Here is a 47,483-nt window from a genome sequence, read left to right as displayed (position 1 = left end):
GGCCAACACCGTGCTGATGCCGGTGGCCAGGGAGCAGGTCGAGCCCGAGGAAGGAAAATTCGACTTCAGCTTCGTCGACACCCTCGTCAAGGAGGCGCGCCGACAGAAGCAGCGCCTGGTGATCCTGTGGTTCGCCACCTGGAAGAACACCAGCGCCCAGTACACGCCCGCCTGGGTCAAGCTCGACCCCAAGCGCTTCCCCTTCAACGTCGACCGCGAAGGCAAGTCCAACTACAGCCTCAGCCCCTTCGGCACCGAGACGCTCAAGGCCGACAAGCGCGCCTTCGTCGCGCTGATGGCGCATCTCAAGAAGATCGACTCGGCCGAGCGCACCGTGCTGATGGTGCAGGTCGAGAATGAAGTCGGCACCTATGGCCTGGTGCGCGACTTCGGCAAGGCGGCCGAGGCGGCCTTTGCGCAGCCGGTGCCCGCCGCCGTGCTGGCACGCAAGAAGGCCGTCGTGCCGGGTGCTGCAAGCGGCAACTGGCGCGCCGTCTACGGCGACTACGCCGACGAATATTTCCACGCCTGGGCCATCGCCCGCTACATCGGCGACATCGCCGCGGCCGGCAAAGCCGTCTACGACCTGCCGATGTACGTCAACAACGCGCTGCGCAACCCGCTGGACCAGCCGCCCAAGCCCTGGAACAAGGACTTCGCCAGTGGCGGCCCGACCTGGGACGTCATCGACATCTACAAGGCCGCGGCACCCGCGCTCGACATCGTCGCGCCCGACATCTATCGGCCCGAGTTCGAGCAGGTGAACGCCAACCTGCGCCTGTTCCAGCGCGTCGACAACGCGTTGTGGGTGCCCGAGATCGGCAACGCGGCCGCTTACGGACGCTACCTCTACCCCGTCCTCGGGCACGGCGCCCTCGGCGTGGCGCCGTTCGGCATAGACTACTTCAACTACAGCAACTTCCCGCTCGGCTCCACATCGACCGACCGCGAGATGGTCGAGCCCTTCGCTCGCGTCTTCAAGATGTTCGCCCCGATCCAGCGGCAATGGGCGCAATGGGCCTTTGATGGCCGCACGCGTGGCGCCGCCGAGAGCGATGACCGCAAGCCGCAGCTGCTGGAGTTCCCCGGCTGGGTCGCGAAGCTGAGCTATCGCGAATGGCAGTTCGGCGAGACCAGCTGGAAGATGACCGACAAGTTCCCCGCTGGCACCGAGCAACCCGGCGGCGGCGTCGCCATCGCGCAGATCGGCGACGACGAATTCCTCGTCATCGGCCAACGCACCCGCGTGCGGATGGAGGCAGCGCCGGGCCAGAACGGCTTCATGCTGCGCACCGAGCAGGGCCGCTTCGACGACCAGGGGCGCTGGGTCATGGAGCGCGTCTGGAACGGCGACCAGGTCGACTACGGCCTGAACCTGCCCGCCGAGCCCGTCATGCTCAAGGTCAAGATGGGCCGCCCGCGCTGAGCCCATGAAGCAGAGCCTCCGATCACTGCGGGCCGCTGCAACGCTGCTCGCCTGCTGCCTCGCCCTGCCACTGCAGGCGGGCGAGCTGGTGCTGCGCTACGACCGCCCCGCAGCCGACACGGCGCAGGGCTGGGAGCAGCAGGCCCTGCCGATCGGCAACGGCCGCATCGGCGCCATGCTGTTCGGCCAGGTCGCCCGCGACCGGCTGCAGTTCAACGACATCACGCTGTGGACGGGTGATGCCCAGGCGCTGGGCGCCTATCAGGCGTTTGGCGACGTGGTGCTCGAACTCGACGGCGCCGACGCGCCCGTGGCCGACTACCGCCGCCAGCTCGACCTGCAACACGCCCGGCACCGCCTGAGCTACCGCCAGGCCGGCGCCGGCTTCACGCGCGAAACCCTGGCCAGCCAACCGGCCCAGGTCATCGCCTGGCGCCTCAGCGCCGACCAGCCGGGCCGCTACAACGGCCGCATCACGCTGGCCGACCGGCACGGCGCGGCGCTCACCGCGGTGGGCACCGCCCTCACCGCCACCGGCCGCCTGCCCAACGGCCTGGCCTATGCGAGCCAGCTGCGCGTCGTGCCGGAAGGCGGCTCGGTGACGGTGGACGGCAACACCCTGGTGTTCCGCGGCTGCGACGCGCTGACTGTCGTCCTCGGCGCCGGCACCAGCCATGCCGACGGCCGTGTCGACGGCCCGGCGCCGCTGCCACGCGTGCAGGCCCAGGTCGCCGCGGCCGCCGCCAGATCCTGGCCGGCGCTGCAGGCGGAGCACGAGGCCGACGTCAAAGGCCTGCTCGGCCGCGTGCAGTTGGACCTCGGCACCAGTCCGCCTGAGCGCCGGGCGCTGACGACCGACGCCCGCCTGGCCGCCTACACCCGGGACGGCGGCGACCCCGAGCTGGAGGCGCTGTACTTCCAGTACGGCCGCTACCTGCTGGTCTCCAGCTCGCGGGACTCCCTGCCCGCCAACCTGCAGGGCCTGTGGAACGACAGCCTGACGCCGCCATGGAATGCGGACTATCACAGCAACATCAACCTGCAGATGAACTACTGGCCGGCCGAGCCGACCAATCTGGCAGAGACGGCGCGGCCCTTGCACCGTTTCGTGCAGAACCTGATTCCCGCATGGCGCCGGCCCGTCGCCGAACGCGCCGCGCTGGCACTGAAAGACCCGAAGGCCCTGCCGGCCGAGACGCCCCCGTGGGACAACTCGGTGCAGCCGCCCATCGAGACCTTCCTGACTTCAGTGCGCCCCCAGGGCCGGACTGCGTCCAGCCCGCCCCCCGAGGGGGTTGCGGAACCTTGGGGCGGCCCGGCGGTTCCACAGCAGGCCCGGCCCATGCGCGGCTGGGCGCTGCGCACGGCGACCAATCCTTTCGGCGCCCAGACCTACCTCTGGAACATGACGGGCAACGCCTGGTATGCCCGCCACTTCTGGGAGCACTACGCCTTCACGCAGGACAAGGCCTTCCTGCGTGACGTGGCCTGGCCGGTGCTGAAGGAAGTCGGCGAGTTCTGGGAAGACCGGCTGGCGGAGACGGCGGACGGCAAGCTGGTAGCACCCAACGGCTGGTCGCCCGAGCACGGCCCCATCCAGGACGGCGTCGCCTACGACCAGCAGATCCTGTGGGACCACTTCGACAACATGGTGCAGGCCGCCGACGCGCTCGGCGACCGTGCCGCGCGCGACCATGCCGCCTCGCTGCGCGACCGCCTCGCCGGCCCGCGTGTGGGCAGCTGGGGCCAGTTGCTGGAATGGCAGGCCGAGCTCAAGGACGCTGTGCTGGACACGCCCAAGGACACGCACCGCCACGTCTCGCACCTGTTCGCGCTCTTCCCCGGCCGGCAGATTTCTCCGGCGCGCACGCCCGAGCTGGCCGCAGCGGCGCGCAAGACGCTGGAGGCCCGCGGCGACGTCAGCACCGGCTGGTCCATGGCCTGGAAGATGGCCTATTGGGCGCGGTTGCGCGACGGCGACCATGCGCACACGCTGCTGCGCGGTCTGCTGGCCACGCCGGGTGCCCGGGCCGCCCGCACCGGTGGTGAGGTGAACCAGGGCGGTACCTACCCCAACCTCTTCGACACCCACCCGCCCTTCCAGATCGACGGCAATTTCGGCGCGACCGCCGCCATTGCCGAAATGCTGGTGCAATCACAGGACGGCGTCATCGACTTGCTGCCCGCGCTGCCTGCCAGCTGGCCCGAGGGCTCGGTCAAGGGCCTGCGCGCACGTGGCGGCTTCGAGGTCGACATCGCCTGGGCAAACGGTCGCATCAAGAGCGCCACCGTACGCTCGGTGGCCGGCGCGGGCGGCGGCCGCGTTCGCATCGGCGAGCGCGTCGTCGCACTGAAGCTCAAGCCCGGCCAGTCGCGCACGCTGTCGTCTCAAGACTTGCTCTGATGATGAATCGCTTCCTGCTCGCCTTCGCTGCCCTGCTCCCAATGACAGCGCAGTCATTGGACCTGGACGTTGGCCGCCCCGCCAAGGGTTGGCAGATCGCCGTCACCGATTTCGAGGGCGAGGCCAAGCTCGTCGGCGACCGCGTCACCGTGCCCAAGCCCGCCAACCCACGCGTGCCGGACAGCCACGTCGCGGCCCGCCGTAGCGCTGACGGTGCGCTGACGCTGCAGTTCAGCAACTCCTGGATCGCCCAGGCCCGCTGGCAGGACGGCCCGCCGCTGGACCTGCGGCCCTACCTGGCCGAAGGCACCGTCGAATTCGACTTGAATGTCATCGATCTCGCCCATGGTGGCATGAAGTTCAAGCTGGGTTGCGGCAATGGCCGTGGACGCCCCCAAAGCCGGGCTGCGCCCAGCCCACCCCCCGAGGGGGCCAAGGAAACTTGGGACGGCCCGGCGTTTCCTTGCGAGCGCAAGATCCCCTTCCTGTTCGCCGGCCGAGAGCTGATCGGCAAAGGCCGTCAGCACCTGTCCTTTGCGTTGAAGTGCTTCTGGCGCGAGGGCGACGATTTCAGCGCCGTCAACGTGCCCTTCGCGCTGGAAGGCACGGGCAACGGCGAGCTGCAGATTGCCCACCTGCGCATCAACAAAAATGGCAAGGCGACCACCGCCTGCCCCGACTACCGCACCCAGTCCGTCACGCCCGAACGGCTGCAGGAATCCTGGGCCGCGGACTGGTGGCTGCCGCGCCATGAACAGAAGCTCGCCGAGATCAAGGCTCATCGCGAAGCGGGCCGGCGCGTGGACCTCGTCTTCCTTGGCGACTCCATCACACAGGGTTGGGAGAACGAAGGCAAGGCTGCGTGGGCAACGCATTTTGCGAAGCACAACGCCGTCGCCCTAGGCTTTGGCGGCGACCGCACCGAAAACCTGCTGTGGCGACTGCAGCATGGCGAGCTGGACGGCATGGCGCCGAAGGCGGTCGTCATGATGATCGGCACCAACAACACCGGCGACCGGCTGGAAGACCCGGCCTTCACGGTGGCTGGTATCCAGAAGAACCTCGACGAGATCCGCAAGCGCCAGCCCCAGGCCAAGGTGCTGCTGCTGGCCCTGTTCCCACGCGGCGAGAAGCCCGACGACCTGACCCGCAGGCACAACGACAGGATCAATGCGCTGCTGCCCGCGTTGGCCGATGGCCGCCGGATCGTCTTCCTGGACATCGGCCGCGCGCTCGCGAATCCGGACGGCACACTCTCCAAAGACATCCTGCCCGACTGGCTGCACCTCAGCCCGCAAGGCTATGAAATATGGGCTCGCAGCCTGACAGCGACCCTGACCCCGTGGCTGACGCCCTGACGGCCGAGCACTCTCCCTCTCCTGGATCGCTATGACTGCCTCTAGCTCCTCCGATTTCATCCGCGGCATCGTCGCAACCGCCCCATTGCCGCAGGATGGCTCCTTGACAGACAACCTCACCTTGACCTACGCCAGCCCCTTCCCTGCCGACTTCCTCTTCGGCGTTGCCGCCGCCGCGCCGCAGATCGAGGGCGCGGCCTTCGAGGACGGCAAGGGCGAATCCATCTGGGACCGCTTCTGCCGCCAGCCCGGCAAGGTGCACGACGGCGACACCCTGGACGTCGCCTGCGACCACTACCACCGCTTCGACGCGGACTTCGCGCTGATGGCGTCGCTGGGGCTCAAGCACTACCGCCTGTCGCTGGCCTGGCCGCGCATCTACCCGAACGGCGACGGTGAGCTGAACCAGGCCGRCCTGGACTTCTATCACCGCCTCTTCGCCAGCATGAAGAAACACGGCATCGAGCCGTGGGTGACCCTCTTCCACTGGGACCTGCCGCAGGCGCTGGAAGACCGCGGCGGCTGGACGTCGCGCGTGACGGTGGACGCCTTCGGTCGCTATGCCGACACGGTCGTCAAGGCCTTCGGCGGCGTCGTCAAGCACTGGATCACGATGAACGAGATCCGCTGCTTCACCGAACTGGCCTATCGCTGGGGCACCAAGGCGCCGGGCCGCACCGAGAGTGCCGCTGTCGTCAACCAGACCTTCCACCACGCGCTGCTGTGCCACGGCCACGGCGTGCGCGCGGTGCGCGAGTTCGGCGGCGCGGGTGCGGTCGTCGGCCTGACGGACAACCTGGACGTCTGCATTCCCGTCACCGAGACGCCGGCCGACATCGCCGCGGCCAAGGCTTGGTTCCTGGAGAAGAACGCCCATGTGCTGGGCGCCATGCATGCCGGCCATTACCCGGCCGACTACCTCGACCGCGTCGGCGCCGACGCCCCCCAGGTCCAGCCCGGCGACTTCGACCTCATCAGCCTGCCGACCGACCACCTGGGCCTGAACATCTACACCGGCACCTATGTGCGCGCCGGCAAGGACGGCGCCGCTTTCGAGGCCCTGCCCAACCCCGTCAACTACCCGCGCGCCGACAGCCCCTGGCTGCGACTGGTGCCGCAGTCCATCTACTGGGCGACGCGCCTGGCCGCTGAGTGCTACGGCCACRCYTCGCTSTACATCACCGAGAACGGCTGCGGCTACAACGACGAGCCRGTCGTGAACGGCGAGGTGCTGGACCTGCACCGCCGCGACTTCCTGCGCAGCCACCTGCGCGAAGCCCACCGCGCCATCGGCGACGGCGTGCCGCTGAAGGGCTACTTCCTGTGGAGCTTCATCGACAACTACGAGTGGGAGGACGGCTACCAGCGGCGCTTTGGCATCGTGCATTGCGACTACGAGACGCAGGTGCGCACCCCGAAGCTGTCGGCGCTCTATTACGCCGATGTGATCCGCGAACGTCGCATCCTCTGAAATGAAGCGGGTCCTATATTCCCTCGCACCGCGGCGGGCCTTCGCCCCACGTGCGGCCTACCGAGGACCATCCAGATGACTTCCTTTCGCCCCCTGCGCCGCCGCCAACTCTTCGCCGCCGCCGCGTTGCCCGCGCTGGCCACAGCTTCGCTGGCCGCCACGCCACAGCGCCGCAGCGCACCAGGCGTACTGACTTACGAAAGCCCCTTCCCCGCCGACTTCGTCTTCGGCGTCGCCGCTGCCTCCGCCCAGCTCGAGGGTGCGGCCTTCGAGGACGGCAAGGGCGAGTCGGTATGGGACCGCTTCAGCCGCATCCCCGGCAAGGTCCACAACGGCGACACGCCCGACGTCGCCTGCGACCACTACCACCGCTTCGACGAGGACTTCGCGCTGATGGCCTCGCTGGGGTTCAAGACCTACCGCCTGTCCATCGCCTGGCCACGCATCTACCCGAACGGCGATGGCGCGCTCAACCAGAAGGGGCTGGACTTCTATCACCGCCTCTTCGCCAGCATGAAGAAGCACGGCATCGAGCCCTGGGTGACGCTCTTCCACTGGGACCTGCCGCAAGCGCTGGAAGACCGCGGCGGCTGGACGTCGCGCGTGACCGTCGACGCCTTTGCGAAATATGCCGACACCGTCGTCAAGGCCTTCGCCGGGGAGGTGAAGCACTGGATCACGTTGAACGAGATCGTCTGCTTCACCTTGTTTGGCTACGGCACCGGCGGCAAGGCTCCGGGCCGCAAGGAAAGCGCCAAGGTCGTCAACCAGACCTACCACCACGCGCTGCTCTGCCATGGTCATGGCGTGCGTGCCGTGCGCAAGTTCGGTGGCGCTGGCGCCGTCGTCGGCCTGACCGACAACTGCGGCGTGTCCGTGCCCGTGACGGAAACGCCTGCCGACATCGCCGCCGCCAAGGCCTGGTTCGTCGACCGGAACGCCCAGGTGCTGGGCGCCATCCATGCCGGCAAATACACCGCGAACTTCCTGGCACACGTCGGTGCGGATGCGCCCGACGTGCGGCCCGGCGACTTCGACCTCATCAGCCTGCCGACCGACTTCCTGGGCCTGAACATCTACAGCGGCACCTATGTGCGCGCCGGCAAGAACGGCGCCGCCTACGAGGCCCTGCCCCACCCCGTCAACTACCCGCGCGCCGACAGCACCTGGCTGCGCCTGGTGCCTCAGTCCATCTACTGGGGCACGCGTTTCAGCCATGAGGTGTACGGCCACCAGGCGCTCTACATCACCGAGAACGGCTGCGGCTACGACGAGGAGCCGGTCGTCAACGGCGAGGTGCTGGACCTGCACCGCCGCGACTACCTGCGCAGCCACCTGCGCGAGGCCCACCGCGTCATCGCCGCCGGCGTGCCGCTGAAGGGCTACTTCCTGTGGTCCTTCATCGACAACTACGAGTGGGAAGACGGCTACCAGCGCCGTTTCGGCATCGTGCATTGCGACTTCAAGACGCAGGTCCGCACGCCCAAGCTGTCGGCGCGCTATTACGCCGAAGTCATCAAGACGAGAAGAATCCTGTGAGATGGAGCCCCTCGTCCAAGGCGTACCTTGGCCGGTCTTGCAGACCGCGCTGCGSCTTGCGCCGCMGCCCTTCGGCAGGCACATCCMGCCCACCGGGCGCGATGTGTCCGGCCTCAGCCCCCGCGGGGACGGCGATGCTCGCGGCGTTGAGCCGCGAGCACATCGCCAAACGCGGGCCGGCTTGGGAGCGGCCCGGCGCTCGGTCCGCAAATTCTGGACACTGAAATGAATCCGCAAACCCTGACTCTGAACGTGGCGCAAGCCGTACCGCCTGCCGACCGCCTGCCCATGCGGCAGAAGATCGGCTTCGGCCTGGGCTCCATCCTCGACATGTGGGGCCACTGGCTCTACCCGTCGCTGGCCTACCAGGTCTTCAACATCTTCCTCGGCGTGGCCCCTGGCCTGATCTCGACGGTGCAGATGATCAAGATCTTCATCGACGCCGGCTCGGACGCGGTGTTCGGCTGGATCTCGGACAACACGCGCACCCGCTACGGACGCCGGCGCCCCTTCATCCTCGTCGGCGGCATCCTGGCCGGCATCGGCCTGCCGCTGATGTTCGCCGTCGGCAAGGGCTGGACCGACACGCAGTACTTCATCTTCATGCTGGTCAGCATGGTGATCTACGTGCCGGTGATGAGCTGCTTCAACATGCCCTGGAGCAGCCTGGGCGCGGAGATGACGCCGGACTACCACGAGCGCACCACCGTGATGGCCATCCGCAATGCCATTCAGAAGGGGCCGGAGCTGGCGATGTTCTTCGCCGCCCAGTTCACGACGCTGGCCATCTTCAATGACGCGAGCACCGGCAAGCCCGACCTCCTGCGCGGCGCCCAGACCTATTGCGCCATCCTCGGCGCCATCATGGTGGCGGTGTCCATCGCCATCTTCCTGCTGGTGCGCGAGCGCTACTACGAGAAGCTGGTGGCGCGCACGCAGACACACATCCCGTTTGCCGACACCCTGTGGCGCACGCTGCGCTGCAAGCCCTTCCGACGCATCCTGGGCATGATGCTGGCCTATGGCATGGGCACGGCCATGGTCGGCACCCTGGGCTACTACGCCACCATCTACTACGTCTGCCAGGGCGACATCGTGCAGGGCGCCAAGTGGAACACGGCCATGGGCCTGGCGGGTATGGCCTTCGGCTTTGCGGGCATCCCCTTCTTCGCGTGGATCGCGCGTCGCCACGGCAAGCGCGCCGGCCTGGCCACGGTGTTGGTGATGGCCATGTGCGCCTTCATCGGCGACTGGTGGCTGTACAACCCCGCGCTGCCTTACCTGCAGCTGCTGGCCTGCGGCTTCGTCGCCTTCACGGGCGCGGGCTTCTGGACGCTCTACAACGCCACGCTCGGCGACGTGGTCGACTATGACGAGCTCCAGACCGGCCAACGCCGCGAAGGTTCGTTCTCGGCCTGCCAGTCGTGGATCTCCAAGGTCGGCATGGCCATCGGCTGGGGCGCGTCGGGCTGGATCCTGCAGTTCACGGGCTTTGACGCCAAGCTGGAGGGCGCACAAGACCCCAATGCCATCTTCATGATCCGCATCCTGCTGTCCAGCATTCCGGTCATCGGCCTGGTGCTGGCCCTGGTGTCGCTGCTGCGCTTCGAGCTGACCGAGCAGCGCATGGCCGAGATCCGCGTGCAGCTGGAAGCCACGCGGGGCCGCGTATGACGCCGGCACGCACCGATTCACTGAAAACATCAAGCCCGAAAACATCCATCGCTGAAGTCATGCGCAATTACAAATCTCCCTTGAACGGTTTCAACGCACTCTGGTTTGCCTCCTGTCTGGCATTGAGCACCTTCGCTCACGCGGCGGAGCCCGCGAATCGGGCCCAGGATTTCGAATGGAAATCCAGCGAGCCGCTGGTCAGGCCGCCGGCCGACGCAAAGCACATCTTTGGCGTCAAGGACCCCTCCATCGTCTATCACGACGGCCGCTACCACGTCTTCATGACCACGGCGGGGACGAATGGCTGGGGCATGGCCTACGCGAGCTTTGCCCGCTGGGAGGACGCACCCAATGCGCCTCTGTTCATGCTCGACAAGTCCCCCATCGGGCCCGGCTACCGCGCCGCACCCCAGGTCTTCTACTTCGCGCCGCAAAAGCTCTGGTATCTGATCTACCAGGGCGGCGACCCGCTGTATTCCACGACCAAGGACATCAACGATCCCCGCTCATGGACGGCACCGCAGCCCTTCTACAAGACCATCCCGGATAGCGTGAAGGACGACAAGGGCCAGGCGACCTGGCTGGACTTCTGGAATATCTGCGACGACAAGAAGTGCCACCTCTTCTTCACCGGCGACAACGGCAGCTTCTATCGCGGCGAGACGACGATCGAGCGCTTCCCTCAGGGCTTCTCCGAGCCGGTCGTCGTCATGAAGGAAAAGCGCGACGACATGTTCGAGGCGAGCAACACCTACAAGATCGCCGGCACCAACCAGTACCTGACGCTGATCGAGGCCATGCGGCCAGGCGGCCGGTATTTCCGGGCCTGGACCGCTGATCGCCTGGACGGCAAGTGGCAGCCCGTTCCCGGCGCCGAGATGAACAGGTTCGCCGGCGCAGACAACGTCAAGTTCAACGGCCGGATCTGGTCCGAAGGCGTATCCCATGGAGAAATGATCCGCGACGGTGTCGACCAGACGCTGACCATCGACCCCTGCAAGCCGCTGAGATTCCTCTTCCAGGGCCTGGACATGGAAAAGGGCAAGAAGTACGACTACATCGAACTGCCCTATCGGCTGGGGCTGATCACCGCCACGGCCCCGAATGCCATCAGCGCAATGTGCTCGAAGTGAACGACCGCGTTGCCGCGCCCACCGCAAGCGCCTGAATCGAACAACATTCCTGGAGACATCGATGTGGACTCGCCGTGCGTTTCCCGCCATCCTGGCCGGCACTGCGGCCGGCTCAAGCACGCTTGCCCGCGCGTCGACGACGGATGCCACGCCCGGATCTCGTAGTTTCGCCTTTGGCATCGAAGGTCAGCGCAAGGCCGACCTGGGCAATGGGACCTATCTGAATCCCATCGTGCCAGGCGACCACGCCGACCCGACCATCCTGAAGGACGGTGCCGATTACTACATGACGTTCTCGTCCTTCCAGTCCTACCCGGGCGCCGTCATCTGGCACTCGCAGGACCTGGTGAACTGGACGCCCGTCACCGCGGCCCTGCATCAGCCCATCGGCACCGTCTGGGCGATGGACCTGATCAAACATCAGGGCCGCTACTTCATCTACATCCCGGTGCTGCAGGACGCCGGCACGGGCGTCTATGTCATCCACGCCGACGACATCCGCGGGCCATGGAGCGCGCCCATCGATCTGAAGATCCCAGGCTGCATCGACCCCGGCCATGTCGTGGGTGAGGACGGACGGCGCTACCTCTTCGTCAACGGCGGCCGCCGCGTGCGGCTCAAGGACGATGGCCTCGCCACCGACGGCGCGTTGGAGAACAACGCCTGGACACCTTGGCAATACCCCAAGGACTGGGTCGTCGAGATGTTCGCGCCCGAGGGGCCCAAGCTGCTCAGGCGTGGCGAGTGGTTCTATCTGATCTCCGCCGTCGGCGGCACGGCGGGGCCGCCGACCAGCCACATGGTCACCGTGGCGCGCTCACGCTCGGTCCACGGGCCCTGGGAGGACTGCCCGCAAAACCCTATCGTGCGCACGAAGAGCGCCGGCGAGCCCTGGTGGTCGCGCGGCCACGCCAGCCTCGTCGAAGGGCCGGCGGGGGACTGGTGGATGGTCTATCACGGCTACGAGAACGGCATGCGCACGCTGGGCCGCCAGGCGCTGCTGGAGCCCGTCGAGTGGACCCAGGACGGCTGGCCGCGCGCCAAGGGCGGCACGCTGGACAAGCCCCTGCCCAAGCCGCGCGGTGGCAAACGCGGCCCCGCGGGCTTCGCGCTGTCCGACGATTTCTCCAGCGGCAAGCTGGGCCTGCAATGGGCCTTCCATGCGCCAGGGCCCGATGAAGCCAAGCGCCTGCGCTTTGATGAGAAGGCCCTGACCATCCGCGGCAAAGGCAAGGCCCTGCCCGACTCCTCGCCGTTGACCTGTGCCTGCGGCGACCGCAGCTACGAGGTCAGTGTTGAGCTGGAGATCATCGGCGACGGCCATGGTGGCCTGGCGCTGTTCTACGAGGAGCGCGGCCACGTCGGACTCGGCTTCAGCACCACGCAGATGCTGACCTATGGCTATGGCCAGGAGCACTCGTGGATGCGAGAGAACATGGCCACCCGCCGCGTGCACATCCGCCTCGTCAACCGCGAGAACGTCATCACTTGGCACACCTCGCACGACGCTGGCAAGAGCTGGAAACAGCATTCCTGGCAGATGGAGGTCTCCGGCCTGCATCACAACGTGTTCGGCGGCTTCGTCAGCCTGCGGCCTGCGCTGTTCAGCGCCGGCGCCGGTGAGGTGCGCGCCCGCAACTTCGTCTACAGAGGACTCCCGACATGACTTCACTCCGCTCCCTGCGCCGCCGCCAGTTGCTGGCCGCCACCGCCCTGCCCCTGGTTGCCCCCATGACGCTTGCCGCACCGCAACAGCGCCGCATCGTGCTCGACGTGGCCCAGGCCAAGGAGCCGCTGGACCGCTTCTTCGACCACTGCGTCGGCGCCGACTACCCCGGCACGACCTACCGCCCCGATGCGCTCGCGCAGCTGAAGACCGCCGTCGATGAACTGGGATTCCGCTACCTGCGCTTCCACGCCATCTTCCACGACGTGTTCAAGACGGTGACACGCGACGCCGCGGGCAAGCTGGTGTTCGATTTCACCGGCATCGACAAGCTCTACGACGCGATGCTGGCCCGGCGCATCAAGCCCTTCGTCGAACTGGGCTTCACGCCGCTGGCGCTGAAGACCTCGGACAACAAAATCTTCTACTGGCAGGGCAACACCTCCCACCCCGAGCCCGCCGGTTGGGTGGCGCTCATCGACGCCTTCATCCGCCACCTGCTGGAGCGCTACGGCGCGGCTGARGTGCAYGACTGGTACTTCGAGGTCTGGAACGAACCCAACCTCGACGGCTTCTGGGAGAAGGCCGATCAAAAGGCCTACTTCGACCTCTACACCCGCACCGCCAAGGCGATCAAGGCCGTCAGCCCGCTGCTGCGCGTGGGCGGCCCGTCCACSGCCGGCGCGGCCTGGGTGCCCGAGTTCCTGGCCCACGCCAAGGTCACCAACACGCCGGTGGACTTCATCACGACGCACACCTATGGCGTCGATGAAGGCTTCCTCGACGAGTTCGGCAAGGAAGACCGCAAGCTGTCCAAGTCGCCCGACGCCATCGTCGGTGACGTGCGGCGCGTGCGCAAGGAGATCGAGGCCTCGCACCTGCCAGGCCTGCCGCTGTTCTTCACCGAGTGGAGCAGCAGCTACAACCCGCGCGACCTGGTGCACGACTCGTACATGAGCGCGCCCTATGTACTGAGCAAGCTGAAAGCTTCGCAAGGACTCGCCCAGCACATGAGCTACTGGGTCTACAGCGACCTGTTCGAGGAACCCGGCCCGCCGGACGCGCCCTTCCACGGCGGCTTCGGCCTGATGACGCGCGAGGGCATCCGCAAGCCGGTGTGGTTCGCCTACCGCTACCTGGCCGCACTGCAGGGCAAGGAAGTGCCGACCAGTGACCCCTCCACCTGGGCCGCGATCGACGGCGACCAGCTGCAAGCCATCGTCTGGGACTGGCGCCAGCCCGACCAGACGGCCAGCAACCGCAGCTTCTTCGGCAAGCCGCAGCCGGCCCGGGACGCGGGCAGCGCGACCGTCGAACTGCGCCATCTCGCACCCGGCCGCTACCAGCTCACGCAGCGCCGTACCGGTTTCGAGGTCAACGACGCCCACACCGCCTACCTGAAAATGGGCTCGCCGAAGAACCTCGATGCCAAGCAGCTCGCCACGCTGCAGGGGCTGACGACCGACAAGCCGGAAGTGCAGCGCGAACTCCAGGTCGGCGCCAATGGCTCGGCCACGTTGACGCTGAAACTCCGCAGCCACGACGTCGTGCTGCTGAGCCTGAGCAAGATGGCGCCATGAAGCGGCGCGAGGCCGTACTGGGCCTTGCGGCCGGCCTGGCGGGCTGCGGCGGAGGTGGCGGCGCAGCGGTGAGCGCGGCACCGTCACCCGCACCCGCGCCGGCCCCCGCCCCGGGCGGCTCGCCCTATCCCGACTACAACATCGCGCCCGCGGCGGCCGACACCACCGGCATGGCCGACTCGGCCGTGCAGGCCGCGCAGAAGATGCGCACCGGCCTGAACATCGGCAACACGCTGGAAGCGATGGGCGGCAAGAGCGAGACCTACTGGGGCAACCCGAAGATCACGCGCGACTTCGTGCAGTTCATCAAGACCAGCGGCTTCAACGCCGTCCGGCTGCCGACATCCTGGGATCAGTACGCCGATGCGACGACCGCCAGGATCGACCCTGCCTGGCTGGCCCGCGTCAAGGAGGTCGTCCAGTACTGCATCGACGCCGACCTCCACGTCATCGTCAACATCCACTGGGACGGCGGCTGGCTGGAGGAGCACTGCACGCCCGACAGGCAGGTCGCCAACAACCACAAGCAGCGGGCCTTCTGGCAGCAGATCGCGACCCAACTGCGCGACTTCGACGGGCGGCTGCTGTTTGCCAGCGCCAACGAGCCCAACGTCAAGACGGCCGAACAGATGGCCGTGCTGATGAGCTACCACCAGACCTTCATCGACACCGTGCGCGCCACCGGCGGCCGCAATGCCCGGCGCAACCTGGTCGTGCAAGGGCCGTCGACCGATGTGGAGCTCACCAAACAGCTGATGACGGGCTGGCCGATGGACACGACCAGCGGCCGGCTGATGGCGGAGATCCACTACTACACACCGTGGAACTTCGCCGGCATGACCAAGGACGAGACCTGGGGCAACCAGTTCTTCTACTGGGGCCAGGGCAACCACTCCACCACCGATACCGCCCACAACCCCACCTGGGGCGAGGAGGACGCGGTGGACAGCCTGCTCGGCTCGATGAAGACGCGCTTCGTCGACAAGGGCATTCCCGTCATCGTCGGCGAGTTCGRCGCCCAGCACCGCACCACGCTGACCGGCGAGGCGCTGCGGCTGCACGAGGCCAGCCGCGCCTACTTTTGCAAGACCGTGGCGCAGAGGTCCCGCGCCTTCGGCCTGGTGCCGTTCTACTGGGACACGGGCTCGCTGCTGGATCGCAGCCGCAACGTCGTGCTGGACGCCAAGGTGCTGGACGCGTTGACGGGGTGACCCCATGACCCTGCCCGTCACGGGACGCCGGCGCCGCCATCCCGTGAGGGCGGCGCTTCAGCTCAAGGTGTAAACGGGCGTCACCCGTCGCGCGAGCCGCCACGCAGTTCGACTATCCTGTTAGCAAGCCCGGCAGCCTCGGGCGCCTCAGGGAGCCGACTTGGAATCAAGCAGCCTGCCCCGGGAGGGCGGTGTTCCCACTGAAACCGCGCCGGCGCACGCTCGGCCGGCCTTTCTGCTGGACCAGCCGGCCGGCCCGCGCGAGCGCCGTCATGCGCTGATCGTCGCGCTGCTGTCGGTGGCCGTGTTCGCGGCCCTGCTGCCCTTTGCCAAGCTCAAGCTGGCGGCGGTGCCGGCCTTCATCCCCATCTACGAGTCGGCCCTGGTGCTGACCGACCTCATCACGGCCGTGCTGCTGTTCGGCCAGTACCGCATCCTGCGCTCCCAGGCCCTGCTGGTGCTGGGCTGCGGCTATCTGTTCACGGCCGCGATGGCGACGGCCCATGCGCTGAGCTTCCCGGGCCTGTTCAGCGCCAACGGCCTGCTCGGTGCGACGACGCAAACCACCGTCTGGCTCTACATGCTGTGGCATGGTTGCTTTCCGCTCTTCGTGCTCGGCTATGTCGCGCTGAAGAGCAGGCCGCAGTTCACCGTGCCGACGTTGACCTGGCCCGCACTCACGCTGCTGGCCGGCGCCGGCTGCATCGCGATGACCACGCTGGGCCATGACTGGTTGCCCGAGCTGCTGGTGGGCGGCCGCTACTCGCTGGCCTTCCAGGTCACCGTCGGCTGCGTCTGGGCCTTCAGCCTCGTCGCCCTGGCCGCGCTGTGGCGCCAGCAGCCGCGGACCGTGCTGGACCTGTGGCTGATGGTGGTCAGCCTGGCCTGGCTGTTCGACATCGCACTGTCGGCCATGCTCAACGCGGCGCGCTTCGACCTCGGCTTCTATGCGGGCCGCATCTACGGCCTGCTGGCCAGCTCGGTCGTGCTGATGGAACTGCTGCTGGAAAACAGCGCGCTGTACGCGCGTCTGTTCAAGGCCTACGAGGCCGACCACGCCCAAGGCGAGGCGCTGGCTGCCGCACGCGACCAGGCCGAGGCCGCCAACGCCGCCAAGAGCCTCTTCCTGGCCAGCATGAGCCACGAGATCCGCACGCCGATGAACGCCATCATCGGCCTGACCAACCTCGTGCTGGAGACACGGCTGGACCCGCGCCAGCGCGACTACCTCGGCAAGGTGCAGACCTCGTCCAAGGCCCTGCTGACCCTGCTCAACGACATCCTCGACTACTCCAAGATCGAGGCCGGCAAGATCACGCTGGAGGCCGAGGAGTTCGGCCCCGAGGAGCTGATCGAGAACGTCGGCCATCTGTTCTCGGCGCGGCTGGAAGAGGCCGGGCTGGACCTGCTGTTCGAGTTCGACGAGCGCCTGCCGCATCGCCTGGTGGGCGACAGCCTGAGGCTGACCCAGGTGCTGAACAACCTCGTCGGCAATGCCATCAAGTTCACGCCACGCGGCGAGATCGTCGTGCGGGCGGACCTGGTGGGCGAGCACGACGGCCGCATGCGGCTGCGCATCAGCGTGCGCGACACCGGCATCGGCATGACGCCCGAGCAGGTGGATCGCCTCTTCCAGGTCTTCGGCCAGACCGACGCCTCCATCGCGCGCCGCTACGGCGGCACCGGCCTGGGCCTGGCCATCTGCAAGCGCCTCGTCGAGCTGATGGACGGTAGCTTCGAGGTCAGCAGCCTGCCGGATCAGGGCAGCACCTTCTCCTTCACCTGCGACTTCGGCAGGGCCAGACCGGGCGCCGAGCGCATCGACCTGCACCGCATCCGCGGCATGCGCACCCTGGTCGTCGACGCTCAGCCCACCGAGCGCCTCATCTTGCAGCAGATGCTGCAAAGTTGGCGCTTCCAGGTCGGCGTGGCCTCGTTCGGCGACGAGGCGCTCTACCGCCTGCGCCAAGCCGACCCGGCCCACCCCTACGAATTGCTGCTGCTGGACTGGAAGACGGCCGGCGCGGACTTCGTCGACACGGCCCGCCGCGTCGCGGCCGAGCGCGGCGTGCCGCCACCGGCCGTCATCGCGCTGGGCAGCCTGCATGCGAGCGAGCGCGTCGCCGAAGAGCTGCAGGGCCGCGCCGGCACCCAGGTCCTCGTCAAGCCCGTCACACCATCGCGCCTGTTCGACGCCCTCATGCAACTGCAGCGCGGCGAGCCGCCGGCCGCAGAGGCGCCGACAGGCGGCAGCATGGCCGACCTGGCCGAGACCATGCGCCCCCTGCACGGCGCTCGCGTGCTGCTCGTCGAGGACAACCCGGTCAACCAGCAGGTGGCCTGCGCCTTCCTGTCCATGGTCAAGCTCGACGTCGAGGTGGCCGAGAACGGCCTGGAGGCAGTGGAGCGCCTCCAGCACGAGTCCTTCGACGCCGTGCTGATGGACATGCAGATGCCCGAGATGGATGGCGCGACGGCGACGCGGCTGATCCGCGCCATGCCACAGCACGCCCGCCTGCCCATCATCGCGATGACGGCCGGCGCCATGGAGCACGACGTGCAGGACTGCCTGGCCGCCGGCATGAACGCCCACGTCAGCAAGCCCATCGATCCGCGCCAGCTGGTGCGCACGCTGCTGGCCTGGGTGGCGCCGCCGGCCCGCGCGCAGCAAGGTTAGGAGGGATCGGGCACGCGCTCGAAGTCCATCTCCCAGTTGACCTCCCAGGTCTGGCCTCCATCAGCCGAGAAGGCCTGCTGCCAGTGCGGCCGGCCCGTGGTGGTGTTCGTCCAGCGATAGCGCACGCGGATAGGCTGGCCACGCAGCGCATCGTCGCACTGGAACTCGCCGACACCCTCGGCAAAGCCGCCCACCACCGGCGGGTCCAGGCGATGCGGATTGCGGCCGTCCACCCACCAGATGGCCCATTGGCTCGTGGCCGGGTCGAAGGTGCGCATGGACAGGGCGCGGTAGGGGCCGGTGGGCAGTTCCAGCACGTTGTCGTCGATGTTGCCAAGGCCGTCGAGCAGGGGCCACATGCGACAGCGGCCGTCGAAGTTTTCCCAGTCCTCGCAACCGAGCAGGCGCTCCTTGAGGCGGCGGTGGCTGACCTTCCAATGGCCAATGAAGAAGTCGAAGTCATGCGGGGTCGAAGTCGTGTTCATGATGTTCAGGTGTGAAGGGCGGAACGGGCCGTGGGCACCAGGCGCAGGGTCTGGGTGGGCTTGGCCAGCCAGGGCTGAAGTGATGCGGCGAAGTCCCGCGACAGGGCAGCCCTGGCGTCATCGAACAAGGCCAGGGAGACCAGCACGTGTTCGCCTTCGCGCACCGGCAGGCGCGGGAAGTTGTTGGGCGTGGCCTCGGTGACATACCAGGCCAGCTGTCGGGCACCGGCCGCACGCAGCGCATCGCTGAGCGGGCCGCGGGCAAGGCCCAGCAGGTCAGGGCCGGCCGGCGCTTTCAGGTGAAAGACCGTCGCCAGCAAAAACCCGGGTGGCAGCGCCGTCGCGCCGCGTTCGGCGCGGGGCAGCGCCGGCTCAGGCAGCGCGGCGCCATGCCAGGCCGGGCGCAGCAGCAACACGTTGTCGGAATCGATCATGGTCGCGTTGGCCGTGTTGCGGTGCTGTGTCCAGACCGGCCCGCCATAGAAGGCAGGCAGGCCGTCGCCGCGCGCGGCCATGTCGGCGAAGCCGCGCAGCCAGACAAAGCGGTCAGGCCCGTCCAGGTCGCGGAACTGGCCCAGCACGCGGATGCCGACGGCCTCCTGCGCGGCGACGAACTCGCGGTCGAAGAGCTCGATCAGCGTGTCGCGTTTGCCCGGGTGCAGGGTGTACTGGCGCAGTTCGACGACCTGACAGTCCGGCGCGACGGGCGGTGTGGTTTCGAGAGGCAGAGGCATGGTTCAGAGTCCACGGAGTTCAAGGTCCGTGCAGTCTGCGCCGCCATACCTGTCAATGCATGACGTGTTTTACGACGTGCCGACATCGCATCGACGCCCGAAAACCGCCGGCCGCGCGTCATTCGGGCACCGGCAAGCTGAGACCGCGCTTGAGCACGCCCATCGCGACCTGGGTGGTGTAGCGACGCACGTTCGGGTTGTCGGCCAACAGCCGGGCCATCAGCGCTTCATAGGCGGTCGTGTYGGGGGCAGCGACGACAAGCACGAAGTCGTTCTCGCCGGTCACATAGAAGGCCTGCTGCACGGCGGCCTCGGCGTCCAGCCAGGCGCGCAACCGCGCCATCGGCTCGGGGCGCTCGCTGTCGACCTGCAGGGCGGCGATGAAGGTGGTCGGCCGGCCGATCTGGGCGGCGTCCAGCACGGCGACCTGGCGCTGGATGACGCCCTGCTCGCGCAGCCGCTTCAGCCGCCGCTGGATGGCCGAGGCCGACAGGCTGACATGCTCGGCCAGCTGCTCGGCGGTCAGCGCGGCGTCCTGCTGCACCAGGGTCAGCAACTGGCGGTCAAAGCGGTCCAGCTCGGTCATCGTCGGAAATTGCGGCCAAACGGCAAGGGAGCCGCGCATCTTGCCGGATTTCGCCGCGACACCCTTTCTAGGATGACAGGCGTCCCCACAGGAGTTTTTCCCGATGATCGATCACGTGTCCCTGGGCACCCGCCGCTACGCCGAGTCGGTGGCCTTCTACAGCCGCGTGCTGGCGCCGCTGGGCCTGGCGCTGCTGCGCGATACCGGCAGCGAAGCCGCCTTCGGCACGCCCGAGCGCTGGTGCTTCTTCCTCTACCCGGTGCCCGAAGACGAGCCGGTAACGGCGCGCGGTGCCCACATCGCTCTCGGCGCTCCGGACCGCATCGTCGTTGCAGCCATACATGAGGTGGCGCTGGCCTCGGCGGCTCGCGACATCTTCACGCCACGCCCCCGGCCCGACATCAGCGAGACCTACTTCGGCGCGATGTTCCATGACCTCGACGGCCATCGCATCGAGGTGCTGACGAACGCGACCTAAGGCTTGAGCTCGTCGTCGTGCTGGCCGAGGGTCGGCGCGGCGAACGGCTCCGGCCCGGGCGTCCTGCCGAAGACGATGGGCCGCGTGACGCCGCGATAGCTGCCGACGGTCGCGTGCTCGAGGTCGCCGACGATGCCCTCGGCCAGCACCTGCGGATGCTGGAACATGTCCTCGACCTGGCGGGCCGCTGCGCAAGGCACCTCGTCGCCGAACAAGGCCTCCCACTCCAGCGCCGTGCGCGTGGCCAGGGCCGCATGCAGCCTCGTCAGCAGCCCGGCGGCGTTGGCGGCGCGCTTCTTGACGGTGTCGAAGCGCTCGTCGGCGGCGAGATCATCCAGGCCGGTGATGCGGCACAGCGCCGCCCAGAAATGCGCTGTGTTGGCCGAGATGTAGATATGACCCTCACGCGCCGGGTGGATGCCGGTGACGCCGCCCGAGCGCATGTCGCGGCCGATGTCCAGCGGCTCATCGCCGGCCCAGACCAGGCGGGCCGACTGCATCGTCAACGCGCTGCGCAGCAGCGACACACCGACGTACTGGCCGCGCCCGCTGCGCTCGCGCTCGAACAGCGCCGACGCGACACCTGAAGCGACCAGGGCCGCCGCGTAGTAGTCGACCACCGAGMCGTAGAGGATCTCCGGCGGCCCGCCGCGCTTGCCCTGCAGGGCGCACATGCCGGTCAGTGTCTGTAGCACCTGGTCGTAGCCGGCCTTGTCCTTCAGCGGGCCGGTCTCACCGTAGCCGGTCACGGCGCAGTAGATGAGGCGCGGGTTCAGCAGCTCCAGCTGCTCGTGGGCGATGCCCAGGCGCTTGGGCACGCCGGGGCGGAAGTTGTGCACCAGCACGTCGGCCTCGCGCACCAGGCGCAGCAGGGCGGCGAGATCGGCGGGCTGCTTCAGGTCCAGCACGACGCCACGCTTGCTGCGGTTCACGCCGATGAAGGCACGGCTCTCGGCAGCCAGCGTGGACGGGTAGTTGCGCAGGTTGTCGCCGGCCGGCGGCTCGACCTTGAGCACGTCGGCGCCCTGGTCGGCCAGCAGCGTGCAGCCATAGGGCCCGGCGATGTAGGCACTCAGGTCGAGCACGCGCACGCCGCTCAGTGGCCCCGGCGGGCCGGGTCGGGTGGAGGGAGGGAAGGCAGCGGCGTTCACGGCGGGGGGCTCGTCAGGATGGCGGCAGTCTGGGCCAGAAGCCCGGCGCAACCAAGGGCGCTGGCGTTCGCTCAGGCATCACGGAATCTTGGTTGTCGTGGTCACCGGCGCGGTCGACAACCAGGTCAGGCGCCAGGCGCCGTCCTCGCGGCCACCGGCGAGGAAATAGGGCTGGAAGTCCAGCGGCGCGCGGCAGCCCAGACTCATGCGCAGGGTCGGCACTTCGGCGCCGGCCACTTCGCTGACCCAGTGTTCGAGCGGCGCCTCGGGCAGTTGCACAGTCTCGGCGGTCTTGAAGCCGTCGATCAATGGGGTCGAGAAGACGAGGGGGCCTCGCGTCAACGCCACATAGCCCAGATCGAGCACCGTCTGGTGCACGGCGCTGCCGTCGGGCGCGCGCGACTCCTGCACGTTGCGGTTGCGGCGCTCGTGCAGTTCAGCCTTCATCGGCAGGCACAGCCTGACGGTATCGCCGGGCTGCCAGACGCGGTCAATGGCGAGATAGCTTCCCGGCGGGCCGGCAAAGCGCTCGCCGCCGACCTCCGCATGGGCACCCTCGGCCCAGGACGGGCAGCGCAGCTTCAGCGTGAAGCGAGCCGGCGCATCAGGGTCAAGAGTCAGCGCCACGTCGCTTTCGTACGGATAGCCCGTCTCGATGCGCAGGCCCACGCCGCCGACGCGCGCCGTCAGCGGGCCATGCAGATGCACCGTCAGCTCGCCCTCGCCACCGCTGACGGCCAGCGCCGGCAGCTCCTCCAGCGCCATCGCGCCGCTGCTCTTGCAGCAGCGCCAATACGTGGTGTGCACACGCCGCCCATTGGGGAAGCTGTAGTAGCACCAGTCCTCGCCATTGGGCGCGATAGCGCCCAAGAGGTCGTTGTAGGCCGCGCGCTCGATCTCCTCGGCGTAGCGCGCATCACCGCTGAGCAGCAGCAACTCGCGATTGAGCTGGACCCAGGCCAGCGTCGAGCAGGTCTCCACATAGGCCTCGGGCACAAAGCTGCCCGGCGCATTGAAGACCTCGCGCGACCGGTGGGCCACGCCGCCCCAGGGGCCGCCGCCCAGGCTCAGGTGCTTGTCGCGGATGCCGGCCCACAGCGCATGCACGGCAGCCAGCAGCTCGGGCCGGCCGGTGGCACGGTGCAGCTTGGCCAGGCCGACGAGGTTCCACAGCAGCTGGTAGGCCTTGCCGGTGGCGATGTCGGCCGCGTCGGCGCCGGCCAGCGCGCGGCTCAGCAGGGCCAGCGGCGCGTGGCGGTCGGCCTGTTCGAGGATGCGCTCGGCCAGGTCCAGGTAGCGGCGCTCGCCAGTCACGAAGTAAAGCTCGCAAGCCGGGTCCATCAGCACCGTGGCCGACATGCCGTGGTGGTTGCCGAGATCGGTGATGTCGATCTCCGCCAGCGCGCTCGCGCAGAGGTCGCCGATGCGGCGGGCCGCTGCCAGCCAGGCCGGCTCCGCGAAATGGCGGTGCGCTTCGAGCAGCCCCAGGATCAGATAGCTGTGTGTCCAGATGTCCCAGGTGCGCAGGCTCGGCGCGCCGTCCCAGGTCGGCGGCTTGGGTGCCTGCTTGACCATGAAGCGACGTGGCGCGGCATAGGTGCCGAGATAGCCGTCGGCTTCCTGCTGGGCGCAGAGGAAGTCGGCGACGGCGCGCACGTGAGACTCCAGCTCGGCGTCACCGCTACGGGCCGCAGCTCGGGAAGCAGCGACCAGCCATTTGCCGGCATGCTCGCCGTACCAGTCCCCCTCCAGGTTCTTGTCCGCGACGGCGCGCAGGAACAGCGCGATGGCCGGGCTATCGGGCCCGGCGATGAAGCGGTGCAGCCGGCCGCGGCGGCTGGCTTCGACGGCCTCGCCGAGCACGCCGCCGAGCTGGACCTCAGCGCGCATCGACGACACAGCGGAAACCCAGCATGCCCGAGCGGTCCTTGCACGGCGCCATCAGCAGGTATTTGCCGTGCTGGTCGAGCCGGTAGGCCTGCGGAAAGTACCAGTGCGAAGTCTGCGGCTGGTAGCTGCTGCCGCCGCGCAGCACGGCCGCGCGGGTGTGGTTGTCGGCGTATTCATCGGTCCACTGCCAGACATTGCCGACCAGGTCCAGCACGCCAAACGGGCTGGCACCGCGCAGGTGGGTGTCGACGTCGGCGGGCGGGGTCAGCGTGCGACCGGTGTTGGGCGGCGGCACGGCGCTCGCGTCCCAGGCCTCGCCCCAGGGATAGGCGCGGCCGTCGCCGCCTTGGGCGGCGTATTGCCACTCCCATTCATGCGGCAGGCGCTTGCCCGCCCAGGCGGCATAGGCGCGGGCGTCCTCGATGCCGACCCAGGTGACCGGCTTGTTGGCCCAGCCTGCGGGCGGCTCACCGTTCACCCAATGGCGCAGGAAGTTGTGCGCATCCGCCGGTTGATAGCGCGCGGCCAGCACGAAGGCATGGAACTGCGCGTTGGTCACCGGCGTGCGGTCCATGAAGAAGCGCGGCATGTCCATGCGACGGCGATGCTGGCGGCGCGGGCTGTCTTCCCATGGGTATTGCACGTCCAGGCCCGCCCAGGTCTGGCCCTCGACCTCGACGCCGCCGACGGCGAAGTCGAACTCACCGGCAGGGATCTCGACCATGCTCTCAGGTGCCTTTTCGACGCGCGGCGTGGGTGCAATGGCGACGAGCTGCTGCGTCAGCGGCCGCCAGGTCTTGTCGAGAGACTGCAGCGGCGTGCGCGCCAGCTCGGCCATGCGAGCCAGCAAAGACCCGTCCACCGACTCACCAGCCGCAACGGCCAGCAGCGCGCCAAAGCCCCGCGCCTCCAGCGCCACCGAGAAGACCGCCTGAGCACCGTCCACGCGCGGCTGCACCTCGACACCGTTCCACATGTCGAAGTAGCGCGTGCCCTCGGCATGCTCGACGGCGAGCTGCTCGCCATCCACCGCGTACTCGTTGCGGTTCACGATCGTCCACAGCCGCCGCCCATCGAGCGGAAAGCTGCTGGCAAACACACCCGCCTGCAGCGTCGGCGCATAGGGCCGCCAGTCGCCGCTGACCAGCAGCGGTGCCAGCGCGCGGTACAGCGTCGCGATGCGCTTGAGCGTGGCGGCATCCCGGCCGGTGAAGCCGTTCCAGATGCCCCAGACGTTCTCCCAGGCGTTGTAGCCCACGCCATTGAAGAAGCAGTACTGGAAGTCGTTGTTGCGGTCGCGGCTCCAGCGGTTCTCCAGGTTGATCATGTGGCGCGGTTCCAGCCACTTGAACTTGGCGACGACGGGCACGACGTCCTGCGGCACCTTCTTGCCCCAGCTCTGCACATTCCAGATCAGCTGCTCCTCGCAGGAAATCGTCGACTCCGGCTGCAGCACGACGTAGCGCCCGCGCCGCTCGCAGGCGTCGAAGAAAGCCCGCGGCACGCCGTTGTAGGTGTCGCCGTTGATGCCGTCGGCACCGACGGCCTGCACGATGCCGGCGATGGCCTCCCAGTCGCTCTCGGCGTGCTCGCGAGTGCCGTGGTCCCAGGGCTTGGTGGGCAGGAAGACGCGCACGCCGCGGCGGTGGAAGGCGTCCACTGCGCGCTTGAGCCCATTCAGGCCGCCGGGCAGGTCGTGGGCCAGGTCGGTCTGGTTGCGGTCGTCGATGCCGATGTTGGGATAGACGTACCAGATCAGCACGCTGTCCAGGCCACCAAAGCGCTGCTCGAGGTCGTCGAGGTAGCGGTCCACCGTGTACTCGCCCGTGGCCGCGTCGAAGAAGAAGCGGTCCTCGACCATCATCTGCGCGTGCACGAAATTGCGCTGCGCCCATTGCAGCTCGGGGCGGCGGTAGTTGGCGTCGTCATAGCCGATGCGCACCAGGTGCTCGCGCCGCCAGTCGCGCAGGTCGCGCAGCCAGTCGTCGGCGGTGCCGTTGACGTCCATCTGCCAGTGGCCGATCTCGGCGAACGGCCAGCCCGGTGCCTTGCCCGGCGTGGGCAGGTAGCGCTGTGTCGTGACGTGGGAGAACTTGTACTCGGCCATGGATTTATCGGGACTGCAGAAAGGACTCGACCTCGGCACGCGCGGGGATGCTGCCCTGCGCGCCTGGCCGCGTGCAGGCCAGGGCCGCAGCGGCGCAGGCCAAGCGCAGCGCCTCGGGCCAGCGGGCGCCATTCGCCAGCTCGGCCACCAGGGCGCCGCAGAAAGTGTCACCGGCCGCGGTCGTGTCGACAACCTCGACCGTAAAGCCGGGCTGCTCGAACCAGGCCGCGCCGCAGCGTGCCCGCACGCCGCGTGCGCCCAGCGTGACGACGACGCAGGGCACGTCCAGCGAGGCGATGGCCGCGTCGATGTCATGCTGGATGCCGCTGATGGCGGCCAGCTCGCCTTCGTTGACGACGAGCAGGTCCAGCGCACCCAGCAGCGCGCGCGGCAGGGGTTGGGCAGGCGCGCCGTTCAGCGTCACGTTGAGGCCGGCGGCATGGGCGACGCGCGCGCAGGCCGTGACGGTGGCCAGTGGCGTCTCCAGTTGCAGCAGCAGGTGGCTGTAGTGGCTCAGCGGCGGCAGGTGTTCGGGCGCCAGGCCGGCATTGGCGCCGGGCGCGACGGTGATGGCGTTCTCGGCGTCGTCGGACACGCAGATGAAGGCGGTGCCCGTGGCCAGGCCCTCGGGGCGGACGATGTGGGGCGTCACGCCAGCGGCGCGCAGCGAAGCTTCGAGCTCTGCGGCGTAGGCGTCCTGGCCGAGGGCGACGAGCATGTCCGTCGCCACGCCACCGGCGCGCGCGCAGGCCACGGCCTGGTTGGCGCCCTTGCCGCCGGGGAAGGTCTGGAAGCCGCGGCCCAGCACGGTTTCGCCGGGCACCGGGATGCGCGGCGCGCGCACGACGAAATCGAGATTGGCCGAGCCGGCGACCAGGATGGCGGGAGGCTTCATCGCTCGAGGGCCTGGTAGACGAGGTTGTGGAAAGCGGCCGTCGGCCGCGGCGGGTCGGTGGCGACGCCGCGCGGCACATGCTGCATCAGCAGGAGGGCAACGAGGCGCTCGCGCGGGTCGACGGTGAAATAGGTGGTGGCCGCACCCGGCCAGCCGAAGGAGCCCTCGGAACCCAGCCGGCCGCGGCGGGCGACGTCCAGCACCATGGACACGCCCAGGCCAAAGCCCTCGCCGGGGCCGAGGTCGTTGCCGACGTCCAGGTGGCCGACCTGGTTCATGCGCATCAGCGCCACGGTCCTGGGCGACAGCAGCTGGCGGCCGCGCCACCAGCCCTCGTCGAGCAGCATCTGGGCGAAGCGCAGATAGTCATTCGCCGTTGAATAGAGGCCGCCGGCACCGCCGTCGTAGTCGCGCAGCGCCACGCCCGGCGCGTCGGCCGAGCGGGCGTTGGCGAGCACGAGGCGGCCGTCGTCGGTGACGCTCGTGATGTCGGCGACGCGGTAGCGCTGCGCGGCGGGCACCGTAAAGCCGGTATCGCCCATGCCCAGGGGTTCGAACAGGCGTTCACGCAGGAACCGCGCAAAAGGCCGGCCCGACACGACCTCGACGACGCGGCAGAGCACATCGGTGTTGATGCCGTCGTAGCGGAAGCGGCTGCCGGGCTCGACGGCCAGCGGCACGGCGGCGACGCGGCGCGCGAACGTCGCCAGGTCGGGCGCGGCCTGCGGGTCGGCCGCCGCGCCGTCGGTGTCCAAGCCCGAGGTGTGCGTCAGCAGATGACGCAGCGTGACCGGCTTGCGCGGCCTGCTGCCTTCGCGCAGGCGCTGGCCCGCGAACTCGGGCAGGTGGCGCTCGACGGGGTCGTCCAGCGTCAGCCCGCCCTCCTCCATCAGCATCAGCACGGCCACCGACGCGATCGGCTTGGTCATCGAATAGATGCGGAAGATCGCATCCAGGGGCATGGCCTCGCGGCGCGCGAGGTCGCGGTGGCCGTGGGCCTGGTGGTGCAGCACGCAGCCGTCGCGCGCCAGCAGCACGACGGCACCGAGGTGGCCGGGGCCGCGTGCACTGGCGCGCGTGTCGCCTTCGAGGAAAGCGTTCAAGCGCCGCAGGCGCTCGACCGAAAAGCCGGCCGAGGCCGGCGTGCAGGCCGGCAGCGCCGGCTCGGCCCGCACCGGCCAGGCGGCCGCGGCCGCAGCGGCCAGCAGCAGGCGCCGTGTCGGCTCGGGTCGGGAGGCAGGGGTCAGAAGGTCACCGTATGCGTCAACGACACGACGCGGCCGCGGCCCGAGGTGTAGTTGCGGAAGCCCACCACCTGCGACCAGCTCAGCACGTAGAACTTGTTGGTCAGGTTCTCGATGCCCAGCGAACTCTTGCCGCCATGGCCCCAGTCCCAGTTGGCGCTGAAGTCGAACAGCGTGTAGCCCTTGGTGTGCTCCTCGGCGCTGGTGCCGACGTTGAGGTCGCGCGAGCTCAGCTTGGTCGCGCCCAGCGTCACGTCGGCCTGGGGCAGGAAGCGCCAGGTGGCCGAAGCGCCGAGCTTGTCGGGGTTGATGTCGAGCACGCCCATCTGCTTGGTCAGCGGGCCGCCGCTGGTGAACCAGGTCTTGCCTGACGTGTGCGAATACAGCGCCGTGAACTTGAGGTCGCGCGTGGCGCGCAGCTCGCCGGTCAGCTCGTAGCCGCTGATGTTGACGGGCTGGCGCGACAGCAGGAAGTCGTTGGTGACGGGGTCAATGGACAGCGACTGGCCGAAGTCAGACTTGCTCTTGTAGTAGGAGCCGCCGAAGGAGCCCATGGCGCCACGCCAGTTGAAGCCGATCTCGTTGTTCTTCACGATGACGGCCTGCAGGTCCAGGATGCCCGCGACGGACTGGCCGGGGTAGCTGATGTTGCGCAGCGGGATGCCGACATTGGGCAGCGTGAAGCCCTTGCCGCTGGAGACGAAGGCCGACCAGCCGCCGCCGATCTTCCAGACCGCGCCGATATTGGGCAGGTTGGCCTTGTAGTTCAGCTTGCCGCCCTTGACGTCCACGCGGTTGCGGAAATAAGTGGTCTTGTAGTCGGCCACCTCCAGCTCGCCGTCTTCGCGGCGGAAGCCCCCGGAGAGCGTCACGGGACCGATGTCGTAGGACGCCTGGAACCACGGCGCGACGCTGCTGTAGTTCATCGGCGGCACCCACAGGCGATCGGTCAGCGCCAGCCACTGCCTGGCGGTATCGTGCGTCAGGTCGACGCCCCCGCGCACCTCCAGCCCTTCGACGCCGAAGACATCGCCATGGCTGTAGGCATTGCGCAGGCCGTATTTGCGTGTGCGCACCTCGGACTGGTCCACCAGCGTGCCCAGCGGCGCGATCAGCGGGTCCTGGCGGTCGGCACCGTTCTCGGCCGGGTAGCGCATCTTCTGGTCGGCGTAGTAGGCGTCCAGCGACAGCGAGCCGCCCCACAGGTCGTTGTGCTTGTAGGACAGCGTGCTCTGCGAGAAGTCGTTGATCTCGCTGAGGGTGCCGAACAGGCCGGGCCGCTCGGAGGTGTTGGTGGAGCCGGCCGTGCGATCGCCGTCGACGAGGTGGTAGTTTCCCTTGCCCTCGATCTTGAACTTGGAGAACGATGCCTGGATGCGCTGTTCGCGATTGGCGCCGAAGTTGTAGCCGGCCTTGGCGTAGACGTTGTTGGCCGTCGAGTCGGCGACCGAGCCGCTGGTGTTCAGGCCGATGCGGCGGCCATGGCCGTCGTAGGTCATGCCGCGGTCGATGCGCGAGACGCCGCCGATGAAGTCCCAGTCCTCGGCCTTGAAGGCGTAGTTGGCGCCGAGCTTCCAGCCGGCACTGTCATCCTCGAAGGCCGTCGTGTAGCGCGCCGTCAGCGTGACCTCGCTGCCCATCTTGGTGGGCGTCTTGGACAGGTAGTTGATGATGCCGCCCGCAGCGCCGATGCCTTCCGACGCCGACGGGCCGTTGATGACCTCGATGCGGCCGACCAGGCCCATGTCGGTGAAGCTGGCATTGCGCGTGCCCTCGCGCAGCGGCGAGCCCTGGGGCACGCCGTCGAACAGGCGCAGCGCAATGCGGCCGCGCAGGTTCTCGCCGGTGTTGCTCATGGCCTGAGATGACTCCGCATAGCCCGGCACCGTGCGCGACAGCACGGCCGTCATGTCGTCGGTCATGTTCAGCGTGTGGGCGATCTCTTCCTTGGTGATCAGCGTGACGGCACCCGGGATCTTGTCGACGGCCTTGGGCACGCGCGTGCCGGTGACGATGACGCGCTGGAGCTCGCTGCCGTCCGCGTTCGTGTCGGCATCGGCAGCGGCCTGCTGAGCCTGGGCGCCGGCCGCGGCCAGAGTGGCAACGACCGCCAGCGCGATGGCGCGGCGGGGGAAACGGGTGGTGTGGCCCTGGCCGGCCGGTGCTTGTCTCGTCATCTTTGTGCTTTCCATCGATCTGTGGGCGCGCCTTCTGCACTGATGCCGGTGGGCGTGGCGTGGCGGGCGCTGTGGCCGCAGTCTCAGCCAGTGCGTGACAAGCTCACACCCTCGCCACCTATGTTCAAGCCCAAGAATTTGTTGTGTGCCGATGCAGCCGGCTCAGGCCAGGCCGGACACCGCACGCGCTTCGCGCAGAAAGGCCGTGACCAGGCGGTGGCGCACCGTCGCGCGCGACCACACGACGCCGATGCGGCGTGGCTCGCTGGGCAGGGGCAGCGGCAGGCAGACGACATCCAGCCCCTCGGGCCAGGGGCGCAGCCAGTCCGGCACCAGCGACACACCCAGGCCCCGGTCCACCATGACGGCGATGGCGTTGAGCGCATTCAGCTCGAAGCGCTCCTGCGGCACGATGCCGGCGCGCTGCAGGTATTGGTCGGCGACGCGGCCGCCCCATTGCGTGCGGTCGTAGCGCACCAGCGGCTCGCTGGCCAACAGCTCATGCGGGTCGCGGCCGGCCCATTTGCGGGGCGCCAGCACAACGAGCTGCTCCTCGCGCAGCAGCTCCCAGCCACAGGTCTTGGGCAGCGGGAAGGGCGCCTCCAGCACGACGGCCGCATCCAGGTCGCCGGCCTCGACGGCGCGGTAGAGCTCGGGCGAATAGCCGGGCCGGATGAAGACTTTCAGCCTGGGATGCAGCTCGACGAGGCGGGCCAGGATGTCGGGCACCAGGCCGGTCAGCGCATTCGTGCCGGCGCCCAGGCGCAGCTCGCCGGCCGGCGTCTCATCGGTGGCGATGGTGCTCAGGTCGGCCACGCCGCGCAGCAGCTCGCGCGTGCGCTCGAGGATGCGCGAACCCGGCTCGGTGACGTGCACCGAGCGGCCGGCGCGGGCGATCAGCGGCGCGCCGATCTCGCGCTCCAGCGTGCGGATCTGCTGGGCCACCGCCGCCGGCGTGATGTTGAGCACGCGCGCCGCGGCGGCCATCGAACCGTGGTCGACGACGGCCACGAAGGTGTGCAGGAACTGGGTCTCCAACGTGCGTGTCCTGACGCAGCTCTGGGCGGCCGCCTGTGGCTGGGAGGTTACTCCACGGCGTCCTGCCGGTAGATCGTCAGGCCGCGCAGCGAGCGCGTCGGCACCGGGAAGAACAGGCTGGCCAGGTAGCCGACGACGATGCACAGCATGATGGACATGCCGAGATACAGATAGGGGTGCAGCAGCTTGAAGTACCAGGCCACCGTCGTCAGCACGATGGCCGCCGCGACGCCGATGGCCACGCCGGGCGAGTTGGCGCGGCGCGTGAACATGCCCAGCGTGTAGGCGCCCGCGAAGCCACCACCGAGCAGGCCGGCCAGCTCGATGGAAACGTCGAACAGCGAGTGGATGTCATAGCGCGACAGCAGCAGCGCGAAGGCGATGCCCAGCAGGCCGGCGGCCACCGTCATCCACTCCGCGAAGCGCACGCTGCGGGCTGGGTCGGGGTTCTTCACGAGCTTCTCGTAGAAGTCCACCGAAGCCAGCGTCGACACGCTGTTGATGATGCTGGACAGCGTCGCCATCGCCGCGGCAAAGATGCCGGCAATGATGAGGCCGGTCAGGCCCGTGGGCAGCTCAGCGGCAATGAACAGGGGGAAGGTCGCATCGATGCTCAGCAGCGGGTTCATGCGCTCGGGGTGGGCCTTGTAGAAGACGAACAGCGCCGTGCCGATGGTGTAGAAGACGATGCCGCCGGGAATCATGATGGCCGCGAAGGCCCAGATCGAACGGCCGGCCTCCTTGGCGTTGGCGGTGGACAGCGTGCGCTGCATCAGCACCTGGTCCTTGGGAAAGGTCAGCACCACATCGAACAGCACCAGGAAGAGGAAGCCCCAGACCGTGGCCTTGCTGAGGTCGAAACTGAAGTCGAACACGCGGGTCTTGTTCTCGGCCGCTGCCGTGCGCATGAACTCGGCCATGCCGCCGTCCAGCGACCAGACGATGAAGGCGATGGCGAACAGGGCGCCGCCCATCTTGACGACGAGCTGCACGACGTCGGTCCACACCACCGCCTTCATGCCGCCCAGCGCCGTGTAGCAGATGGTGAACAGCCCCATCATCAGGATGCTCCAGGTCACCGGGACGCCGGTGATGGTGGCGATGGCCAGCGACGGCAGGTAGAGGATGACGCTCATGCGGCTGCCGAGCTGGGTCAGCATGAACAGGCCGCTGGCCAGCATGCGGATGGCGGGGTGGAAGCGCGTCTCCAGGTAGGAGAACACGCTCATCAGGTCCAGCCGGCGCAGCAGCGGCACGATCCACACCGCGACGAACATCAGGCCGAGCACGGCGATGAGGTTGTTCGTCATGTACTGCCAGTTGGTCTCGAAGGCCTTGGCGGGGATGGCGATGTAGCTGATGGAGCTCGTGTTGGCCGCGTAGAGGCTGACGCCCGCGGCCCAGAACGGGATCTTGCGGCCACCGACGAAGAACTCGGTCGTCGACTGGCGTTTCTCGCGCAGATAGAAGTACAGGCCCATGCCGAGCATGGCGGCGAGGTAGACGACGATGACGATCCAGTCCAGCGGCTTGAGCAGCAGCTTGCCGGACTCGACCTCCAGCGTCGCTGCCTTGCCGGTGCCGTCCAGCCACAGCCAGCCGTCTTGCCAGGGCAACGCCTGGGTGATGCCGCTCAAGGAGCTGTCCGGCAGCTCGGCCCAGGACTGGGTGATGGTCTGCCAGCTCATCAGCCGCGGCGCGCCACCGGCCAGGGGCTGGATGACGAAGAGGCTGTGCGCCTGGCCCGTTGCGCGCACCCAGGGGCCAGCCAGGCGCCCGGGCAGCAAGCCGCGCGCCTCCCAGCCGGCCTCAAGCGTCCAGCGCCACAGGCTGTCGGGCGCCGCGGGTGTAGCGCCCTCCTCCACGACGAAGACGGCGCGCGTCTGCGCGAACATGGCGCGCGCTGGGCTGGCGCCAGGCCGGGCGGCATGGATCTGCCAGCGCGCATCGGCGGCTTGCAGGGGCAGTTGCAGCAGCACCGGGCGACCCTGGCCGTCCAGGCCGGTCAGCCACAGCTCGTCGGCCGCCAATGCCACGCGAGCCGCGCGCAAGGGCGTTGGCAGCGCCGGCAAGGCTTGCGGCACCAGGCGCTGCTGCTGCAGCGTCAGCCGGGCCACGCCGGTGGTCTGGCCTTCTGTGCCCAGCAGCAGCACGGACTGGCCTGCCGCCGTCGCCGCGCCCAGTACCGGTTGCGTCCAGGCCTGCGGCCTCCAGCGTGCCGCGTCCACGTCCAGCAGCCAGGCGCCATCACCGCTGAAGGCGACCGCGCGGCCATCGACGGCGGCCAGCACCAGGGCGGTCGCAGGCAAGGCTGGCAGCGCCGAGCGGCGCAGGTTGACGAGGCTGTCGGCGCGCGCCGCGCCGGCCAGCAGGGCGAGCAGCAGCAACACGAAGAACGGCCGGCCCCAGGCCAGGAATCGGTCGGTCAAGGGGTCACTCCGCGGGAAGCTTGCAGCAGATGGCGCGCACGCTGGACAAAAGGAGCATCGATCATGCGGCCATCCAGCACGACGACGCCACGACCCTCGGCCGCGGCCTGGCCGGCCGCGGCGACGACGCGTTCGGCCCAGGCCAGCTCATCGGGGCTGGCACCGAAGACCTCGTTGGCCAGCGCGACCTGGCGCGGATGGACGCAGCTCTTGCCGGCAAAGCCCAGGCGCCGCGCCATCTGAGCCTCGGCGCGAAAGCCGTCGAGGTCGGCGATGTCCGGGTAGGCGCCGTCATAGGCCGGCACGCCGGCAGCGGCCGCCGCCATGCGCAGCGCGTGCAGCGTGGCATGCACATTGGCGCCGTCGTGACGGGCGATGCCCAGGGGTTCATAGAGATCGGCCAGGCCGAGTTGCAGGCCGGTGACGCGTGGATGGGCGGCGCCGATGTCGGCGGCACGCGCCAAAGCGGTGGCGCTTTCGATGTTGACGAGCAGGCCGACCGGCGTGGCCCGGTTCGCGGCAGCCTCCAGGTCGCCGAGCAGCTTGGCGGCATGCAGCACGTCGGCGGCCGACTCGGCCTTGGGCAGGTTGATCCAGTCCAGGCCCGGCTGCATCAGCGCACGCAGGTCGTCCTCGAACCAGGGCGTGCCCGGCGCGTTGACGCGCACGATGACGAGAGGCCGTTGCCGCAGGGCCGCGGCGCGCGCCAGGGCCGCAGCGACGTCGGCGCGCGCACGCTGCTTGGCCTCGGGCAGCACGGCATCTTCCAGGTCGAAGGAGAGGGCATCGGCCGCGCCACTCAAGGCCTTGTCGAACAGCTCCGGGCGCGCGCCGGGCACGAAGAGCTTGCTGCGAAAGCCGCGCGAGGAGGCGGCGGAAGGGGGGCTGAACATGGCCGGCAGTGTGGGCGAACAGAACCCAAAGCAAACCTGCTGTCCGGCATCTTCAAACGATAGTTTTGCTTGCGCCCGGCGGCGGCGCGGCGGCGGCGAGCTGGGTCGCCAGCCACTGCTCGAAATGCGACGGCGGCGCCTCGGCGGGCGCCAGCAGCCAATAGCTGTCGGGGCCCTGAACCAGCGTGGCAAAGGGCGCGAGCAGCTCGCCGCGCGCACACAGATCGCCGAACAGCACCGGCGACAGCAGCGCCACGCCCAGCCCCTGTACGGCGGCCCGCGCCTCCAGCTCGTAGTTCGGAAAGCGCGTCGCGACAAAGTTCGGTCGCGCGCCAGGCCGGCCTGCCGCCTGGAACCAGGCGGGCCAGCGCGGGTCGGGGATCAGCGGCAGGCCGAGCAGGTCGTCCACCGTCCAGCTCTTGTTCTGCCCTGCCAGCCGCGGGCTGAGCATGGGCGTGCCCTGCTCGGGCAGCAGCTGGATGGCGCGATAGCCGGGCCAGGGCCCGCTGCCGCTGCGGACGGCGACATCGAAGCTGCCGGCTGGTGACAGGCCCTGGCCGGCGTCCAGCTCGATCGCGTCTGCTCCGGCCAGCGCCTGGTAGCTGGCCAGGCGCGGCACCAGCCAGCAGGCGGCGAAGGTGGGCGCGCAGGTAACCCGCAACGGCGGCCGCGCGCGCCGGCAGTCGTCGACAGCCGTGCGCATCAGCGCCAGCGCCTGCTCCACACCGGCCGCCAACGCCGCGGCGCGCGCCGTCACGATGAGCCTGGGGCCGTGGCGGCCGAAGAGCTTGACGCCGAGCTGGCCCTCCAGCGCGCGCATGCGCTGGCTGACCGCCGTCGGCGTGATCGCCAGCTCGTCGGCCGCGCGCGAGAAATTGCCATGTCGCACGCAGGCCGCAAGGACGCGCAGCGACTCAAGCGGCAGCCCGGGCGAGTTCATGGCCATTTGAAGAGCGGCTTCACATCAAGCGCAGCAATCATCGTTTTGAGCGGCATGGGAGAGATTCCTAGACTGGGTTTCCAACCAGCGAGAGACCGCCACATGCCCACATCATCGACTCAAAACCTCGCCGCCTTTGCGATGCTCACCGCGCTGGCATGCACTCCTGCAGCCGCTGCCGACCCGCCCGGCTACACGCTGGCCCGCCAGGGCGACATGCACGACTTCGACTTCCTCGGCGGCGCCTGGACCACGGTGCAGCGCCGCCTGAAGGCGCGCAACACCGGCGGCCGCGACTGGGAGGAGTTCCCGGCCAACCTGTGCCTGACGCACTATCTGGACGGCATCGCCAACGTCGACGAGCTCCACATGCCCACGCTGGGCCGCCGCGGCCTGACGCTGCGGGCCTTCGACACGCAAAAGCGCCAGTGGTCCATCTACTGGGTCAGCAGCCCGTCGGGTCGGCTCGATCCCATCCCCGTCGTCGGCGGCTTTCAGGGCGGCCGCGGTGAGTTCTATGGCGAAGACAAGGACGGCGACAAACCGGTCAAGGTGCGCTTCATCTGGGAGAACCTGGACCGCGACCATGCCCGCTGGGCGCAGGCTTTTTCCTACGACGACAAGACCTGGGAGACCAACTGGACCGCCGAGTTCACGCGCGCAGATCCGGCACGACTCTGCGACCAGGGACGGCCGCGGCGGTCCTGAAGTCCCCGGAAGACAAGCCCGCGGTCCGACACAGTCGACCACTCATCAGCAGGCCCAGGGCTTCGGGGCTGCTGAGCGTCAGATGCATCAAGGCGACTCGGTATCAGCCCAGCACATTGCCTGCCTTGAGCTCGCGCAGACGCTCACGCAGTCGTCGCAATGCAGCATGGTGGATCTGCGAGATGCGGCCTTTGGTCAGCGCGAGACCCTGTGCAATTTCGTCGAAGGGCTGCTGTTGGAAGTAGTGTCTGAAGATCACTCGCCGTTCTACCTCGGGTAGCTGCTCGACAAGTTCGGCCAGTTGCCGGCTCAGTTGAGCAAACTCAATACGTGCATACGCGTTATCGGGCTCACCCGGCTCACCCACTTGCTCGTACTCGCCCTCAAGTGCAAAACCCAGAGCCAACCCGATCGCAAGGTCGCTGAGCCGCTCAAGCGCGGATCTATCTTCCTCGGCATCTTCCTGGCGCAAAGACTCCGCTCGCTCGCGCGCCTGGTCGTGGCGGGCGGCAAACTGCCGCTGGAATTCGCTGTAGCTGGGCAGGCCATTGAGGATGGCCCCCTCGATTCGATAGGTGGCAAACGTCTCGAAGCGCACGCCACGTGCGGGCGTGTAGCGATCAATCGCCTCAAGCAGGCCCACGACACCCAGTTGCACGAGGTCTGCGAACTCCAATTCGTTGCCCAGCCTGCGCGCATAGACGCGCGCGGCCAGGCGCCGGACGAGGGGCGTGTAGGCATCCACCAGCCTGGCTCGCTCCACAGGAGACTGGCGGCTGGCCCAGCTCGCAGCGTGCTCAGTGGATGGTGCCGAGGAGGGAACGGGTGACGATGTTCCAGCCATCGATCAGCACAAACAGCAGCAGCTTGAGGGGCACCGATACGGTGGTCGGAGGCACCATCATCATGCCCAGTGCCATCAGCACGCTCGCGACGATGAGGTCGATGAGCAGGAAGGGCAGGAAGATGATGAAGCCGATTTGAAAGGCCATGCGCAACTCGGACAGCATGAAGGCCGGGATGAGGTGCAGCATGCTGACATCGGCCAGGCTCTGGGGCCGTTCAGCTTTGGCCAGTTCGATCATCAGGCCAAGATCCTGCTCGCGGGTCTGCCTGACCATGAACTCCTTCAGCGGTTCGATGCCGCGCTCGGCGGCGACCGCCATCTTGGCCTTGCCGGCAAGATAGGGCTGCACCGCCTCGTCGTTGAGCCGCTGCAGCACCGGCTGCATGGAGAACAGCGTCAGGAACAGCGCCAGGGTGATGATGACGACGTTCGGCGGCGACTCCATCAACCCGATGGCATGGCGCAGCATGGACAGCACGACGACGATGCGCACGAAGCAGGTCATGCAAATCAGCGCAGCAGGAATGAAGCTGAGTGCCGTGAGCCCCAGGAAGATGCGCAGGGCCGAGGCCATCTCCGGAGACTGTGCCCCTTGTTCGGCCAGGTTCCAAGGCGAAGGTGGTGTACCCGCAGCCCATGCCACGCCGGCAGTGAGCAGCAGGCTCGCCGCGAACAAACGATGCAACTTCATGCCTGCTTTACCTCGTCCTCTAGGTCGTCGCGCAGGCATTGCGTCCCTGCAGGACCGACGCTGAGCAACAGGCGCCTCCCGGCATAGCGCGTGACGACGAGCTGGGTCTGCCCGCTCAGGCTCCGGCTCTCCAGCACATCAATTAACGTCGACCGACCTCGCGGCCATGCCTTCGACACCAGGCTGCGGCGACGCAGGCCCCAGATGATCACCACGAGCGCAACGAGGCAGAGCATGGTCGCCAGACCCCATTGGGAGCCGCTTGGAAGCCCTGTGTCCTCGGCTACCCGGAAGGGAATGGCCGCGCTGGCTGAAGTGCCCGGAGGGTTCATGACTGGGATTCGTGGGGTGCGACCTGCACGATGCGGATGCCGAACTGCTCGCCCACGGCGACCAGCTCGCCCCGGGCGATCACGTTGTCGCCCAGCATCACGTCAAAGGGCGCATTGAGGGCTCGGTCGAGCGTCAGCACCGCGCCCTCCCGCAGAGAAAGAATCTCGCCCACCTTGCTGCTGGCATGACCAGCAACCACGGTCAGCTGGGCCTTGACGCCTGCCAGGGCGGCAAGGCGCTGGCTGGGAGCGGCGGATTGGGAGCCGGGCTGCTCTGCAAGCGCGGGAAGTTCAACGGATTGGATCGTCATGGCAGTAGGAACCAGATCAGGAAGCCAGCCAGCGCAAGGCACGCTGGGGCGGGTTGGCGATCGTGCCGAGATGGCCGGACAGTTCAAGTGAGCTGCCGGGTGCCAGGACACGAAGCGGCGCATCAAGCGACTCTTTCAGCAGCAGGACGTCACCGGGCGCGAGCTGCATCAACTCCTCGACGTTGATGTCTGCTTTGCCCAGCTCGGCCATCAGGGGCACAGGCGTATCGGCGAGAGCTTGTTCGAGGTTCACTTTGGGCAATGCCTCAGGCGCCGGCGACTTCAGCCTCCCGGACGCTCGCAACTGCGCGCATGTCATTACAAATCCACAGCGTTGGCCGAGCATGTCAACCGCGATGCGAATGCCTTGGTCACCCAAGGGCCCATGCTCCTCTGCGGCCGCCGGCTTTACCCCAAATACCTCACGGACCTGAAGCTGCAATGAGGCGATCACACGCTGGACGACTACGCCGACCAGCGGCGATCCATGGGCGTCGAAGCTGAAGAGGGCCTGAGCCAGGGACTGCTTCCACGCCGGAGACGGCTCGCCCAACAGATCGACAAAGTCGAGCGCATCCGTGGCGCCAGCGGCAACCGGCTGGCATTGCACTGGCCCCGGCGCAGGAACGTTCCACCTGACCGTCCAGCTCGACAGCAGGCCGCCCACCTCCTGGGCGATCTCGCCGCAGATCGCTTCAGGCAGCCAGGTGAGGCGACGAACAGAGCTCAACGGTGACCCTTCATGTCAAACAGGTCTTGCAGCAGCTCGTTGGCCGTCGAGACGATCCGGGAGGACGCTTGATAGCCGCGCTGGGCGACGATGAGGTCCGAGAACTCGGTCGCGAGGTCGACGTTGGAGCCTTCGATTTGATTGGAGCCAATGCTGCCGAAGCCTGCCTGGTTCGCCTGCCCGACATGCACGCCTTGCCGTGAGTCGTAGGTGAAGTCGCTGCCGTCTTGCGGCTTGAGCTCCGCGTTGGCATCGAACCTGGCCAGCGCGACCTTGGAGCCTTTCGCAGTCTGGCCGTTCGAGTAGGTCAGGCTCATCGTGCCGTCGGCCTCGAAAGCGATCTGGCTGAGCGTGCCTACGGCATAGCCGTCACTGCTGCCAATGGCAAGGGTCGACGAGGAGCCGGTGTCGAAGCTGGTGACGTTGCCCGAAAAATCGAGGGTGACGCTCGTCCCGGCCACGCCCGGGGGCGTATAGGTGAAGCTCAGCGTGTTTGCAATGGGCGACGGAATGCCGCTGACAAACTGAATCTCTCCGCTTGCCACATCGGTGGTCCCGTCCGTGACCTTGACCACCCAGGTACCGGCCGCCCCGGTCTTGGGTGTGAAGTTGACCTTGAGCGTGTGCTCGCCGCCGACAGCGTCCACGAGCTTGAGGCTGGACAGGTTGAACTCCGTGGCGCTGCTCGAGAGATTGCCGGTCATCTTCACCGCCGTCGTCGCCTTCGGCGCGTAGATGCGCAGGCCGTCCAGCGTGATGGGCGTCTGGGCGCTTGCGGTCGTCAGGCCGATCACTTGCCTGTTCGTTCCGCGTGTGACGAGCACACCGTCGCGATCGAATTCAAACTGACCGGCACGCGTGTAGACCGCCTCGCCAGAGTCCTTCTCACGGGTAACGAAGAACCCTTCACCGTTCACGTTCAGATCCAGCGGGTTGCCCGTCTGACGGAGCTCACCACTCTGAAAGTTCACGACGGTGTGGCTGAGCGCCACGCCACCGCCGAACTGGGTCGCGCCATCGGTGGCCTGCCCCGAGCCGTCGCCAGGACTGGCGTAATAGCGGCTAGCGAACAGCGAGTCGCTGGCCTTGAACCCAGGTGTGTTGAGGTTCGCGATGTTGTTGCTGATGACCTTGAGGTCTGCAGAGAAGGTCTGCAATCCGCTGGTGCCGATGAAGATGGAGTCGAGCATGGTGCTTCCTTTGGATTCGTCTAACGGACGGCCGTGACGCTGGCCAGGTTGATGTCGGCGACAAGGCCACCGCTGCTGGTTTTAACGGTGAGGCGCGGCGCTCCTGAGGTGAACGACAGCGCGGTGACGGTTCCGGATGTGGCGCCGGTTTCCGTCGTCACATCCACGGTTTTTCCAAGCAGGCCCACCGACTGCATCGATGCCTGTGCTGTCAGCAACGAGCCAAGCTTGTCGTTCATCTCCTGCGTTTGCTGCAGCGATGTGAATTGCGCCAACTGGGTCACGAACTCCTGGTTATCCATGGGCTTGAGCGGATCCTGGTTGCCCAGCTGGGCGACAAGGATCTTTAGAAAGTCCTGGATGCCGATCTGAGTGACTGCGTTTGCAGCGGCGGTACTAGTTGCCATGGGGAGTGGTTTGAATGTTGGAAGTCTGTTGTGGGGCCGGCTCAGCGGACGAGCTGCCATCGCTTGCCATGCCGTCTTCCACTGCAGCGTCGCCATGCCTGCGTTGGTGTCCGTTGACAACAACCTGCACACGCGCATAACCGGCCTGCATCAGCGCCCTGGCAAGCTCCTGTGCCGCCACCTGCGATTCGAGAGAGTTCAGTTGGGCATCTCTCATGGACGCAAGGACTTGCTGCTCGTTCAATTCGCGCAGCATCAGGTGCTGCGACGCGGGCTCGCTCTCCGGATTGGTGGCCGAGAACCGAGGCCGCGCGCGGGCCGAAGCTTCTGCATCACCTTCTTCAATCGAGGATGGCAAGGCTGAGGGGCCCTCGCTGAGCAAAGCAATGTGCGCGGTTTCAGAAGTGGTTGATGTGACCGTCGCCACTGCCAGTGCTTGTTCCGGGGCGGCACCCCGGATGGACGCCTGGGCGCCCCAGCTGCGCCTGTCGATCTCCAAGCCGGTCATGTGCGAGCCAGCGTTTGCGTCAAGCGGCACGAGCGGTTGCATGGAAATGCTTACCGTCGGCATGGCGACCTTGGCGTCCGTCGTTTCGCCAATCACCGCGCTGGCACCTCGGTCGGACGCACCAGGCACCGGATCTTTGACGGCGCCTGCGCTCTCAATGGCGTCCATCGTTTCGCCAATCACCGCGCTGGCACCTCGGTCGGACGCACCTGGCACCGGATCTTTGACGGCGCCAGCGCTCTCAAGCGCGGCGCCGTACGCGCCTTCAAAGGCAGCCGGCCGAGGAAGGGATTGGACCGATTTCAACGAAACCACCGTGGCGGGGCGCGACGTTGATCCGTTCGCCAAATCCGATTCAAGCGCAGCGCGCAGAGTGCCTTCAAAGGCTGCAGGCCCAGCAAGGGATTTGACGGACTCCAGGGATGCCAGCGTGGTGGACCGCGACGTTGATTCGTTCGCCGATGCGGAGGCACCGGTTCCGGCGCCTGCACTCTGCGGCAAGCGTGCTCCCTCTTTCGCCAACGTTGTGGGCGCGCGGGAGTCTGCATGCCTTCCATCATTCTTCGCGTCGACACGAGTGCCAGCGTTACCCTGAGCCTGCGGGGAGGCCAATCGGGAAGCGTTGACGCGGGCACTGGAATCCGCCTCTGCGTTCGAGGCCTCCATCTGGAACCCGGCTTGGGGCTGAAGCTGCTGCGCCTGTCCCCAGGTGTCCAACCATTGGCGTTCGAGGTCCTGCAGCAGCCGCCTTTGCATGACCGCGCTGTCGTCGAGCCGATCTTTCGGCGGGGCATTGCCATGTATCTGAGTCATTTCAACCTTCCGACAAAGAAGCTTTCCGTTTTTTACCGTCGACAACGTCGAAGGACTCTCCAGCCGCCCCGTTCCGTTCAGCGTGAGCGGCGCCGCCAGCAATCCGTCCCAGCAGCCATGCTTCCGCATTGCTCTGAAGCTCGGTGGCCCTCGCGCTGCGCCRCAACTGCTCTGCCGACTGTCTGGCGATCTTTTCCAATGTGCGCTGGACGGCGTGGCTTTGTTTCAGTTCAGCCACCGCCGCATCCACCTGCTCGCGACACGCCTGCTGAGCGTGCTCGGCTTTCACGGCCTCGTCGCTCAGGAAGCCGTGGAAGCGCAAGTACACCGCATCGATTTCCCGGCTCGAGGCGGCAGCATGGCGCCGATTCGCCCAGTCCTGGCGCAACGACTTGAGGTCCCCCATCGCGCTGTCCCTGAGTTGCTCAGCCTCGAACAGCTCGTCCCATGCATGCCGGGTGCGCTGGAGGTGATCCAGGGTCTTGGCCTGGTGAGCCCGGACCGCGGTATGAAGCCAAGTCTTGCGCGGCTTCATGAGGCGGCCTGCCTGGCGAGCGCATGAGCCAATGCCGTGCGCGTTTCTTGAAGGGTAGAGCGGGCTGCCGTCGCCTGTCGCAGGAAACCGTTGATGCGGTCCCAGTTCTGAAGCGCGTGATCCAACGATGGATTGCTGCCGGCCTTGTACAGGCCCATGTCCACCATTTCATGCTGACGCTTGTGGACCGCGAGCAGCGAGCGAAGCTGCTGAGCCAGTTCGTGATCACCAGCGTCCAGCAGATCCGCGTCGAGGCGGCTGACGCTGCTCAGGACGTCGATGGCCGGGTAGTGGCCACCACTGGCCAGTTCGCGGCTCAGAACGATGTGCCCGTCCAGCGTGGCCCGCAGCGCATCCGCGACGGGCTCATTCATGTCGTCGCCTTCCACCAGCACGGTGTACAGCGCGGTGATCGATCCCATGCCCTGCAGGCCGCCGCAGCGCTCGCACAGAGAGGGAATTGCGGAGAACACCGACGGCGTGTAGCCGCGTGCGGTAGGGGGCTGACCTGCCGCGAGGTCGATCTCGCGCCTGGCCATGGCGAAGCGGGTGATCGAATCCATCATCAACAACACATGCCGTCCCTCGGCCCGGAAGTACTCGGCAATGCTGGTCGCGGTTTGCGCGGCGCGAGCACGCACGACCGCGGGTTGCTCGGCAGTCGCGACAACGATCACCGTACGCGCCAGCGCCTCGGGGCTGAGCCGCTTCTCGATGAAATCCTGCACTTCGCGACCACGCTCGCCGATCAAAGCGATCACGGCGACATCCGCCGTCAGGTTGCGCGCCAGCATGCCCAGCAGGGAGCTCTTGCCAACGCCGCTGCCCGCGAAGATGCCCATGCGCTGGCCCTTGCCCAGCGGCAGCATGGCGTCGATGGCACGGATGCCCGTCTCCAGCGATTCGCTGATAGGGGCGCGGGCAAGCGGGTTGAGGGGAGGCGGATGTAGCGGCATCTCCAGCGTTGGCCCCACCGGAACGCTTTCCAGCGGGCGAGCAAAAGCGTCGACCACTCGGCCCAGCAAGCCTGGGCCGACAGGCACGCTGGGCTGAGCGTCCAAAGCAAGCACTTCGGTTCCGACGATCAAACCCTTGCAGTGCCCATACGGCATCAGCGTCACACGTTGGTCGTGGATGGCGACAACCTCGGCCTCGATGCGGTCGCCCTCAGGCGTGCGCAGCTCGCAAATATCGCCAAGGGCCACCGCCGGACCCGAGGATTCGACGCCGAGGTCCGTCACGCGCGTGACCCGTCCCACGCGCCTGTACAGCGGCAGTCGAGCGAGCGCTTGAGGCCAGGTCGACACAGCTCAGCCCTTGATCGCGGCGCGCTCGCGCCGGGCAGTGTCCAGGGTCTCGCGCAGCAGGGCGAGCTGCACCTCGAGGCGTGCATCCAGAGTCTGGAGGTCGGATTGAATCAGGCAGCCTCCCAGGCTCACGCGGTCGGAGGGCGCAAAGGTCAACCCCTGTGGCCAGTTCTCCGCGTCGGTCGCCCGGCAGGCCTGGAGGCCCGCCAGATCCCGCGCGTGCAGCAAGACGGTCAGCGTGCCGTCCACCTGCGCCTCGTCAAGAACCTGCCGCACGACGGCGGCAACGTCCTCCGGCGCCTGTTGGCCCAGCAGGCGTGCGACGGCGATGAACGTCCACTCGGTGACCTCCGCCGCCAGCCGCTCACGCAGCGTCTGCGCCTGGCCGGCCAGGGCAGTCGCCAGGCCGCGCCATTTCTCGGCCTGTTCCTTGACATGCCGGTCCTGGCGCTCCTTGAGCTCCAGGTCGAACCGCGCCTTGGCCTCGCGCTCCGCCTGTTGCTGCGCGGCCTGCTGAGCCGCCCGGCGGCCCTGCTCTTCGCCATCCTTGCGGCCTTGCTCCATGCAGCGGCTCTTCAGCAGTTCCAGGTCGGACTGGCTGATCCAGACGCCCGGCTCGGTGGGCTGCTCGACGGGTTGCGTCGTCTCGCCGCGCAAGATGACGCGTGACGCAAGGGCATCCATTGCGTGGCCGGCCTTCAGCACTGACACGGCCTTCACGACGCGGCCTCCGGCAGCTGCGCCAGCTCACGCCAGCTTTGCATCACAGCCTCATGGAGTGCGGGCGTCCAGCCAGGCCCGGCGACAGCACTGGGGCGAGCCAGGAGTTCGTGAGGCCAATGCTGCAGGACGGCGTCCCGTTGCGGCACGGGCAGTGCGGCGAGGAGCAGGCTCTGCACCGCGGGGGCCTCGTCTGCAAGTACCAAGCAAAGGGCTCGCGCCTCGCCCGTCGACATCGGATGGTCCGGCGCAGCCTCGCTCAGCGCAACCCGGATCACCTCGTCATCGGGCGGTATGCCCAGCTCGCTCAACTCGGCCAGAAGCTCGCCCAGCGTCTGCCGAGACTGCACCGGCAGCTGATTCAGCAGCCATTCGCGATCCGCTTGGCCAAGCGCATGCAGGGCCAGCGCGGTGCGGCGCAAGCCTGCAGGAGTGTCCGAATCCAGGTTCATGCCTGCGGTTCCAGCCATTGCTTCAGCTTGGCCAGCATGGCCTCGCGCTCACGCTCGCTGAGCGAGGGCCCGACAGCAGCCTTCGGCGCACGCCGGGTCCACCACAGCACGCCGACGACAACCAGCGTCAGGGCCAGCATGACGGTGAGAACCACCGCCACTGGCGCCGCTGCCCGCTCGGCGACAGGCTCGCTGGAACGCGCGCGCGGAGTGAGCGGTTGGGGCGTGGTGACAGCTACCTGGCTGGCCGCCGCAACCGGCACAGATGCGGCCGCTCCCAGTTCGGCCATCGAATGCACCGCCACCACGTCGCCACGCGAAGGTTGGAGGCCTACGGCCGTCGCGACAAGTTGGCGCACGCGCGCAATCTCAGCTTCTCCCAGATTGCGCCTGACCACGACCGCCACGTTGAGATGCGAGATCTGGCCGCCCTGCGACACCGTTTGAGCCACGCGCTTGCCAGGCTGGTAGTCGGTCTCCTGGGTCTGCACCTGCGTGGAAGCGCCGCCATTCGCGTTCGCGTCGCCAGCAGGCTCCTTGACCACGGTGCGTTCACGCGTGATGACACCCGCGAGATGACCTCCGCGCTCGCCTTGCGGCGCGCCCAAGACTTCTTCCGTCGTCACGCGCGACTGTTCGTGATTGAGCACCACGTCCACCGCGACCATCGCTTCGCCAGGCTGGAACATCTGGTCGAGCAGGCGCGCCGCCTTGCGCGAGAGATGCGCTTCCAGGCCCTGGCGCGCATCGAGCTGGCCGGCTGCCTGGGTCGTGTCCTCACCACCGGCCTTCGACAACACGACACCGTGCTGGTCCAGCACCGTGACGTCATCCGGCTTGATTTCAGGCACAGACGCCGCAATCAGGCGTTGGATGCCCACGACCTGATCGGCACGCAGGGCCTGGCCGCCCTTGAGAGACACGCTGACCGACGCCTTGGCCTTGGGGCCGTCCTTGCGAAACAGGGTCTGATCAGGCAGCGCCAGGTGAATCCGGGCGTCCTGGACCTGGTCGATGGCGAGGATGGTTCTCGTCAACTCACCCTGCAGCGCGCGCTGGTAGTTGACCTTCTGCACAAAGTCGCTGACACCGAAATCAGCGTTGTTGAAGAGCTCGAACCCCACGGCACCATGCAGCGGCAGCTGCTTGCCCATCACCGCCAGCCGCGTGCGGTGCACGCTGTCCGCCGCGACGAGGATGGCGCGGCCATCCTCGCTCAGGCTGTAGGGTTGCTTGAGTTTGTCCAGCTCGGCGGTCAGCACCGCCGCGTCACGCTCGGCCAGGTCGGAGAACAAGACCGCCTTGGGTGCGCGCTGGGCCCACCATGCAAAAGCCAGGACGATTGCAAGGATGGCTGCCAAGCCCAGGCCAAAGCCCAGCTTCTTGCGGGCCGACCATCCAGCGAAGAAACCGCCCAACATCGCGGTTCGAGATTGCGTTGCCATCAAATTACACCTGCATGCGCATCACTTCTTGATACGCCTCCAACACTCGGGACCGCACCTGACTGGCGACTTGAAGCGCCAACCGGGCCTGCTCCAGTTGCAACATCACGTCGTGCAGGTTTTCGGCCGTGCCCGACGCCAGCTTGTTGATGCCTTRCTCAGCGCTGACCAGTTGCGTGTTCAGGCTGCCAAGTTCCCGCTCCACCCAGTTTGCAAAGCCCGGTGCCGCAGCACCCGTGACGCCAACTTGCGGCGTCTGCAGCGCCTGGGGCTGAATGGCCTCAAGGGCCTCGATCGCTTGAAAGCTCATCCCTGGCCTCCCAGATCCAGCGCCTTGGCGGCCATGGCCCTGGCAGTGCTCGCCACCGCCACGTTCGCTTCGTAGGCCCGCAGCGCCGTGCTCACGCTGACCATTTCGGTGGCCTGATCGACCGGGGCGTAGGCCACGAACCCCTGTGCATTGGCATGCGGATGCCCTGGGTCATGCACCAGGCGAGCAGCCAGATCCGCCGCAACAAGCTTGACTTCGCGTGGCAGCACCGCAGGCTCGGCAAGCCCCAGCGCGCGATTGAAGTTCACCTGCAGGGGTTGGGCGACAACCTTTTGAACCGCATAGGGCGCCTGACCGGCGGGCGCACTGCTGTGCATGTTCGCGAGATTGAGCGCGGCGACATCGACGCGGCGCTTCTCGAAGTCCATGCCGGCGGCGGCAATCTGAAATACGGCGCGGTAGTCCATCAGCGACGACCCTCCTGCACGGCCACGGAAAGGATGCTCAGCTGCCGGCCCATGGCCTTCAGGAGTGCCTGGTACTGCAAGCTGTTGCTTGACAGCGCAGCCATCTCGGCATCGAGCGCGATAGCGCTGTCAGTCGTGGCCACAACCTGTGGCGCCGGAACGTTCTCGGCCTTGAAGCCGCGGCCCGCCGCCAGTTCGGTCTGGACGTCGCCGAGCAGCTCTTCGAACTGCACACGCAGGGCCTTGGCGCCAGTGACGTTGGCGTTCGCGATGTTCTGCGCAATGGCCTGGTGCCTCATCGCGCCGGCATCCAGGGCACGGCTCACCAGTTGCAAGGTGGCAGGGTCAATGAAGTTCAAGAGTGCTCCCTGGGTTTACTGAACGATCAACTCGGCATGCAGGGCACCCGCCGCCTTGATCGCCTGAAGAATGGAAATCATGTCGCGCGGCGCCGTCTTGCCTTTGGCCAGCAACTGAACCAAATCGGACACCCGTGTCGGCCCGGCCGGTACGAACTTGGGTGCCACCGGTTCCTGCACCCGCAGCTGGCTGTTCGTATAGAC

43 protein-coding genes are annotated in these 47,483 nt (G+C 67.7%); 13 read left to right on the top strand and 30 right to left on the bottom strand.

Going from position 1 to position 47,483, the window contains the following annotated elements:
• The 11 genes from AC1DU6_RS00735 to AC1DU6_RS00685 all read left to right on the top strand — a co-directional run.
• Positions 1–1,426, top strand: a 1,426-nt coding sequence (locus AC1DU6_RS00735) for a DUF5597 domain-containing protein (protein ID WP_477855856.1), incomplete at its 5' end; no start/stop codon positions are given.
• A gap of 4 nt (positions 1,427–1,430) precedes the next feature.
• On the top strand, positions 1,431–3,830 hold the full coding sequence (locus AC1DU6_RS00730) for a glycoside hydrolase family 95 protein (RefSeq protein WP_457324637.1): 2,400 nt from the start codon (positions 1,431–1,433) through the stop codon (positions 3,828–3,830).
• A gap of 2 nt (positions 3,831–3,832) precedes the next feature.
• Positions 3,833–5,188: a GDSL-type esterase/lipase family protein gene (locus tag AC1DU6_RS00725; protein WP_477855855.1), complete on the top strand. Its 1,356-nt coding sequence runs from the start codon at positions 3,833–3,835 to the stop codon at positions 5,186–5,188.
• A 103-nt stretch (positions 5,189–5,291) separates the two neighbouring features.
• Entirely contained in the window at positions 5,292–6,659 is a 1,368-nt protein-coding gene (locus AC1DU6_RS00720) for a GH1 family beta-glucosidase (protein WP_477855854.1), read from the top strand.
• 75 nt (positions 6,660–6,734) lie between these two features.
• Positions 6,735–8,198 carry a GH1 family beta-glucosidase gene (locus tag AC1DU6_RS00715; RefSeq protein ID WP_457391292.1) on the top strand — a complete coding sequence of 488 codons (1,464 nt, stop codon included), beginning with the start codon at positions 6,735–6,737 and terminating at the stop codon, positions 8,196–8,198.
• A 225-nt stretch (positions 8,199–8,423) separates the two neighbouring features.
• Entirely contained in the window at positions 8,424–9,872 is a 1,449-nt protein-coding gene (locus AC1DU6_RS00710) for an MFS transporter (protein ID WP_477855853.1), read from the top strand.
• A gap of 122 nt (positions 9,873–9,994) precedes the next feature.
• On the top strand, positions 9,995–11,005 hold the full coding sequence (locus tag AC1DU6_RS00705) for a glycoside hydrolase family 62 protein (protein WP_477855852.1): 1,011 nt from the start codon (positions 9,995–9,997) through the stop codon (positions 11,003–11,005).
• Between the two features lie 61 nt (positions 11,006–11,066).
• The gene (locus AC1DU6_RS00700; RefSeq protein ID WP_457320637.1) at positions 11,067–12,671 is read left to right on the top strand and encodes a family 43 glycosylhydrolase; all 1,605 of its coding nucleotides are present in this window, start codon (positions 11,067–11,069) and stop codon (positions 12,669–12,671) included.
• Entirely contained in the window at positions 12,668–14,251 is a 1,584-nt protein-coding gene (locus tag AC1DU6_RS00695; protein ID WP_457320635.1) for a GH39 family glycosyl hydrolase, read from the top strand. Before AC1DU6_RS00700 ends, AC1DU6_RS00695 begins: the two co-directional genes overlap by 4 nt.
• Positions 14,248–15,462: a glycoside hydrolase family 5 protein gene (locus tag AC1DU6_RS00690; RefSeq protein WP_477855851.1), complete on the top strand. Its 1,215-nt coding sequence runs from the start codon at positions 14,248–14,250 to the stop codon at positions 15,460–15,462. The genes AC1DU6_RS00695 and AC1DU6_RS00690 overlap by 4 nt, the downstream gene beginning before the upstream one ends.
• A 160-nt stretch (positions 15,463–15,622) precedes the next feature.
• Positions 15,623–18,139 (top strand): hybrid sensor histidine kinase/response regulator, encoded by a 2,517-nt coding sequence (locus AC1DU6_RS00685; protein WP_457320631.1) that lies wholly within the window; start codon positions 15,623–15,625, stop codon positions 18,137–18,139.
• Here AC1DU6_RS00685 and AC1DU6_RS00680 read toward each other — a convergent pair.
• From AC1DU6_RS00680 to AC1DU6_RS00670, 3 genes are all read right to left on the bottom strand, one after another.
• Positions 18,136–18,624: a DUF1579 domain-containing protein gene (locus AC1DU6_RS00680; RefSeq protein ID WP_457320629.1), complete on the bottom strand. Its 489-nt coding sequence runs from the start codon at positions 18,622–18,624 to the stop codon at positions 18,136–18,138. The two genes, AC1DU6_RS00685 and AC1DU6_RS00680, sit on opposite strands and share 4 nt — an antisense overlap.
• Positions 18,625–18,629: 5 nt before the next feature.
• On the bottom strand, positions 18,630–19,358 hold the full coding sequence (locus tag AC1DU6_RS00675) for an NIPSNAP family protein (protein WP_457320627.1): 729 nt from the start codon (positions 19,356–19,358) through the stop codon (positions 18,630–18,632).
• Positions 19,359–19,476: 118 nt separating this feature from the next.
• Positions 19,477–19,944, bottom strand: a complete 468-nt coding sequence (locus AC1DU6_RS00670) for an Lrp/AsnC family transcriptional regulator (RefSeq protein WP_477855850.1) — start codon at positions 19,942–19,944, stop codon at positions 19,477–19,479.
• Between the two features lie 103 nt (positions 19,945–20,047).
• Between AC1DU6_RS00670 and AC1DU6_RS00665 the strand changes: the two genes are divergently transcribed.
• The gene (locus AC1DU6_RS00665) at positions 20,048–20,422 is read left to right on the top strand and encodes a VOC family protein (RefSeq protein WP_056194037.1); all 375 of its coding nucleotides are present in this window, start codon (positions 20,048–20,050) and stop codon (positions 20,420–20,422) included.
• On the opposite strand, the gene AC1DU6_RS00660 is transcribed toward AC1DU6_RS00665, so the two are convergent.
• The 10 genes from AC1DU6_RS00660 to AC1DU6_RS00615 form a co-directional block, all read right to left on the bottom strand.
• A complete protein-coding gene (locus AC1DU6_RS00660; RefSeq protein WP_477855849.1) occupies positions 20,419–21,573 on the bottom strand; it encodes a CaiB/BaiF CoA transferase family protein in 1,155 nt (384 codons plus the stop codon). The genes AC1DU6_RS00665 and AC1DU6_RS00660 overlap by 4 nt on opposite strands.
• A 78-nt stretch (positions 21,574–21,651) precedes the next feature.
• Positions 21,652–23,463 (bottom strand): glycoside hydrolase family 127 protein, encoded by a 1,812-nt coding sequence (locus tag AC1DU6_RS00655; protein WP_457320621.1) that lies wholly within the window; start codon positions 23,461–23,463, stop codon positions 21,652–21,654.
• Positions 23,453–25,570 (bottom strand): SUMF1/EgtB/PvdO family nonheme iron enzyme, encoded by a 2,118-nt coding sequence (locus AC1DU6_RS00650; protein ID WP_477855848.1) that lies wholly within the window; start codon positions 25,568–25,570, stop codon positions 23,453–23,455. Before AC1DU6_RS00650 ends, AC1DU6_RS00655 begins: the two co-directional genes overlap by 11 nt.
• Positions 25,571–25,574: 4 nt before the next feature.
• On the bottom strand, positions 25,575–26,465 hold the full coding sequence (locus AC1DU6_RS00645; protein ID WP_457320617.1) for a ribokinase: 891 nt from the start codon (positions 26,463–26,465) through the stop codon (positions 25,575–25,577).
• Positions 26,462–27,640, bottom strand: coding sequence for a serine hydrolase domain-containing protein (locus AC1DU6_RS00640; protein ID WP_477855847.1), 1,179 nt, complete (start codon positions 27,638–27,640; stop codon positions 26,462–26,464). The genes AC1DU6_RS00645 and AC1DU6_RS00640 overlap by 4 nt, the downstream gene beginning before the upstream one ends.
• 68 nt (positions 27,641–27,708) lie before the next feature.
• Positions 27,709–29,886, bottom strand: a complete 2,178-nt coding sequence (locus AC1DU6_RS00635; RefSeq protein ID WP_457320613.1) for a TonB-dependent receptor — start codon at positions 29,884–29,886, stop codon at positions 27,709–27,711.
• Positions 29,887–30,048: 162 nt separating this feature from the next.
• A complete protein-coding gene (locus AC1DU6_RS00630; protein WP_057297182.1) occupies positions 30,049–30,924 on the bottom strand; it encodes a LysR family transcriptional regulator in 876 nt (291 codons plus the stop codon).
• 47 nt (positions 30,925–30,971) lie between these two features.
• Complete coding sequence (locus tag AC1DU6_RS00625) at positions 30,972–33,353, bottom strand: sodium:solute symporter family protein (protein ID WP_457320612.1); 2,382 nt, start codon at positions 33,351–33,353, stop codon at positions 30,972–30,974.
• Positions 33,350–34,246 carry an HpcH/HpaI aldolase/citrate lyase family protein gene (locus AC1DU6_RS00620; RefSeq protein ID WP_477855846.1) on the bottom strand — a complete coding sequence of 299 codons (897 nt, stop codon included), beginning with the start codon at positions 34,244–34,246 and terminating at the stop codon, positions 33,350–33,352. Before AC1DU6_RS00620 ends, AC1DU6_RS00625 begins: the two co-directional genes overlap by 4 nt.
• A 52-nt stretch (positions 34,247–34,298) precedes the next feature.
• Positions 34,299–35,186 carry a LysR substrate-binding domain-containing protein gene (locus AC1DU6_RS00615; RefSeq protein ID WP_477855845.1) on the bottom strand — a complete coding sequence of 296 codons (888 nt, stop codon included), beginning with the start codon at positions 35,184–35,186 and terminating at the stop codon, positions 34,299–34,301.
• A 102-nt stretch (positions 35,187–35,288) separates the two neighbouring features.
• Here AC1DU6_RS00615 and AC1DU6_RS00610 point away from each other — a divergent pair, with 102 nt between their 5' ends.
• Entirely contained in the window at positions 35,289–35,894 is a 606-nt protein-coding gene (locus AC1DU6_RS00610; RefSeq protein ID WP_477855844.1) for a hypothetical protein, read from the top strand.
• A gap of 103 nt (positions 35,895–35,997) precedes the next feature.
• Here AC1DU6_RS00610 and AC1DU6_RS00605 read toward each other — a convergent pair whose 3' ends face one another.
• The 17 genes from AC1DU6_RS00605 to AC1DU6_RS00525 all read right to left on the bottom strand — a co-directional run.
• Complete coding sequence (locus AC1DU6_RS00605; protein ID WP_457323215.1) at positions 35,998–36,639, bottom strand: sigma-70 family RNA polymerase sigma factor; 642 nt, start codon at positions 36,637–36,639, stop codon at positions 35,998–36,000.
• Positions 36,640–36,691: 52 nt separating this feature from the next.
• Positions 36,692–37,432, bottom strand: coding sequence for a flagellar type III secretion system pore protein FliP (fliP, locus tag AC1DU6_RS00600; RefSeq protein ID WP_457323214.1), 741 nt, complete (start codon positions 37,430–37,432; stop codon positions 36,692–36,694).
• On the bottom strand, positions 37,429–37,764 hold the full coding sequence (locus tag AC1DU6_RS00595; RefSeq protein WP_457323213.1) for a flagellar biosynthetic protein FliO: 336 nt from the start codon (positions 37,762–37,764) through the stop codon (positions 37,429–37,431). The genes fliP and AC1DU6_RS00595 overlap by 4 nt, the downstream gene beginning before the upstream one ends.
• Positions 37,761–38,075, bottom strand: coding sequence for a FliM/FliN family flagellar motor switch protein (locus AC1DU6_RS00590; RefSeq protein WP_457323212.1), 315 nt, complete (start codon positions 38,073–38,075; stop codon positions 37,761–37,763). Before AC1DU6_RS00590 ends, AC1DU6_RS00595 begins: the two co-directional genes overlap by 4 nt.
• Before the next feature lie 16 nt (positions 38,076–38,091).
• Positions 38,092–38,805 (bottom strand): FliM/FliN family flagellar motor switch protein, encoded by a 714-nt coding sequence (locus AC1DU6_RS00585; RefSeq protein WP_457323211.1) that lies wholly within the window; start codon positions 38,803–38,805, stop codon positions 38,092–38,094.
• Positions 38,802–39,995: a flagellar hook protein FlgE gene (locus AC1DU6_RS00580; protein WP_457323210.1), complete on the bottom strand. Its 1,194-nt coding sequence runs from the start codon at positions 39,993–39,995 to the stop codon at positions 38,802–38,804. The genes AC1DU6_RS00585 and AC1DU6_RS00580 overlap by 4 nt, the downstream gene beginning before the upstream one ends.
• A gap of 20 nt (positions 39,996–40,015) precedes the next feature.
• On the bottom strand, positions 40,016–40,402 hold the full coding sequence (locus AC1DU6_RS00575; RefSeq protein WP_457323209.1) for a flagellar hook assembly protein FlgD: 387 nt from the start codon (positions 40,400–40,402) through the stop codon (positions 40,016–40,018).
• Positions 40,392–41,723 carry a hypothetical protein gene (locus AC1DU6_RS00570; RefSeq protein ID WP_457323208.1) on the bottom strand — a complete coding sequence of 444 codons (1,332 nt, stop codon included), beginning with the start codon at positions 41,721–41,723 and terminating at the stop codon, positions 40,392–40,394. Before AC1DU6_RS00570 ends, AC1DU6_RS00575 begins: the two co-directional genes overlap by 11 nt.
• Before the next feature lies 1 nt (position 41,724).
• Positions 41,725–42,258 (bottom strand): hypothetical protein, encoded by a 534-nt coding sequence (locus tag AC1DU6_RS00565; RefSeq protein WP_477855843.1) that lies wholly within the window; start codon positions 42,256–42,258, stop codon positions 41,725–41,727.
• On the bottom strand, positions 42,255–43,565 hold the full coding sequence (locus AC1DU6_RS00560; RefSeq protein WP_457323206.1) for a FliI/YscN family ATPase: 1,311 nt from the start codon (positions 43,563–43,565) through the stop codon (positions 42,255–42,257). The genes AC1DU6_RS00565 and AC1DU6_RS00560 overlap by 4 nt, the downstream gene beginning before the upstream one ends.
• A 3-nt stretch (positions 43,566–43,568) precedes the next feature.
• Complete coding sequence (locus AC1DU6_RS00555; RefSeq protein ID WP_477855842.1) at positions 43,569–44,285, bottom strand: FliH/SctL family protein; 717 nt, start codon at positions 44,283–44,285, stop codon at positions 43,569–43,571.
• Positions 44,282–44,737 (bottom strand): hypothetical protein, encoded by a 456-nt coding sequence (locus tag AC1DU6_RS00550; protein ID WP_477855840.1) that lies wholly within the window; start codon positions 44,735–44,737, stop codon positions 44,282–44,284. The genes AC1DU6_RS00555 and AC1DU6_RS00550 overlap by 4 nt, the downstream gene beginning before the upstream one ends.
• Positions 44,734–46,182, bottom strand: coding sequence for a flagellar basal-body MS-ring/collar protein FliF (gene fliF, locus AC1DU6_RS00545; protein WP_457323203.1), 1,449 nt, complete (start codon positions 46,180–46,182; stop codon positions 44,734–44,736). Before fliF ends, AC1DU6_RS00550 begins: the two co-directional genes overlap by 4 nt.
• Before the next feature lie 4 nt (positions 46,183–46,186).
• Positions 46,187–46,492 (bottom strand): flagellar hook-basal body complex protein FliE, encoded by a 306-nt coding sequence (gene fliE / locus AC1DU6_RS00540; RefSeq protein ID WP_477855838.1) that lies wholly within the window; start codon positions 46,490–46,492, stop codon positions 46,187–46,189.
• Positions 46,489–46,920: a flagellar basal body rod protein FlgC gene (locus AC1DU6_RS00535; protein WP_457323201.1), complete on the bottom strand. Its 432-nt coding sequence runs from the start codon at positions 46,918–46,920 to the stop codon at positions 46,489–46,491. Before AC1DU6_RS00535 ends, fliE begins: the two co-directional genes overlap by 4 nt.
• Entirely contained in the window at positions 46,920–47,279 is a 360-nt protein-coding gene (locus AC1DU6_RS00530) for a flagellar basal body rod protein FlgB (protein WP_457391243.1), read from the bottom strand. The genes AC1DU6_RS00535 and AC1DU6_RS00530 overlap by 1 nt, the downstream gene beginning before the upstream one ends.
• Before the next feature lie 15 nt (positions 47,280–47,294).
• Positions 47,295–47,483 (bottom strand): flagellar basal body P-ring protein FlgI (locus AC1DU6_RS00525; protein ID WP_477855835.1); only part of this gene is annotated, 189 nt, incomplete at its 5' end.

The sequence above is a fragment of the Roseateles sp. P5_B10 genome, assembly GCF_056400485.1.
The sequence above is the reverse complement of the archived record's forward strand: the minus strand, read 5'-3'. Positions and strand labels throughout refer to the sequence as shown.

Excerpts from the sequence above, each read along its gene's own strand:
- AC1DU6_RS00730 (WP_457324637.1), top strand. The coding sequence starts at position 1,431 with ATGAAGCAGAGCCTCCGATCACTGCGGGCCGCTGCAACGCTGCTCGCC.
- AC1DU6_RS00725 (WP_477855855.1), top strand. The coding sequence starts at position 3,833 with ATGAATCGCTTCCTGCTCGCCTTCGCTGCCCTGCTCCCAATGACAGCG.
- AC1DU6_RS00715 (WP_457391292.1), top strand. The coding sequence starts at position 6,735 with ATGACTTCCTTTCGCCCCCTGCGCCGCCGCCAACTCTTCGCCGCCGCC.
- AC1DU6_RS00710 (WP_477855853.1), top strand. The coding sequence starts at position 8,424 with ATGAATCCGCAAACCCTGACTCTGAACGTGGCGCAAGCCGTACCGCCT.
- AC1DU6_RS00700 (WP_457320637.1), top strand. The coding sequence starts at position 11,067 with ATGTGGACTCGCCGTGCGTTTCCCGCCATCCTGGCCGGCACTGCGGCC.
- AC1DU6_RS00680 (WP_457320629.1), bottom strand. The coding sequence starts at position 18,624 with ATGAACACGACTTCGACCCCGCATGACTTCGACTTCTTCATTGGCCAT.
- AC1DU6_RS00675 (WP_457320627.1), bottom strand. The coding sequence starts at position 19,358 with ATGCCTCTGCCTCTCGAAACCACACCGCCCGTCGCGCCGGACTGTCAG.
- AC1DU6_RS00665 (WP_056194037.1), top strand. The coding sequence starts at position 20,048 with ATGATCGATCACGTGTCCCTGGGCACCCGCCGCTACGCCGAGTCGGTG.
- AC1DU6_RS00655 (WP_457320621.1), bottom strand. The coding sequence starts at position 23,463 with ATGCGCGCTGAGGTCCAGCTCGGCGGCGTGCTCGGCGAGGCCGTCGAA.
- AC1DU6_RS00650 (WP_477855848.1), bottom strand. The coding sequence starts at position 25,570 with ATGGCCGAGTACAAGTTCTCCCACGTCACGACACAGCGCTACCTGCCC.
- AC1DU6_RS00645 (WP_457320617.1), bottom strand. The coding sequence starts at position 26,465 with ATGAAGCCTCCCGCCATCCTGGTCGCCGGCTCGGCCAATCTCGATTTC.
- AC1DU6_RS00635 (WP_457320613.1), bottom strand. The coding sequence starts at position 29,886 with ATGACGAGACAAGCACCGGCCGGCCAGGGCCACACCACCCGTTTCCCC.
- AC1DU6_RS00620 (WP_477855846.1), bottom strand. The coding sequence starts at position 34,246 with ATGTTCAGCCCCCCTTCCGCCGCCTCCTCGCGCGGCTTTCGCAGCAAG.
- AC1DU6_RS00615 (WP_477855845.1), bottom strand. The coding sequence starts at position 35,186 with ATGAACTCGCCCGGGCTGCCGCTTGAGTCGCTGCGCGTCCTTGCGGCC.
- AC1DU6_RS00610 (WP_477855844.1), top strand. The coding sequence starts at position 35,289 with ATGCCCACATCATCGACTCAAAACCTCGCCGCCTTTGCGATGCTCACC.
- fliP (WP_457323214.1), bottom strand. The coding sequence starts at position 37,432 with ATGAAGTTGCATCGTTTGTTCGCGGCGAGCCTGCTGCTCACTGCCGGC.
- AC1DU6_RS00595 (WP_457323213.1), bottom strand. The coding sequence starts at position 37,764 with ATGAACCCTCCGGGCACTTCAGCCAGCGCGGCCATTCCCTTCCGGGTA.
- AC1DU6_RS00590 (WP_457323212.1), bottom strand. The coding sequence starts at position 38,075 with ATGACGATCCAATCCGTTGAACTTCCCGCGCTTGCAGAGCAGCCCGGC.
- AC1DU6_RS00580 (WP_457323210.1), bottom strand. The coding sequence starts at position 39,995 with ATGCTCGACTCCATCTTCATCGGCACCAGCGGATTGCAGACCTTCTCT.
- AC1DU6_RS00575 (WP_457323209.1), bottom strand. The coding sequence starts at position 40,402 with ATGGCAACTAGTACCGCCGCTGCAAACGCAGTCACTCAGATCGGCATC.
- AC1DU6_RS00570 (WP_457323208.1), bottom strand. The coding sequence starts at position 41,723 with ATGACTCAGATACATGGCAATGCCCCGCCGAAAGATCGGCTCGACGAC.
- AC1DU6_RS00550 (WP_477855840.1), bottom strand. The coding sequence starts at position 44,737 with ATGAACCTGGATTCGGACACTCCTGCAGGCTTGCGCCGCACCGCGCTG.
- fliF (WP_457323203.1), bottom strand. The coding sequence starts at position 46,182 with ATGGCAACGCAATCTCGAACCGCGATGTTGGGCGGTTTCTTCGCTGGA.
- AC1DU6_RS00535 (WP_457323201.1), bottom strand. The coding sequence starts at position 46,920 with ATGGACTACCGCGCCGTATTTCAGATTGCCGCCGCCGGCATGGACTTC.